At 49.8% G+C, this 57,671-nt stretch carries 50 protein-coding genes and 1 other annotated feature (1 of these 51 cut by a window edge); of the genes, 25 read left to right on the top strand and 25 right to left on the bottom strand.

Annotated elements, in window-relative coordinates; all coding sequences use genetic code 11:
- A protein-coding gene (locus OHJ21_RS29175; RefSeq protein ID WP_486021910.1) for a MarR family winged helix-turn-helix transcriptional regulator crosses the window boundary here: on the bottom strand, window positions 1–426 show its 5' portion. The gene continues 54 nt to the left of window position 1, outside the view; 426 of the gene's 480 nt are visible here — the first part of the coding sequence; its start codon is at window positions 424–426; its stop codon lies off the left edge, out of view.
- 350 nt (window positions 427–776) lie between these two features.
- Between OHJ21_RS29175 and OHJ21_RS29170 the strand changes: the two genes are divergently transcribed.
- From OHJ21_RS29170 to OHJ21_RS29150, 5 genes are all read left to right on the top strand, one after another.
- Window positions 777–1,871 carry a GntR family transcriptional regulator gene (locus tag OHJ21_RS29170; protein ID WP_100541138.1) on the top strand — a complete coding sequence of 365 codons (1,095 nt, stop codon included), beginning with the start codon at window positions 777–779 and terminating at the stop codon, window positions 1,869–1,871.
- A 33-nt stretch (window positions 1,872–1,904) separates the two neighbouring features.
- The gene (locus OHJ21_RS29165) at window positions 1,905–4,097 is read left to right on the top strand and encodes a GH92 family glycosyl hydrolase (protein WP_486021908.1); all 2,193 of its coding nucleotides are present in this window, start codon (window positions 1,905–1,907) and stop codon (window positions 4,095–4,097) included.
- Window positions 4,098–4,335: 238 nt separating this feature from the next.
- Window positions 4,336–6,003, top strand: coding sequence for a spore germination protein (locus tag OHJ21_RS29160; RefSeq protein WP_486021906.1), 1,668 nt, complete (start codon window positions 4,336–4,338; stop codon window positions 6,001–6,003).
- 30 nt (window positions 6,004–6,033) lie between these two features.
- Entirely contained in the window at window positions 6,034–7,143 is a 1,110-nt protein-coding gene (locus tag OHJ21_RS29155; RefSeq protein WP_486021904.1) for a spore germination protein, read from the top strand.
- The gene (locus OHJ21_RS29150; RefSeq protein ID WP_100541142.1) at window positions 7,140–8,345 is read left to right on the top strand and encodes a Ger(x)C family spore germination protein; all 1,206 of its coding nucleotides are present in this window, start codon (window positions 7,140–7,142) and stop codon (window positions 8,343–8,345) included. The genes OHJ21_RS29155 and OHJ21_RS29150 overlap by 4 nt, the downstream gene beginning before the upstream one ends.
- A 43-nt stretch (window positions 8,346–8,388) precedes the next feature.
- Here the strand turns inward: OHJ21_RS29150 and OHJ21_RS29145 are convergent, their stop codons facing one another.
- Window positions 8,389–9,804 carry a hypothetical protein gene (locus tag OHJ21_RS29145; RefSeq protein WP_100541143.1) on the bottom strand — a complete coding sequence of 472 codons (1,416 nt, stop codon included), beginning with the start codon at window positions 9,802–9,804 and terminating at the stop codon, window positions 8,389–8,391.
- Window positions 9,805–9,999: 195 nt separating this feature from the next.
- Here OHJ21_RS29145 and OHJ21_RS29140 point away from each other — a divergent pair, with 195 nt between their 5' ends.
- The 5 genes from OHJ21_RS29140 (at window position 10,000) to OHJ21_RS29120 (ending at window position 15,905) form a co-directional block, all read left to right on the top strand.
- Window positions 10,000–10,701: a response regulator transcription factor gene (locus tag OHJ21_RS29140; RefSeq protein ID WP_100541144.1), complete on the top strand. Its 702-nt coding sequence runs from the start codon at window positions 10,000–10,002 to the stop codon at window positions 10,699–10,701.
- Entirely contained in the window at window positions 10,698–11,708 is a 1,011-nt protein-coding gene (locus OHJ21_RS29135) for a sensor histidine kinase (protein ID WP_486021901.1), read from the top strand. The genes OHJ21_RS29140 and OHJ21_RS29135 overlap by 4 nt, the downstream gene beginning before the upstream one ends.
- Before the next feature lie 429 nt (window positions 11,709–12,137).
- Entirely contained in the window at window positions 12,138–12,908 is a 771-nt protein-coding gene (locus OHJ21_RS29130; RefSeq protein WP_100541146.1) for an ABC transporter ATP-binding protein, read from the top strand.
- The gene (locus OHJ21_RS29125; protein WP_486021899.1) at window positions 12,883–14,814 is read left to right on the top strand and encodes an ABC transporter permease; all 1,932 of its coding nucleotides are present in this window, start codon (window positions 12,883–12,885) and stop codon (window positions 14,812–14,814) included. Before OHJ21_RS29130 ends, OHJ21_RS29125 begins: the two co-directional genes overlap by 26 nt.
- A 2-nt stretch (window positions 14,815–14,816) precedes the next feature.
- Window positions 14,817–15,905, top strand: coding sequence for a DUF418 domain-containing protein (locus tag OHJ21_RS29120; protein ID WP_394059313.1), 1,089 nt, complete (start codon window positions 14,817–14,819; stop codon window positions 15,903–15,905).
- Here the strand turns inward: OHJ21_RS29120 and OHJ21_RS29115 are convergent.
- The 3 genes from OHJ21_RS29115 to OHJ21_RS29105 form a co-directional block, all read right to left on the bottom strand.
- A complete protein-coding gene (locus OHJ21_RS29115) occupies window positions 15,900–16,589 on the bottom strand; it encodes a hypothetical protein (RefSeq protein WP_394059311.1) in 690 nt (229 codons plus the stop codon). The two genes, OHJ21_RS29120 and OHJ21_RS29115, sit on opposite strands and share 6 nt — an antisense overlap.
- A gap of 244 nt (window positions 16,590–16,833) precedes the next feature.
- Window positions 16,834–17,640, bottom strand: a complete 807-nt coding sequence (locus OHJ21_RS29110; RefSeq protein WP_100541150.1) for a phosphotransferase family protein — start codon at window positions 17,638–17,640, stop codon at window positions 16,834–16,836.
- A 22-nt stretch (window positions 17,641–17,662) separates the two neighbouring features.
- A complete protein-coding gene (locus OHJ21_RS29105; protein WP_486021896.1) occupies window positions 17,663–18,214 on the bottom strand; it encodes an SgcJ/EcaC family oxidoreductase in 552 nt (183 codons plus the stop codon).
- Between the two features lie 86 nt (window positions 18,215–18,300).
- Between OHJ21_RS29105 and OHJ21_RS29100 the strand changes: the two genes are divergently transcribed.
- Together OHJ21_RS29100 and OHJ21_RS29095 are read left to right on the top strand one after the other, a co-directional pair.
- Window positions 18,301–19,179: a MerR family transcriptional regulator gene (locus OHJ21_RS29100; protein WP_100541151.1), complete on the top strand. Its 879-nt coding sequence runs from the start codon at window positions 18,301–18,303 to the stop codon at window positions 19,177–19,179.
- A gap of 181 nt (window positions 19,180–19,360) precedes the next feature.
- Window positions 19,361–20,125 carry an SDR family oxidoreductase gene (locus tag OHJ21_RS29095; RefSeq protein ID WP_100541152.1) on the top strand — a complete coding sequence of 255 codons (765 nt, stop codon included), beginning with the start codon at window positions 19,361–19,363 and terminating at the stop codon, window positions 20,123–20,125.
- Window positions 20,126–20,307: 182 nt separating this feature from the next.
- Here OHJ21_RS29095 and OHJ21_RS29090 read toward each other — a convergent pair whose 3' ends face one another.
- Together OHJ21_RS29090 and OHJ21_RS29085 are read right to left on the bottom strand one after the other, a co-directional pair.
- A complete protein-coding gene (locus tag OHJ21_RS29090) occupies window positions 20,308–21,888 on the bottom strand; it encodes a sigma-70 family RNA polymerase sigma factor (RefSeq protein WP_411830371.1) in 1,581 nt (526 codons plus the stop codon).
- Between the two features lie 66 nt (window positions 21,889–21,954).
- Window positions 21,955–22,929: a hypothetical protein gene (locus tag OHJ21_RS29085; RefSeq protein WP_486021893.1), complete on the bottom strand. Its 975-nt coding sequence runs from the start codon at window positions 22,927–22,929 to the stop codon at window positions 21,955–21,957.
- Between the two features lie 124 nt (window positions 22,930–23,053).
- Window positions 23,054–23,329, top strand: a binding site (T-box leader).
- Window positions 23,330–23,380: 51 nt separating this feature from the next.
- Here OHJ21_RS29085 and trpS point away from each other — a divergent pair.
- Window positions 23,381–24,364, top strand: coding sequence for a tryptophan--tRNA ligase (trpS, locus tag OHJ21_RS29080; RefSeq protein ID WP_326111143.1), 984 nt, complete (start codon window positions 23,381–23,383; stop codon window positions 24,362–24,364).
- A 209-nt stretch (window positions 24,365–24,573) separates the two neighbouring features.
- Here trpS and OHJ21_RS29075 read toward each other — a convergent pair whose 3' ends face one another.
- The 3 genes from OHJ21_RS29075 to OHJ21_RS29065 are packed head-to-tail and all read right to left on the bottom strand — an operon-like array spanning window position 24,574 to window position 28,301.
- Entirely contained in the window at window positions 24,574–26,055 is a 1,482-nt protein-coding gene (locus OHJ21_RS29075) for a cellulase family glycosylhydrolase (protein ID WP_486021891.1), read from the bottom strand.
- A gap of 12 nt (window positions 26,056–26,067) precedes the next feature.
- Complete coding sequence (locus tag OHJ21_RS29070; RefSeq protein WP_486021889.1) at window positions 26,068–26,892, bottom strand: MerR family DNA-binding transcriptional regulator; 825 nt, start codon at window positions 26,890–26,892, stop codon at window positions 26,068–26,070.
- Window positions 26,889–28,301 carry an MFS transporter gene (locus OHJ21_RS29065; protein WP_486021888.1) on the bottom strand — a complete coding sequence of 471 codons (1,413 nt, stop codon included), beginning with the start codon at window positions 28,299–28,301 and terminating at the stop codon, window positions 26,889–26,891. The genes OHJ21_RS29070 and OHJ21_RS29065 overlap by 4 nt, the downstream gene beginning before the upstream one ends.
- 238 nt (window positions 28,302–28,539) lie before the next feature.
- Between OHJ21_RS29065 and OHJ21_RS29060 the strand changes: the two genes are divergently transcribed.
- The 5 genes from OHJ21_RS29060 to OHJ21_RS29040 all read left to right on the top strand — a co-directional run bounded on the left by OHJ21_RS29060 (window position 28,540) and on the right by OHJ21_RS29040 (window position 36,377).
- Entirely contained in the window at window positions 28,540–29,565 is a 1,026-nt protein-coding gene (locus OHJ21_RS29060; RefSeq protein WP_486021886.1) for an ABC transporter permease, read from the top strand.
- Window positions 29,566–29,576: 11 nt separating this feature from the next.
- Window positions 29,577–30,485: a carbohydrate ABC transporter permease gene (locus tag OHJ21_RS29055; RefSeq protein WP_009591152.1), complete on the top strand. Its 909-nt coding sequence runs from the start codon at window positions 29,577–29,579 to the stop codon at window positions 30,483–30,485.
- A 164-nt stretch (window positions 30,486–30,649) separates the two neighbouring features.
- A complete protein-coding gene (locus OHJ21_RS29050; protein ID WP_100541159.1) occupies window positions 30,650–32,296 on the top strand; it encodes an extracellular solute-binding protein in 1,647 nt (548 codons plus the stop codon).
- Window positions 32,297–32,402: 106 nt separating this feature from the next.
- Window positions 32,403–34,640, top strand: coding sequence for a helix-turn-helix transcriptional regulator (locus tag OHJ21_RS29045; RefSeq protein ID WP_486021884.1), 2,238 nt, complete (start codon window positions 32,403–32,405; stop codon window positions 34,638–34,640).
- A gap of 27 nt (window positions 34,641–34,667) precedes the next feature.
- Window positions 34,668–36,377: a DUF4855 domain-containing protein gene (locus tag OHJ21_RS29040; RefSeq protein ID WP_100541161.1), complete on the top strand. Its 1,710-nt coding sequence runs from the start codon at window positions 34,668–34,670 to the stop codon at window positions 36,375–36,377.
- Between the two features lie 160 nt (window positions 36,378–36,537).
- On the opposite strand, the gene OHJ21_RS29035 is transcribed toward OHJ21_RS29040, so the two are convergent.
- The 7 genes from OHJ21_RS29035 to OHJ21_RS29005 all read right to left on the bottom strand — a co-directional run bounded on the left by OHJ21_RS29035 (window position 36,538) and on the right by OHJ21_RS29005 (window position 43,135).
- Complete coding sequence (locus tag OHJ21_RS29035) at window positions 36,538–37,689, bottom strand: ABC transporter permease (RefSeq protein WP_326111153.1); 1,152 nt, start codon at window positions 37,687–37,689, stop codon at window positions 36,538–36,540.
- A complete protein-coding gene (locus tag OHJ21_RS29030; RefSeq protein WP_100541163.1) occupies window positions 37,689–38,807 on the bottom strand; it encodes an ABC transporter permease in 1,119 nt (372 codons plus the stop codon). The genes OHJ21_RS29035 and OHJ21_RS29030 overlap by 1 nt, the downstream gene beginning before the upstream one ends.
- 29 nt (window positions 38,808–38,836) lie before the next feature.
- Entirely contained in the window at window positions 38,837–39,772 is a 936-nt protein-coding gene (locus tag OHJ21_RS29025; protein WP_100541164.1) for an ABC transporter ATP-binding protein, read from the bottom strand.
- 212 nt (window positions 39,773–39,984) lie between these two features.
- The gene (locus OHJ21_RS29020) at window positions 39,985–41,109 is read right to left on the bottom strand and encodes a sensor histidine kinase (protein ID WP_100541166.1); all 1,125 of its coding nucleotides are present in this window, start codon (window positions 41,107–41,109) and stop codon (window positions 39,985–39,987) included.
- Window positions 41,106–41,750 carry a response regulator transcription factor gene (locus tag OHJ21_RS29015; protein ID WP_326111156.1) on the bottom strand — a complete coding sequence of 215 codons (645 nt, stop codon included), beginning with the start codon at window positions 41,748–41,750 and terminating at the stop codon, window positions 41,106–41,108. The genes OHJ21_RS29020 and OHJ21_RS29015 overlap by 4 nt, the downstream gene beginning before the upstream one ends.
- Window positions 41,751–41,955: 205 nt before the next feature.
- On the bottom strand, window positions 41,956–42,654 hold the full coding sequence (locus tag OHJ21_RS29010; protein WP_486021880.1) for a hypothetical protein: 699 nt from the start codon (window positions 42,652–42,654) through the stop codon (window positions 41,956–41,958).
- Window positions 42,590–43,135: a YhgE/Pip domain-containing protein gene (locus OHJ21_RS29005; RefSeq protein ID WP_486021878.1), complete on the bottom strand. Its 546-nt coding sequence runs from the start codon at window positions 43,133–43,135 to the stop codon at window positions 42,590–42,592. The genes OHJ21_RS29010 and OHJ21_RS29005 overlap by 65 nt, the downstream gene beginning before the upstream one ends.
- 171 nt (window positions 43,136–43,306) lie before the next feature.
- Here OHJ21_RS29005 and OHJ21_RS29000 point away from each other — a divergent pair, with 171 nt between their 5' ends.
- The gene (locus OHJ21_RS29000) at window positions 43,307–43,918 is read left to right on the top strand and encodes a TetR/AcrR family transcriptional regulator (protein WP_326111158.1); all 612 of its coding nucleotides are present in this window, start codon (window positions 43,307–43,309) and stop codon (window positions 43,916–43,918) included.
- An 80-nt stretch (window positions 43,919–43,998) separates the two neighbouring features.
- Here OHJ21_RS29000 and OHJ21_RS28995 read toward each other — a convergent pair whose 3' ends face one another.
- Window positions 43,999–45,048, bottom strand: coding sequence for an NAD(P)/FAD-dependent oxidoreductase (locus OHJ21_RS28995; RefSeq protein ID WP_127592644.1), 1,050 nt, complete (start codon window positions 45,046–45,048; stop codon window positions 43,999–44,001).
- 324 nt (window positions 45,049–45,372) lie between these two features.
- Here OHJ21_RS28995 and OHJ21_RS28990 point away from each other — a divergent pair, with 324 nt between their 5' ends.
- The 5 genes from OHJ21_RS28990 (at window position 45,373) to OHJ21_RS28970 (ending at window position 49,876) form a co-directional block, all read left to right on the top strand.
- Window positions 45,373–46,245, top strand: a complete 873-nt coding sequence (locus OHJ21_RS28990; RefSeq protein ID WP_127592798.1) for an ABC transporter ATP-binding protein — start codon at window positions 45,373–45,375, stop codon at window positions 46,243–46,245.
- Window positions 46,169–47,146: an iron-hydroxamate ABC transporter substrate-binding protein gene (locus OHJ21_RS28985; RefSeq protein WP_326118596.1), complete on the top strand. Its 978-nt coding sequence runs from the start codon at window positions 46,169–46,171 to the stop codon at window positions 47,144–47,146. The genes OHJ21_RS28990 and OHJ21_RS28985 overlap by 77 nt, the downstream gene beginning before the upstream one ends.
- A 69-nt stretch (window positions 47,147–47,215) precedes the next feature.
- Window positions 47,216–48,226: a FecCD family ABC transporter permease gene (locus tag OHJ21_RS28980; protein WP_100541173.1), complete on the top strand. Its 1,011-nt coding sequence runs from the start codon at window positions 47,216–47,218 to the stop codon at window positions 48,224–48,226.
- Entirely contained in the window at window positions 48,223–49,233 is a 1,011-nt protein-coding gene (locus OHJ21_RS28975) for a FecCD family ABC transporter permease (RefSeq protein WP_486021875.1), read from the top strand. The genes OHJ21_RS28980 and OHJ21_RS28975 overlap by 4 nt, the downstream gene beginning before the upstream one ends.
- A gap of 160 nt (window positions 49,234–49,393) precedes the next feature.
- Complete coding sequence (locus OHJ21_RS28970) at window positions 49,394–49,876, top strand: hypothetical protein (RefSeq protein ID WP_486021873.1); 483 nt, start codon at window positions 49,394–49,396, stop codon at window positions 49,874–49,876.
- A 68-nt stretch (window positions 49,877–49,944) separates the two neighbouring features.
- On the opposite strand, the gene OHJ21_RS28965 is transcribed toward OHJ21_RS28970, so the two are convergent.
- Together OHJ21_RS28965 and OHJ21_RS28960 are read right to left on the bottom strand one after the other, a co-directional pair.
- Window positions 49,945–51,495 carry a BCCT family transporter gene (locus OHJ21_RS28965; RefSeq protein ID WP_100541176.1) on the bottom strand — a complete coding sequence of 517 codons (1,551 nt, stop codon included), beginning with the start codon at window positions 51,493–51,495 and terminating at the stop codon, window positions 49,945–49,947.
- A gap of 127 nt (window positions 51,496–51,622) precedes the next feature.
- Window positions 51,623–51,964: a winged helix-turn-helix transcriptional regulator gene (locus OHJ21_RS28960; RefSeq protein WP_100541177.1), complete on the bottom strand. Its 342-nt coding sequence runs from the start codon at window positions 51,962–51,964 to the stop codon at window positions 51,623–51,625.
- A 127-nt stretch (window positions 51,965–52,091) separates the two neighbouring features.
- On the opposite strand from OHJ21_RS28960, the gene OHJ21_RS28955 reads away from it, so the two are divergent.
- Window positions 52,092–52,496: a YybH family protein gene (locus OHJ21_RS28955; protein ID WP_100541178.1), complete on the top strand. Its 405-nt coding sequence runs from the start codon at window positions 52,092–52,094 to the stop codon at window positions 52,494–52,496.
- 86 nt (window positions 52,497–52,582) lie between these two features.
- Here OHJ21_RS28955 and OHJ21_RS28950 read toward each other — a convergent pair whose 3' ends face one another.
- From OHJ21_RS28950 to OHJ21_RS28930, 5 genes are all read right to left on the bottom strand, one after another.
- Window positions 52,583–53,560, bottom strand: a complete 978-nt coding sequence (locus OHJ21_RS28950; RefSeq protein WP_100541179.1) for a ring-cleaving dioxygenase — start codon at window positions 53,558–53,560, stop codon at window positions 52,583–52,585.
- Window positions 53,561–53,788: 228 nt separating this feature from the next.
- Window positions 53,789–54,307: a peptide deformylase gene (def, locus tag OHJ21_RS28945; protein WP_100541180.1), complete on the bottom strand. Its 519-nt coding sequence runs from the start codon at window positions 54,305–54,307 to the stop codon at window positions 53,789–53,791.
- Window positions 54,308–54,311: 4 nt separating this feature from the next.
- Window positions 54,312–54,554 carry a helix-turn-helix domain-containing protein gene (locus OHJ21_RS28940; protein ID WP_071220536.1) on the bottom strand — a complete coding sequence of 81 codons (243 nt, stop codon included), beginning with the start codon at window positions 54,552–54,554 and terminating at the stop codon, window positions 54,312–54,314.
- 133 nt (window positions 54,555–54,687) lie between these two features.
- Window positions 54,688–55,641, bottom strand: coding sequence for a DMT family transporter (locus tag OHJ21_RS28935; protein WP_326111167.1), 954 nt, complete (start codon window positions 55,639–55,641; stop codon window positions 54,688–54,690).
- Window positions 55,642–55,902: 261 nt separating this feature from the next.
- Window positions 55,903–57,414, bottom strand: coding sequence for a copper amine oxidase N-terminal domain-containing protein (locus OHJ21_RS28930; RefSeq protein ID WP_486021872.1), 1,512 nt, complete (start codon window positions 57,412–57,414; stop codon window positions 55,903–55,905).
- Window positions 57,415–57,671: the final 257 nt, after the last annotated feature.

The following is a 57,671-nucleotide window of genomic DNA, read 5'->3' as shown; positions in this document are numbered from 1 at the left end:
CTGATGAAGCTTCCTCATCGTCTTGTAAAGCTGCTGCAACTCCTGTTCATCCAAAATGTCGAACATAGAGGTTTGGAAATCCGACAGCAGCGGGATAATTTCTTCCAGCAAGGCCTGTCCCTTATCGGTTAGCGAGATATACTTTACCTTCCAATCCTGCTTGCGGACAATCAGGCCCAGCTTCTCCAGTCGTTTCACCATATGGGAGACACCGCCGCCGCTAATGGAAAGATATTCGGCCAGCTCCTGCTGTGACAAAGGTTGGTGCGCGAAGACCTGGATCAAGACGTCGAATTGGGCAACCGTGATGCAGAACGGCTGCAAGAATTCATTCGAGAGGTGATTACCGATCTGTTGAAAACGGGTGATCCGAATCCAGGACAGCATGGCTAATCGGTTCTCCTGATGAAACCCCAATTGTTTCATTGACTCCCTTCACCTCCCCTACCATAATCACAGTCAATTTATCACTCAAGTGATGAACTGTCAAATCAACATCCGCAGGAATATTTGTTATACCAATAGATGGCTATATCCTTTTATTATATATATCATTTTTAATCACTTCAATCTATTGGTGCCAGGAGTGTCTAATCTTGAAATATAACCGTGGAAACGATACTATGAGCATAGAATCTTTGAACTAGATACACCACGAGCAGTGTATTCCTTTTGTATATTCAAACATAACAACTGTAACTTTTTATCAAAAGTAGCATTAGACTTTGACATAAACGCCACAAAATGATATATCAAATTCAGAGAGGAAATCCACTATGGAACAAATTCCACTATATCAACATATCGTAAATGCTCTAACGGCCAAGATTGAATCCGGGGAACTCCAAGCCGGAGATCAGCTTCCGACCGAAGCTGAGATTTCGAAAGAGTACAACGTCAGCCGGATTACCTCGAAGAGGGCGCTGACCGAGCTGGAGAATGCCAAGCTGATCTACCGGATCCAAGGCAAGGGAAGCTTCGTGAGCACAGACAAGGCACCTCACAGGCCCCTGGGCAAGACCAGTAAGGAGATCCTGCTGATTCTGCCGTTCGCCCATAACCCGGGACTTGGAGATTATGAAAAAGGCATCAACCAATTTCTCGCAACAACCGACTATACCTTGAACATTCAGTCCAATACGATTGTCGGACAGCGGAAGCTGCTGGAGTCCGCGCTTCACAGCACCAATTCGGGGCTGATTCTCTACCCGATCAGCAGCATCTCCGATCTTGGCATTCTGTACCAGTATCACCTGGCAAAGTACCCGCTGGTGACGATGGATAAATGCATTGAAGGCATTCCATTCCAGTCGGTTGTCTCCGACAACTTCGGCGGCGGATACCAGGCCTCCAAACATCTGATCGAGAATAATCATAAGAAAATCGCCTTTATCTCCTCTTTGAAGGTAGAGAACTCTTCCTCGATCCGAGAGCGGTATTTCGGTTATTTGAAGGCTCTATATGATTACAGCCTGATCGATTACAGCGTCAATGACTTGACCGACCGGTACTTAACCCATGACAACGACAACGGCAGAGAATACTATATTCAGTTTATTCAATCCGTTGTGACACAGGGAATTACGGGTATTGTTGCCGAGAATGACCTGATTGCGATCGAGATCATTCAGATTGCCAAAGAACTGGGCCTGTCGGTACCGGATGATTTCTCTATAGTAGGCTTTGACAACATTCATCTCGCGGGCTTCGTTGAACCCAAGCTGACCACCATATCCCAGGACTTCGAACAGATGGGATATCAGGCTGCGCGAAGCCTCATCACACTGATCGAGAATCCCCTGGATCATCCTCATGAGAATACCGTGGTTCCCGTTCGTCTCATTGAACGTCAGACCGTGAAGAAGCTGTAACATCTATTTTTATGAACCAAAGGAGACTCTAACATGCTGAACTATATCGATACAAGGCAAGGAACCAACAACCAATACACCTATTCCAACGGGAATGCGCTCCCTTATACGGGTGTACCTTTCGGTATGAACCACTTTGTTGTCCAGACCAAAAACGAAGGAAGCTGGTTCTTCAACCCCAATGACCGTGTCTTCCAAGGCATTCGCCTGACACACCAGCCAAGTCCATGGATGGGAGACTTCGCCCACTTCCTGATGACTCCGATTGCGGACGACAAAATCAGAGGGTCCGTCTTCACCTGTCAAAGCTCCTACCGTCCCGAGGAAGCGATATTCAAGCCCCACTATCTCAAAGTGAAGCAGCAGCGTTATAACATCACCACAGAGCTGGCTCCCAGCACCTATGGTGCGGCACTGCGCATCAAATACAATTCCGGGCAGCAGGCAGGCTTCGTGCTGAACGTTCATAACAAAAGCGAGTTCCGCTTGGATGCAGCCCAGCGCAGACTAACCGGCTTTGTCAGCAACTTCGCAGATTGTCACGATAAAGAATTCCGTATGTACGTGGCCATGAGCTTCAGCAAGGACATGGATCTCTCCACGACAGGTTATTACGACGCCGAAGGCCAGTTCTTCCCTGAGGTTGCCTTTGGCAATGTGGACCAGCATGTCGTCATTCGCTTCAATGACTGCGAAAGGGGCACGCTGGATGTTAAGCTGGCGACCTCCTTCATCAGCCTGGAGCAAGCGGAGCTTAACCTTGCACGCGAACGGAACACATCCCTGGATGAGCAGAAGGAATTGGCGGCACAAGCCTGGAATCATTACCTGAACAAAATCCGGGTCACTCACTCGAACGAAGAATATATGCGCACCTTCTATACTTGCCTTTACCGCATGTTCCTGTTCCCGCAGAAGTTCTATGAGCTTGATGCCAACATGGAGCCGGTTCATTACGATACAACCGCCCGATCCGTCAAAAAAGGCGTTCTCTATACCAATAACGGCTTCTGGGATACTTACAAAACCGTATATCCGCTCTATTCCATCATCGCGCCGAAGGAATATGAGGAAATGCTGGAGGGCTTCCTGAATTCCTACCGCGAGACCGGCTTCCTGCCGAAATGGTTGTCCCCGGATGAGCGCGGACTGATGCCGGGCACGCTTATTGACGCCGTCATTGCGGATGCAGCGGCTAAGGGATTGGCCCAGCATCTGCTGCCGGAACTATTGGAGGCCATGCTGACCGCAGCCACTACGCAGAGCGGGCAGAATTGCTATGGACGTCAAGGAACGCTGGACTACATCAAGTACGGTTACGTTCCGAGCAGCTATCACGAGAGCGTGAACCACACGCTGGATTACGCATACAGCGACTACTGCATCAGCCGCGTGGCCGATGTATTGGGCCGATCGGATGTAGCCGAACAGTACAGACAAAGCGCGCTCAACTACAAGAATATTTTCGATGCGGAAACCGGGTTCATGCGAGCAAAAGATCAGAACGGCCAGTTCCGTCCGGATTTCAACGATACGAGCTGGGGTCTCGATTATGCCGAAGGAAGCGCCTGGCAGACCAGCTTTGCGGTATTCCAGGATTTCCAGGGCTTGATCGAAGCGTACGGTTCGAAGGAACGCTTTTTCGACAAAATCACCCAATTGTGCAATAAAGCACCGGACTTCGACGTGCGGGGCTATGGCTTTGAAATTCATGAGATGAGTGAGATGGCTGCCATTGATTATGGCCAGCTGGCGATTTCCAACCAGCCGAGCTTCCATATTCCTTATCTGTTCAACTATGTAGGGCAGCCCGCATCGTCCCAGGTTGTCCTCAAACAGCTGATGTCGAACCTGTTCAACAGCGGCTTTGACGGCTTCCCGGGCGACGAGGATAACGGCAGCATGTCCGGATGGTATGTGTTCAGTTCCATGGGCTTCTATCCGGTATGTCCGGGCAGCAATGAATATGTTCTCGGCATTCCACTATTCGACAGCGTGAGCATTGAGCTGCCAAGCGGCAAACAGATGTTGATTCATACCGACAACAACAATCCACAGTCCAATTTCGTGGCAAACGTTCAATTGGAAGGACAGGATTACACCAAACTGTACATTACGCATGAGGATATTCTAGCAGGCAAGTCCCTTGAATTCCGTCTTGGACTGGCTCCAAGCTACCGTCATTACAGTGCGGAGGAACTGCCGTTCTCGATATCGAAAAAGTAAGAACTACAGCTTAACTTGCATAATAAGAACAAGGGGCATCCCATCAGGTCAACGGCCTGGGGATGCTCTTTTTTGTGCATCCATCTGTTTAGTCATTCTTTCATAATCGGGGGAGTCGGTCCCGTGGGTCCCCTTCTCTAATAATGAAAAAACAGGAATTTTCAAGATCACCTCGGGTAACAATACACATGATTCACATTATGATCCTATTGCTAAGAAATTGCGGGGTGATTTTCCGTTGTGGTCCGTCATTGTATCTCATATTCCGAAGTGGACGCTATGGGTTCAAGCCTTTCTACTCGTGCTGGTACCCATCCTCTTTCTGGTGTTGACCCATTGGTTTCGGAAATCTATTAATTCGAGTTACTCCCTCAAGCCGAGCGAGCCTTCTCCCCCCAAGAGGGAGGATAGTGTCTCGCCGCAAGTTCTTATTACAGGACTTTACGATACGGATTTAATGTCCGTCCGTAAAGCCATCGGTAACAATGCAGACGTGGAAATCAGGGAATTTACGATCCGGGGCACGGGAACGCGTGCAGCTATCGTTTTTGTTGACGGATTGATGGACAACGATCTTATGGACACCCATCTCATAAGACCCCTCATGTTGGGGGGAATTCCGGAAGCGGAGCAGGATAACTTCAATCATTCAAGTGACTCGATTAAAGCCTATATCAGCAGCCAGATGCTTCCTGTAAGTGAGATAAAGCATATCAGTGGACTATTGGAACTTGTACAAGCTGTTCTTGCGGGCACAACCGGTTTGTTGGTAGATGGAATGCAAGGAGCCTTTCTGGTTGGTTCAGCCAAGGGGAAGAGTCGAAGTCTGGAGGAGCCTCTATCCGAAGCCCTTCTTCGTGGTCCCCGTATTGGGTTTACCGAAAGACTGTCAGACAATACAGGCATGCTTAGGCTTCACGGAAAGAACGAAAGTCTTCAGCTCACCCGTTTCGAGGTAGGAAACCGGGTAAAAAAGGATCTGGTCATCGCCTATATGAAAGATATCGCCGACCCGAAGCTGATCGATGAGGTCGTGACGCGAATTCAGAAGATCGAAATTGATGATCCTCTGGAGTCGGGATACATCGAGCAACTGATTGAGGAAAATGTCATGAGTCCTTTTCAGCAAGTGCAGAACACGGAAAGACCTGACAGGGTAATCGGGGCTTTACTGGAAGGGCGGGTAGCTATCCTTCTCGACGGAACGCCGTTTGCCTTAATTGTGCCGGTCACGTTCAGTATGCTGCTGCAATCACCGGAGGACTATTACGAGAGATGGATCTCGGGGTCCTTTGTCCGCTTGCTGCGCTTTCTATCCGCGCTGTTGGCACTTCTTGCTCCGGCACTGTACATTTCGTTTATTTCGTTTCATCCCGGTCTAATTCCGACCAAGCTAGCGTTAACAATTATTGAAACTAGGCAAGGTGTGCCTTTTCCTTCACTTATCGAAGCGCTCATCATGGAGATTGCCATTGAAATATTACGGGAGGCCGGTATCAGATTGCCCAAACCAATCGGACCTGCCATGGGTATCGTAGGTGGTCTGATTATTGGCGATGCTGCTGTAAATGCCGGAATTGTCAGTCCGTTTCTCGTGATTGTCGTGGCCGTAACCGCGATCTCCTCCTTCACCATCCCGGTCTACAGTGCCGGCATTACACTGCGCGTTCTCCGATTTACCGCGATGTTCTTTGCGGCAGTGCTTGGACTGTTTGGAGTCGTTATGTTCTTCCTTCTTCTCTGCAGTCACTTGGTCAGATTGAAGAGCTTTGGCGTGCCTTACGCAAGCCCCATGGTGCCTTACGGCATCAGTGACTTGAAGGACTTCTTCATTCGGTTCCCGCTGAAAGTGATGAAGAAACGACCCCAAATGTTAAAGCCGAACGACCCTGACCGCAGAAATTAATCATCCTAAGCACGAAATGAGGCTAAGACCATGAGCAGCATTACTAACAGCACCTATGATCAGATCACCACATCTCAAGCGGCCGTCATGATCATTAACTACATGCTGGGTGCCGGTATCCTGACGCTACCAAGAACGACGGTCGAGGCTGTCAAAACGCCGGACGTGTGGATCTCAATCCTCATCTCCGGTTTGATCATCCTATTGGCAGGGTGGATCGTCGTGGCGTTATGCCGAAGATTTCAGGGAAAAACGTGGTTTCAGTTTGTGCCTGAGATCACCGGGAAATGGCTGGCTTTTGTTTTAGGTCTGGTGTTTATTGGTTATTTCATCACCATTGCCGCTTTTGAGATCCGGATTATGGCGGAGGTAACGGGGTTATACCTGCTGGAAGGCACACCCGTTTGGGCCATCGTGATGACCTTTATGTGGATCGGTCTGTATTTGACCACCGGGGGGATCAACAGCATCGCCAGAATCTGTGAGATCATTCTGCCGATTACGCTGGTTTTTTTCCTCATAGCGATCCTATTGAGCAGCACTATTTTTGACATCAAAAATTTAAGGCCGGTACTCGGCTCAGGGTTTATGCCCGTGATTCGGGGGTTAAAGCCATCTTTGCTATCTTTTACGGGTTACGAGATCATGTTCGTTGCCATGGCGTTTATGAAATCTCCCAAAAAAGGTGCAAAAGCCATGCTCGTTGGCATTACGGTTCCCCTGGCCATCTATTTAATCACCGTCATTATGGTGATTGGCGGGCTGTCCATAAACGGAGTTGAGACAAGAACATGGCCGACACTGGACTTAATGCGGAGTTTTGAAATCCAGGGACTGATATTCGAGCGCTTTGAGTCCTTGCTGCTTGTCATCTGGATCATGCAAATATTCTCGACCTTTGCGGTAACGCATTACGCAGCCTCGCTAGGATGGTCTCAGCTGCTGAAGACGAATATACGACCTTTTTTCTTTATTCTGCTTCCTGTCATCTTCCTCATCTCGATGATTCCGAAGGACGTTTCGGAAACATTCAAGATGGGAGATACCGTAGGCAACATGTCGATCTATTTATTCGGCGGACTGCCGCTCATACTATTACTGATCAGCATCGCCCGCAAGAAAGGTGTGAAGCCGAAATGAACAGATATGCACGATATGTGACGGCAGTAACGGCCAGCGTCCTGCTGCTGCTGACAACCGGCTGCTGGAGCAGCAACGAGATCGAGGATGTCAGCGTCTATGTAGGTTTGGGACTCGATGCAGCGAACGAATCCAAATTCGAACGGGATATCAACAAACAAGGGGCATCCTACCCCAAAAGGAAAGTGCTGACGGCAACGGTTCAGATTGTACCCCCGATTACGGGTAAGAACGAGAAGCAAGGCGGCTCCGGCTCGTCCTCGCCAAGCAAGGCCTATCTGAATGAACAATTAACGGGAGATTCCCTCATTCAGATCTTCCGCCAATTTTCACTGCGAAGAGACCGTCCGCTTATCGGCCATCATCTCAAGGTCATCGTGGTTTCGAGCGAATTAGCCAGAAAGTACAGCCTGGAACAAGTATTTGACTTTATTCTCCGCGATAACGATATACGCCCTAGCTGCCTAGTAGTAGTAAGCCACCGAAGCGCGTTTGAAGCTTTAAGCTCCACTGAACCCGGGGAAATCCCTGCCTTCTATTTAACGGGACTCGTGGATAACCGGTATCGCTCCAACAAGATCCTCCCCCCCGTGTCACTGATCAAACTCGACAGCAACATGCAATCAGGGGCGAGCTTTCTATTACAGAATGTCGTGACGGCCCAAAACGAGCATAAATTTTCGGGGGCGGCCATTTTTAAAGGGAAGACCAAAAAATGGATCGGGGAACTAAGCCAATATGATCTTGAAGGCTTATCCTGGATAAAGGAGGACGTGATGGGTGGGGCGCTGAAGACGTACGCGCATAAGACGGGGCATACCGTAACCTATGAGCCCAAGAATTCCCATAGCACCATCATTCCTAAGGTTCGGGGAGATGAAATTTCATTTCATATCAAGATCCATTCAGAAGGCAGATTAATCGAGGATTGGAGCTTTCCGGAAATCCCCTCATCCGGGCAATACATCAAAGAAATGGAGCGGCAGTTTGAAGATGAGGCCCGTAAACAGATCGAACAAGTCCTGAATAAAATGCAGCATGTCTATCATGTTGACGTAGGGGGCTTTGGAGAGGAGCTCCGGATCAAACATCCACAATTATGGAAGAAACTAAAATCGGACTGGGATGAAACCTTTAGCCATGTCCCGATTACGTATGAGGTCAGCATGAACATCACGGATTTCGGTTCCTCAACAGATTAAACGAGCGCTGACAACATAGTCAGCGCTCTTATTTTTGCTTAATTTACACCAGAAACATCGCAACAACCGTGGTAACGGCAAGGCCCAACAGCACCGGCTTCAGATTCCGCCTTGCCAGCTCGAACGGGCTGACCCCGCATATGGCTGCAGCAGGGATCAATGCCCATGGGATGAGCGTGCCGCCGCCTACCCAGATGGCGGCAACCTGGCCAAGCGCCGTCAGGGTAGCCGCCCCTGAACCGATGGCCGTTGCAAACAACTGCGCGATCGAGCCGGCAAGCGATATACCCGAGAAGCCCGAACCGTCAAGACCCGTTATAGCGCCGGTGATCGTCAATGTCACCGCACCCACCGCCCCGTTAAGCGGCACCGCATTCGCAAGGGCAACCCCCAGGTCGTTCACGATCCCATGGGATGCTTCCGGAAGCACGCTGCCGAACAAATCGGTGAACGCTGCATCCCCCAGATAGAAGAAAGCCGCAATGGGAATGACGGGACCGAATACCTTAAAACCAAACATAAGGCCCTCGATCAAGTACGAGGTGACCTTCTCCAATCCGCGGTTGCGATGAGCGACCAGCGTAATGATGCTGAGGATCAGGACGGCTGTTCCGCCTACCAGGGCCGTGGCGTCACCGCCTTGCAGCTTCAGGATGAACATAGCCGCCACGTCTGCCGCAAACAGGAGCAGGATCGCGATGGCCAGCCATTTTTTCATGCCGGGAGAAATGGGGGCCGCGGTATCATCCTCATCGGTACGCGTGGTCAACGCGTCTCCCGTTCTTTTGATGGTGACCAATCCATCTCTCCAGCTGCCGTTTTGCTGATCTCTTTTCATCATCCAAAATGCCGCCACGGTTGTCACCAGTCCCATCACGATCACGAGCGGCACACTTGCGGCCATGACGCTGGATACAGGCAATCCGGCGGCATCGGCAGTCAATTTAGGCGCACCCTGGATAATATAATCGCCCGATAGCGCGATGCCGTGCCCGAACAGATTCATCGCCACGGCCGCTCCCAGGGCAGGCAACCCCACCCGGATGGCAACAGGGAGCAGGACCGCCCCGATCAACGCCACCGCCGGTGACGGCCAGAAGAAAAAGGATGTAGCCATCATGATGATGCCGATGCCCCAGTATGCCATCGCGGGAGTACGGAGAAAACGAGTTAACGGGGCTACCATCGTCTCGTTGATCCCCGTCTTGATCAAGACCCGGCTCATCGCCACGATAATGGAAATGATCATGATTGTGCCCATCAGCTCTTTGGTCGCGTAGATGAATGAATGAAAGACACCGGAGACCGAGCCGCTCAGCGTTTCCGTTGCCAGAAGGCCAAGCGCGAATATTCCGGTAATGCAAATCAGCGTCGTATCGCGCCGCCGGATCAACAGCGTCATGATCAAGACGATAAACGCCAGGTACACCCAGTGAATCGCAGTTAAATGAATTCCCATATGAAGCCACGCCCTTTCCCAGGCAGCAGGTTTTATGTGACTACATCTTATGCATGGGCCTGGGCAAAGGTTAATTCAGATCGACCAAGTGGTTGCCTCCTATTCGGAATCTGGGACCACTGGATTTCCAACGTCATCTCCAATTCGGTATAGTAAGTACATGATGTAGTTTAGGAGTTAAAAGGAGCTGGAACCGTGTATACCATCCTGATTGTGGAAGACGATGAACGAATCGCGGATAAATTAAGATCGGCTATTTCCAAATATGATTTCAACGTACGGATTACCGAAGACTTCAGCCGTGTGATGGACATTTTTACGGATACGAAGCCGGACCTGGTTCTGCTGGACGTCAATCTGCCGAAATTCGACGGGTATTATTGGTGTAGGCAAATCCGTACCCAATCGCACTGCCCGATCATCTTCATCTCGGCACGCGACAGCGGCATGGATCAGATCATGGCGCTGGAAAACGGGGCGGATGATTATATTACAAAGCCGTTTGACATGGAGCTTGTTCTGGCCAAAATCCGCAGCCACCTGCGCCGTGCAGTCGGTGCCTATGCCTCCGGTCAGGAGGATGAGCAAACCGTCGAAAGCGCCGGTCTCATCATCTATCCAGAGCGATTCGTTGTAACTTATGGAGACGAGTCAGCCGAGCTTACCCAGAAGGAAGCAGCCCTGCTGACGATGCTAATGGAAAAAGACGGCCGTGTGGTCAGCCGCGAGCGGCTGCTGGACCTGATGTGGGAAGATCAGCACTTCATTGATGACAATACGTTAAATGTTTATATTACAAGGGTTCGCCGCAAGCTTCGTGAGCTTGGCGCCGGAGATCTTATCGAAACCGTCCGGGGAGCAGGCTACCGGTTCATGACAGGCAGGGAGCCCTTATGAAACTTTTCTTGCGGGAGCATCTCCCGCTCATGCTGTTTTTTACCGTTCAAATGCTGCTTGTCCCCCTGCTGTACTGGCTTACCGGTGAAGGCAGACCCTTTACTGTCGTGCTATACGGGGTGCTGTTAAGCAGTGTCGTGCTGCTTCTCTATCTTGCATACCGGTATCTTTCCCATCGCACGATGTATCAAGAGCTTTCTTCCGAGGAGCTCTCGAAGAAGGAATTCTCTAACCCTCCCCTGGGTGAAGCGCCGCTGCCGGAAGCGATCCACGAGCGGATCGGCCATTATGAGCGCTTATACCGCGAGCAGCTGCATCGGCATCAAAGCGGAACCGACCAGCACCTGGCCTTCGTCAACCGCTGGGTCCATCAGATGAAGACCCCGCTGTCGGTGATTCAGCTAACACTCGATGAAGTCGAAGAGGCACCCGCCGAACATATACGGGAAGAGCTTGATCGCATTCGCAAAGGCCTCGAAATGGTGCTGTATACCGCACGCCTGGACCGGTTCGAGCAGGATTTCAAGGTAGAAGCCGTCGGACTCCGTGCCGCGGTAAGCGAATCCGTCGTGGAGAACCGCAAGCTGTTCATTCGTAAAGGCATTACGCCGGTGTTCCAAATCGATGATCAAATCACCGTCTATACGGATGCCAAATGGTTCCGGTTCATGCTGGGCCAGATTCTGACGAATGCCGTGAACTACTCGGGCAGCCCCGGGAAGAAGATTCAATTAACCGCAGAGAAAGCGGGGAAGAACATCAAACTTCATATACGTGATGAGGGTATCGGCATTGCGCCGGAGGACATCAACCGGGTGTTCCATCCTTACTTCACCGGAGAGCGTGGTCGGCAATATCACGAATCCACCGGCATGGGCCTGTATCTTGTTCGTGAAATTGCCCATAAGCTTAATCACTCCGCTCAACTGGAATCCACGCTTGGTGAGGGAACCACCGTCACCTTGACGCTGCGGAAAGCAGTACATCAAGACACATCTCCAACTTAGGTGTGTCTTCATTTCATTTCGCGATATCCCCAGCATACGAACAGAATATGCGAACATAACCTTATGGCAGATGTAAGCTCCGGTTCACCTAAATCCATAGCACGGTCAAGTCAGTATACGATAAAGTTAGGTTACACTAAGATGTTGTTCAAAAAGTCGTCTTTTGATCACGAAGGGAGTCAAGAAGTAACTCGGCATCGAATCTTGAATTCAGCCGGGCCTAAGCAGATGCTTCCGAAGTATGTTTCCTGCGGAAACATTTCAGGTGCTCACGTACCCAAAACAAGCAGATGCTTCCGATGTCGTTTTCTGCGAAAACGTGTAGCTCCGCTCCTCACTCCCTAGCTTCATCCAACCTTCTCGGTGCTGAAAATCCGACTTTTTGAACTCGCACACTAAAGAGGTATACAGAAAGGGGCTTCCGGGTTTATGGATATTCTTGAAGTAAAAGCATTAAACAAAGTATATGCGGGCAAAGTGGCGACACAAGCTCTTACCGATATTCATCTCACCATTCAAGAGGGAGAATTCGTCGGCATCATGGGCCCTTCCGGCAGCGGTAAAACCACCCTGCTGAACATGGTATCCACCATCGATCGTCCAAGCTCGGGCGAGGTCAAGATCGGGGGCAAAAATCCTTATACCATGAAAAAAAGCGAGCTTGCCCACTTCCGCCGGAGACAGCTCGGCTTTGTGTTTCAAGATTTCAATCTGCTCGATACGTTAACGGTTGCCGAGAATATCGTGCTTCCGCTTACGCTGGACCGCCGTCCACTCAAGGACATGGAGTCAATGCTGCAGCAAACCGCTTCCCGTCTTGGCATCCGCGAAATTTTGAATAAACGCGTGTACGAGATTTCGGGAGGTCAACGACAGCGCACCGCGATTGCCAGGGCGATTATCGGCGCGCCTCTGTTACTGCTTGCGGATGAGCCTACAGGAGCACTCGATTCCAACTCCTCACGGATCGTGATGGAGTCGTTAGCCGAGATCAATGAGCGGGATCGCACCACATTGATGCTGGTTACGCATGATCCTCTGGCCGCAAGCTATTGCAACCGCATCGTCTTTATTAAAGACGGCAAGCTGGCCGCCGAAATTCACCGCGGAGAGAACCGGCAGGCCTTTTTCCAAAAAATCATCGATACGCTATCGTTCTGGGGAGGGAATACAAGTGAGCTTTCCTCAATTCGCGTTTAACAACGTCCGGCGTAACGCGCGTCAATATTTCGCTTACCTGCTTAGCAGCTCGTTCATGGTCATGATCTTCTTTACGTATGCGGTATTCATCTATCATCCGGCCATCGAGAATTCGCCTATGGGTACTATGACGCGTACGGGAATGACCATTGCCACCGTGATCGTCTATGTGTTTGCGTTCTTATTCGTGCTGTATTCGATCAGCGTCTTCCTGAAGTCGCGGAACCGCGAATTCGGCATTCTTACGATCCTTGGAGCGGAAGCCAAACAGATTAATTGGCTGATCTTCCTGGAGAACGTTCTGATTGGCGCCATTGCCATCGTAACGGGCATCGCCAGCGGAATGCTTCTATCCAAGGTATTCCTGCTCATCAGCACCAAAGTGATCGATATGGACGAGCTGCCGTTCTATTGGCCGTTCAAAGCCATGCTGCTGACAGCCGGTGCTTTCACTGCGCTGTTTCTCGTCATCTCGCTCTTCACCTTGTTGTTTATCCGGAAGAATCAAGTCCTGGAGCTTCTCAAAGGCACCAGCAAACCGAAAACCGAACCGAAAGCCAATCTATTCCTGGCCATCTTGGGCGTGGTGCTGCTTACCATCGGCTTTACCGTCCTTCGCGTCAAAGAGTTAGACCCTGTGGGACTGATGATCGCTGCGGTTACGGGAATCATGGGCACGTATTTCTTCTACTCCCAGCTATCCGTGTGGGTTGTCCGCATGCTGCAGCGAAACCGCGCGACAACCTGGAAAGGGACGAACCTGCTGTGGATTTCCGAAATGAGTTACAAGATCAAGGATAATGCCCGCATGCTGTTTTTGGTCACGGTTGTCGTAGCGCTCGCTTCCATGAGCACCGGCTTCGTGCTGGCCATGCAGCAATCAATCAAATCGGTATATCTGGATAATCCGTATGCGCTTAACTACAGCTACTATAGCAATGCCGACGAGACGAAGGCGCAGGAAGAATTGGCCCGGATCGAAAATCGTCTGCAGGCAGAAGGGCTCAGTTATAAACGGGCGGGCGTCGAGACCATCTACTATCGCTTGTCTGCGAACGGGGAGGGCTCCTTACACATCATGCCGCAATCCCATTACGATCATCTGGCCGCCATCACGAATGCCAAGCCGGTTGGGTCACTCGGCGAGAATGAAGCCTTATTGGCGGAAACCCCGAATGCAGCGAAGAAGAGTAAAGGAACGCTAACGGAGACGGATATCGAATTATCCGGTCAGTCCTACTCTTTCAGCTTGGAGAACCGTACAGACCGGATTGCGGCTGTGGTATACAGCGGCAGGCTGCTGGTCGTGACGGATACCATGTTTGAAGAGCTACGGGGCGGGCCCAAAGCAGATGAAATCAGTGTGACTCATACGTATCCGTTTATTCTTCCCGATTCCCAAGGACTCCCCCAGAAGGATGATCCTGAAACCAAGCTCGGCCTTGAGCTGTCGGAGTGGAACAGAAGTGTACTCAGTGAAGGTTATATAGAATCCAGGGCGGAGAACTATTACACCAATAAACAAGGATTTTCGTTATTCAGCTTTATCGGGGTGTTTGTCGCCTTGATCTTCTCGATCTCAACCGCAAGCTTCCTGTATTTCAAGCTGCATACGGAGCTTTCGGCCGACCAGGCGATGTACCGCTCCCTGTCCAAGATCGGACTGAGCACACGGGAGATGAACATCTCCGCAACCGTTCAGATTGCCGTGCTGTTCTTTATTCCCATCCTTGTTGCAGCCTTGCAGTCCTTGGTCGTGCTCGACCCAATTCTCGGATACCTGGATGTTCCGAATGTAAACGGACCTGTATTGGCAGCCTCATCGGCATTCCTGGCCGCCCAAATGGTTTATTTCCTGATCGCCAGAGCCCGTTATATTAAATCCGTGAACAGGATGATGGTGTGATCATGCATGAAGGACAACACGGGACCGCAGCTCAGCATCGGCCTGCCATTGGAAAGGGACGATTACATTTTTTAGACCAGTTCAGGGGGTTTGCCCTGCTTGGTCTGCCGTTTGTTAACGTATTGGCGCTCTGGCTCATCGCCACGCCGGAAACCGCAGCGGATTTTTGGCTGCAGCGAGGGCTTAACTTTTTCGTGGAAGCCCGATTCTACACCATCTTCACGTTCCTGTTCGGACTCGGGTTCTATATGTTCCTATCCCGAAGCGCTGCGACGGATGGACGGCCAAGACTTCGGCTGTATATTCGCCGGTTAGTCGTTCTGGTTCTGATCGGCGTCATACATCAGTTATATCAATCGGGTGAGGCCTTGTTTTATTATGCGATTGTTGGTCTGCTGGCGATCCCGTTTTATTGGGCACCGCGGAAAGTTAATCTTGGTATCGGATTGGCCGGGTTTACGGTTGCGGCCGTCATGGGATTCAAGCTGCTTACCATCCCGTTTCTGATCCTGTTAGGGCTGGCCGCAGGCCAATATCGATTACTCGATGCGATCCACAATGGATTTAGATTACGCTCGTTGCGCATGATTTGGGTACTGTCTTTGCTAGGAACGATCATCGTCATCGCCACGATGTGGCGGGTGGCACCTTCCGAGCCTATGCCTTCCTTTTTATTCGAGGTAGAGGGCGTGCCGCCGTCACCAGCCATGGAAGCGGCCTTTACTCTGGCACATATCGGGGTGGCGACAGGCCCTCTCGTATCTGTATTTTATCTAAGCTCGCTCTTAATGCTTGAGCGTACCCGCCTAGGTGCAAAGATGCTGTATCCGTTGCAGGCATATGGGCGGACGGCGCTCACCAACTACATTGGGCAGACCGTCTTTCTGGTAGGTATTCAGCGCTTGATCCTAAACACCTCGCCCACCACGTATGTCGTATCCACGCTCGTTTCCTTAGGGATTGTGGTCTTCCAGATCATAGCCAGCAATCTGTGGATGCGTTGGTACCAATACGGACCTCTCGAATGGATATGGCGATGCGGTACCTATTGGACCATCGTGCCAATTCGCAAAAAAACAGGAGTCCTATAGGGCCCCTGTTTTTTGGGTTTGTTGTTGCCGAGTGACCATATAAACTCCCAATATCAGCGTCCATATAAAAACAGGACCCGAGGTGACCGGGTAGATGATAACACTGAGTTTTGGAAGCAGCAGTGCTACAGGTATTCCAAGCGCTCCCCACACCCCTGCTCCTATGCCTACCCATGCCATAAACGGTTTCATACTACCTTCAGAGAGCAGCGACATGCCAAGCAGGCTAATTCCGATCCAGGCCAGCATCATGGCAAAATCTCCGGCCATAATACCGAACGCAAATAACCCGACACCCAAGGCGGACGTTCCTGGATCTTGAACCGAGTCCCACTCCTTGGCCAGCACCGGGAGAACGGTTAATTCCATCGCGAGTATGAGCACCCATATCGTCATCGCCGCAATGAACAAGCGGGCAGCCATCACCGCAGCCGGGCGTCTACCGGCCACAGTCTCCCCTAAAGACAGTCCTCCAAGCCATAATAATATAGCTGTCAGCATCAGGCTGTGATCCCATTGCCAATAGGTCAGCATGTCCGGAATCATAGAAATGACATGATGACCCGTCCACGGATCGGTAGCTGGAGGGTGCATAAGCGTAGCTATAACAAACAGCGCGCCGCCCAATAAAATGCTGATGCCTGCATAACGGCTAACTTGCGTATTTTCCTTCCATTTGCTCATGAGGGATTCCCGCCTCCTGCTTCGTCGTCTATCTATCCTTATACTTCCCGTTCGGTATTGAAACTAGAAGCTTGAGATATTCCGGCAACATTGGTGAAAGGTGACCCTGCATAGCGCTCTTCTTATCCCTCCTGTTCCCTCCCGCTATTTCATCCTCCGCTCCAGGCGCCTGATCTCCTGTTCGATTACAGTCCTGTCTGCGGACAGCCCAGGAAGTACAATATCTTATGAGTCCTGATCTCTATTAAGCATAAACACGCAGCCGATCATCAATGAGACCCAGCAGCCATGCTCTTTCTCCAGGGACATCCTCTCTCAGCCTGGCTGCCGCTACCGGCAGCATCCAGCGGTCGATCTCCTCCATCTTTGCATGAGATAATCGACGATATTCATTCAGGTATATTTTATTCCACAGGATTCGGGCCATCCGAAGCGGAATCGCCATAAGGCTCGACTGTTCGAGCGGATGAAAAGGAGATTGAAACATCAGGGATGTCCTGGCGACGTCGCATAGAGGGTCACCAATCGTGGCGTTATTCCAATCGATCGCCCGGTATCCGCTCTCCGCCACGATCACATTGTCCGGGTGGAAGTCGCCATGACAGATGGAGTCCCCCTCAGGATAAGAGTCCAGTACCTTGCATATGGCCTGCGCCTTTCCCTGCAGGATGCCGCTTGCATCAAGAATTGCATGCTCCAGCCTTTCCTTTTGCGGCGGCAGCAAGGTTGTCGTGCAGCCATGCATCGCATGTTGGAGCCGTGCCATCTCACGGGCGCACTTCGTGAGCTTGCGCGGTGACGATTGAACCTGATGCAGCATCGACGGTCCTGTCACCCGTTCATACACCAGTCCCGTTCGTCCCTCGATATCCACCATGTCAAAGACGGCAGGGGTAGGCACGCCCGCTTCCGCAACGATGCGGCCCATCTCCGCCTCATAGGTCACCCATTCCGGGGGGTACCCTTCATAATACAGCTTTAGAGCCTGAGACTCTCCCCATTCATACACCTCTGCGCTCCTGCCTCTTCCAATCTCTATACCCTTCTTCAAAGCATTTCCTCCGCTTCCTACGTCAGCTGGATTTTGATTTCGAACGCATCATCAACCGCTGAATCCAGCCTGGCCTCTGAATCCGGCAGTTATGAAATGCGGATATCTTCCATTCCCCGTTCACCTTGATCAGCACGTTGGTATTAATGGAAAAGCGGCCGGTGGGCGGCTTCTTATGAAATCTGAGCTGCACCGCTCCCGTAGCCTGGGCTATCGCAAGCTCCGGGGTCAGGAAACGCAGCTGGGTCGGGGTTGGTCCCGCAACCAGCTTGGAGTCTCGCAGCACCCCATCCCACAGCTTCTGATGAACCTCATCGATCTCTTTGCGGCCCTTCAAGTGTTGTCCGCTAAACGTGACGTAATCCGCATCATCCGTAAAACATTCCGCATAAGCCCGGCCATTCCCTTCTCCCCACGCCTTGGACAGCGAATCGAATAACGTTTGGATCGCCTGGCGATCCTCGTACGTTCCGTTCATCAGCCTCATCCCCATTCCTTTCTTGCTCTTAAGCGGGATCACGAATCTTCTTTGAACACATTGTACGATAATCCGACCGAATTGAATTCCCGCCACGGGATGAAAACCGGCTCGGTCTTGGGACCGAGTTGTTCCTTCAGATCCGGCGAGTTGCGTTCTTTACGCAAGCAGGAGCGCGAGATATGATATCGTTATCGACGAGAGACCGAATCGTAAAGGAGGTTGCAACCGGCATGATGAAGATCAGCGCTTTTGCCAAGGTCAGCGGCATTTCCATCAAAACATTGCGGTATTATGATGAGCTGGGCCTATTGAAGCCGGCCCATGTTGATGAACAAAGCGGATACCGTTACTATTCCGAGGAGCAGCTTCTGATCGTTAAGCGGATTGCCGCCTACAAGGAACAGGGGTTTACCTTGGAACAGCTCAAACCTTTTTTTGAAGAGGATATAGAAACCGATGTCGTCAAGAACAAACTTGCGGATAAAATGACGGAGCTTCAGCATGCGATGCGGAGCCTCCAGCTGCAGTTGGATGAAGTGAACAACAGGATGACGCGCTTGGAACGATCCGAAGCAGGGAATCCGGGTGGCCCCACTATCCGGGAAGTCCCATCCCAGCGTGCCGCTTTCATTCGTGACCAAGTCGCCCGCAGCCAGCTATGTCTCTTGCTGGATGAGATTACGAAATATGCTGCCTCTTATGGAGAAGAGGAAGCCAGGCAGCTAACCATTCTTTGGCATGACCACGGCAGCGGGAATGCCGACATCGCCGATATTGAGGTCGCAGTCCCCATAACTAGGGACATCCCTGCTAATGGGCGCGTTCGTGTGGACTTTCTACCGCAGCTGATATCTGCCGCATCTCTTGTACATCGTTGTGATCCATGCATCCATAGCTGCCCCGTTATACCCGAGCTCAAGGCATGGATTTCGTCCCAAGGCCTCGTTCAATCGGACCGGGAACCGATCCGCGAGATCTATCTCACCTCGGATAAAGATATCTATGGTAAGCAGCGCCCTGCGGAATTGCTTATCCCCCTACAAGGTAACGCGGAGTAACCCTTCCTTGCCGCGAGGGCTACCGAAACGAAAGTCGACCCATCCTCTATCCGTACTTGCAGCAGCGGTACTCCGGCATGTCTTTTTTTGCTGTTGAATAAAACGCTTCCCGCCCTCTTGACTCTCCCCTTAACAGGAGAGTGTACAGTAGCGTTAAATCGAACAAGAGGAGTGGGGTTTCATGAAACGATTAGAAGACAAAATCGCATTGGTTACAGGCGGAAGCCGAGGCATCGGCAAAGGAATCGCCCTTCGGTTAGCGGATGAAGGGGCTCTTGTCGTTGTGCATTACGGAACCCGCCGGGATGCTGCGGATCAGGTTGTCCAGACCATACAAGATCAGGGTGGGCGAGCTATCGCCCTAGGCGCCAAACTGGAATCGGTAAACGGAGCAAAAGGACTCATTCATTCGCTGGAGGAGGAACTTGTTCGCGTAACGGGGGACAACCGTTTCGATATTCTGGTGAATAACGCAGGCATCGGAACCTCCAACACCTTTGAAGAGACGACCGAGGAAAGCTTCGATGAGCTGCTTGCCGTCAATGTAAAAGCACCGTTCTTCCTGGTCCAACAGGCGCTGCCGCTCCTTCGTGACGGCGGACGCATCGTCAACATCTCCTCCGGTGTTACGCGTATCGCCTATCCGCATATTATGGCTTACAACATCACCAAGGGTGCCATCAATACGTTCACGTTGCATCTCGCCAAGCTGCTTGGTCCACGCGGGATCACGGTGAATGCGGTTCTTCCAGGCATCGTGGATACGGATGTGAATGCTTCATGGCTGCATACGCCGGAAGGGCAGCAGCATGCCGCGGAGATGTCCGCGCTTGGCCGAATCGGTCAGCCGTCGGATATTGCGGATGTCGTAGCGTTTCTGTCATCGAGCGACGGGCGCTGGGTGACGGGCCAAATGGTTGACGCAACCGGCGGCTCTCATCTGTAACTATAAGAAAAACGTCAATCGACGTACTCTCAAAGAAGACAGACCGCGTTTGGCGGTAGTTTTTCTTGCGATATCAGGCAGCAGATCCTCCGAAGTTTATACTTTCTGATATCTTAAAAAGAGGCGATCCTTGCCTGGCATCAACGCCAAGCAAGGATCGCCCTTTTTCTTGTTTCAGTTGTTTAATCGGTTTCGGCCATCCGCACAACCGACTTCCGCTCCGGGTTCCAGCGCCATAACGGATCCTTCCCCCTCACCTGCAAGCCTCCTACCCATTTATCGATGGTTCCGGTGCAGGCATAGTCGGCCTTCCCGGCTAGCACCTCATGCCCCAAACTCGTCACTTGCAGCACCCGATCTTGGAAATGGGGTACAGCCAGCTTAAAGTCGGGAAACGGTGCTGTACCATCGATAACCAGCAAAGAATCCGGCCCCTCCGTCATCTTCGCCAGGTAATACCAGAACTCCAGATCTCCCATTCCGAGTGTATGGAGCTTATCACCTACCTTTCGGAATAACTCATAAGGCTTATGGATTCCGCCCGCTACAGCCTCTAACGTCGTCTGCTCGATGATCCCGAGTCCATTGCTCACAGAGGGCAGCCGTGCCAGATGAGCCTCGAATGCATCGCTTGCAAAAGACAGTGCCGAGGAATCAACCTCCAGCATGCGCTGATGTTTCTCCGGCAGTTCCGAGGTATAGGCCTCCCACAACACGCTGCCCAGCATAAGCTCTTCTTCTCCAATCGTGTGCCATGTGCCCGATAACGTCTCGAGTTGCTCCGTGCTAAGCTGCCCCAGCCCGCGAAAAAGCTCGATGCCCGGGTATGCGCCAATGCACAGCAGGCTAAGCCTCGTATTTCCGAGTGGCCGATCCTTAAACCAATGCAGCAAATAAGACAGCATCGTCTGGTCAAACAGATCATGCTCAAACCAGAGCACGACTTCATCATATTTTTTAAAATCCTGAAGCTTCCTCTCCTGCGACTCGCAGGTCTTTACATATTCCTTCTGCGGAATTCCCAGCGTTTGCTCCAGATACTGAGCTCTTGCGCTCCGATGATCCGGCTCGTCCATCTTCGTGAAGACCGGACCAAACGAATAAAGCTCCCTCCACACCAGGATATCTCCTTGAACGTTCCCTTGCTTCAGCTTATCCCCTACTGAATCCCCGTTAACGATATGCAGCATACGCCTGCCTCCCTCATACAGATCGGTGAACACCGATACAAAGTCGGCTACATGAAGCGTGTTCTTCAGCTTCCGCCGGGCATCAAAAAGTCTCTTCTTCAAAGCCGTCAAGGATATATCCAAATATTGCGAGATCTCCCGCAGGCTGTAGCCTTGAAAATAATAGAGCTGGACCGCAATCCGCATGCCGGGTGGCAAATCCGCGATCGTGGCATGCAGCTGACCGATCATTTCTCTCTTTTCCACGACCGACTCTAAGCTTCGCTGATCTCCAGCCGGCAGCTCAACCTCATGCAGCGGTAACGTCTGCAATTGCTTGCGGCGCAAGTCCCTGTAACACTGCCGCTCCACGATCACTTTGAACCATCCGGGAAAACGCCGGGAATCCTGCAGCTTATGCAGATTCGCAAAGGCCTCCGTAAAGGCCTCCTGCACGGCATCTTCCGCTAAATGGGGATCACGCAATTTATCGTAGGCCACAGCCAGCGCCATGCCGGTAAAATGCCGGACCAAGCTTTCCTGGGCCTCGGCACTGCCCCGCCGGGCTTCCTCAATCCACTGGAACACGTTCACTTAAACCTCCCTTCCCGGTGTCTCTAACACTTAAGTGCCGATTCGTATAAAAAAGGTTACCTCTCTTCAGGAAATGACCGTCTGCACCGGATGGATGATATAACGAAAATTCTCCATGGCCTTCGCCGGCGCCTCCGAAACACGGTTCCAATGATGATAGAAACTATATGGGAATTTAAAGAGATGGCCGAAGTCCCAGTCGATTACAGCCCCGTCGATACCTAATGCCCAGTACTCCGGCTGATCTGGCAAATAAGACGATCTTGCAGCCTCCACGAGAGGCAGCCGATCCACGGGCGATACGATTCGAATCGGCTCTTCTGGGTCCAGCTGGCGGCTGGCACGGAGCACCTTCGCGATTTTGAGTACACCCGGCAAGCCTCTGCGAAAATAAGCATGGTGGCCAAGATCATACAATATGTTTAAGGCATGGGAGTAGGTCAGCATATGCCCCATCAAGTCATGATGGGCTTCCGCTCGGTAGATTACCGAATAAGTGGCCAGTTCATTCAAAATAAAGGCCGACAGCTGATCGCCGTCCGTTATTTCAGGCATCCCGTCATGTTCATCCAGGGTCAACCGTTTAACCTCGGCTGCAGAATATCCGATCCAGGACCTTCCCGGAATTGTCTTCGCGAAAGAGGAGACCAATTCCGCAATATCGGCTGCTTCATGGCGGAGACCACCTCCAAGCTCGTGGAGTGCAGCCAGACTTATTGCGGCATAGATCACATTGTGCCCGACCCAGTGCAAACCATCGATCGTACCGTCAAGGGCTGCAAGAATCCGTGATTCGGCGCTGTCTACGCTCAGGCTTTCCTCTGGCACCGTTCCCGGCTGCAAATACTTGCCGATCATCCTCCGATTCTCCGCTGCCACAGCCTCTTCAACCTTCCCGGACAAATGGTTTTCTTTTATAAAAAAATAACCCGCGATCGCTGCCGCTCCGTAATGGGCTTGCCAAATATCTCCCGTTTGCCGTCTACTCTGCGACAGTATGGATAATCCGTCAACGAGAATCGCCGTATTCTTATCTCTCATCACGAGTCCTCCCCACACCCCTCTTGACATTCACTTAACACCTATGTAATGATACTCTTCAACTCATCTTGTTCTCTCTTCAGATTCGAAAAGAGCTGCGCAGATGAATTTAAGAACAACATACCACACGGCGATGAGAAGAAATAGTAGCTTATCTCTCGGGGTCCAAGCGAACCGGCGAATGGTGCGAGGCCCGGTACTCCGGAGTAAGTGAATGGATCTTCTCGCTTCAACCCGAACCTCCGAGCTGTGCCGGAGCAGTAGGCCTTGACGGCTCTCCACCGTTACTTTGGGAGATATGGCAGGAATCATGGTGCATTTCACCATTTCCACGTCATGCTAAAGAGCGACCGTACAGTCGAATTCGGGTGGTACCGCGGAGTTACACTTCGTCCCATAGAGGGATGAGGTGTTTTTGTGTTGTTCGCAAACTATCAGGGAGGTGTTTTTTATGAAACGATTATTGTCAGGCATCAAGCCGAGCGGGGATTTGAATATTGGCGGATATGGAGGTGCCCTCCGTCAATATGTGAAGCTGCAGCATGAATATGAATCCTATTTCTTCGTGCCGGATCTGCATGCGATCACGGTCTATCAGGATCCCATGGAGCTGCACCAGCGCACGCGGGACATTGCCGCGCTGTACATTGCGTCGGGCATTGACCCCGATAAAGCGACGATCTTTCTGCAATCGCAGGTCCCCTCACATGTAGAGCTCGGGTGGTTGCTGGAGACGCAGGCGCATTTTGGTGAATTAAAGCGCATGACCCAATTCAAGGAGAAATCGGGCGGAAAAGATACCGTAAGCTCCGCGTTGTTTACGTATCCGGTCCTGATGGCTGCCGATGTGCTGCTCTACCAGGCAACGCATGTACCTGTCGGTGACGACCAGAAGCAGCATCTTGAATTGACACGCGATCTGGCCGAGCGCTTCAATAACCGGTATGGCCGCACGTTTACGGTGCCTGAGCCGATCATCCAGGATATTGGCTCCCGCGTCATGGGGCTTGACGATCCGTCCAAGAAGATGAGCAAAAGCAACCCGAATAAGAACAGCTGCGTCCACATGATGGATACGCCGGAGGATATCCGCAAGAAGTTCTCCAGGGCCGTTACCGACTCCGATGGCCAGGTCCGGCATGACTGGGAGCAGAAGCCGGCGGTCAGCAATCTGATCGAGATTTATTCCGTATTCTCCGAGGAAGCCATCTCCGTCATCGAGAAACGGTATGAAAGCCAAGGATACGGTACGTTCAAGAAGGAATTAGCTGAAGTGGTCATCGAGAAACTTCAACCGATCCAGGAGCGGTTCCATCAAATCGTGAATTCCTCCGAGCTTGATCGCATTTTGATGGACGGAGCGAAGCGGGCTTCCGAAATCGCAGTCCCAACACTGCTTGCAGCCAAGAAAGCGATGGGATTGGTCACGTTTTGAAAGAACCACAGGGCGTCCCCTTGATATCTGCATCCTGCTTAGGAATCAGATCAAGGGGCGCCCTGCTTATTTTTGTTGGCTTGCCTTTTACGTTGTACACCGGCGTCTACTCCGTTCTAGTCTTATCCCGCCTCGCATTAACCCCATGGTTCTTCTGATTCCCGACTTATTTATTGAATTGCCCGCCATGTCTTGTGGCCCCCTTGACATCATCTCCCTATCGTAACCGTAATCTTATTCCCTTGATCAGGAATGGTGATCGCCAAGAGGCCGCTCTTCGAATCCGGGAAAGGGCGCAGCTCGATTTGATAGGCGTCCGTACCGGCAACCGCCACGTCGCTTCTGGATATCGACTCCAAATGGGGGTGGTAAATCAATGTCTCTCCAACGGACGAAACGAAATCTATACTTAAGCTGCCGTTTTCATGATCATAACGGTATGCTGAGAGCACGCCGGCTGTCGCTTGCGGATACGCGCGATTCAACGCCTTGGCATATGGGGCTTCCTTGAAGCCGTCACACCAGCACCAGTATGTATTGCTCCAAAGATACCGCTCGAATATCGCAATGATCTGCCTGGAAAGCTGAAAGGTTGCCGGATGATTGGAGAATGCTCCCCATTCCCCGACCAGGACCGGGACGTTCAACCGTTCCTGCACCTTGCGATGGGTAGCAAAAATCAGCTGGACGCGATCCTGATTGTAAATGTCATAATGCTCCGTATCGACCACCAGATCATAGCCGTGCGGTGCGAACACCTGATGGTGTAAGGTTTGACCGGCTGGATCCTGCACAAGCTGCAAGCCGGACTCGATCCCCATGTTCGAAAAATAGCTCGTTTCCAGCATCAAAAATCCGTCCGGGGAAATGGAGCGAATGGCTGCCGCCGTCTTGCTGAAAAAGGGCGCGAGAACCTCCCTTTCGAAGATTTGCGATACTTCTCTGGCGCTGTCGACGAGTATGCGGTACGTATCCATCTCCGCCATCCCGGCAAGAACCTCCAGCCTCTTTTCCTCGTCAAACCACAGTCCGGCAAGCTGCTCCATGTTCGGGTCGGCTATTCGCATCACATGCCCCGCATATGCGGCAATGATGGTGCCGAGCACCTCCTGTCCGCTTGTTCCGGGGTACGGCTCGTTCATCATGTCATAACCGATAATATTCGGACAATCAGCCATAAACTGTGCGGCATGCTTCCACATCGCTGCATAGTGATCCTGCAGGCCGATCCCGTCGGAAGCGGACGTATTCCGCCAGAAGTGATCCAGAGCGCGGTTCACAGCCGGACTTTCCAGGTAGGCGTCACTCCAAATATGTCCGGTAACATGAGGAAGATCATCGGAGAGGGTCGCCCACGCTGGAGCCCCGTCGCCGTAGTGCACGCTGTACAAATCCTGATGCATATCCAGAAAAACATAGAGATCATTCTGCTCAGCCCATACAACCTGCTGCTTGATTCTGCTCAGATACGCATCGTCGTAGACCCCAGGCTCCGGCTCGACGCCATCCCATATTAAACCTAGACGGATAACGTTAAAGCCTTGTTCGCGAAACCAGGCGAACAGAGCTGCATCACAGGGCTCAACATATCCTTTTGCCTTGTCCTTGCATACGAGATTGATGCCGTTCAGGATCACTTGAGCGCCGTCTTCATTTAAGAATCGTTGTCCGTCGACCACTAATTTTTTCATGTCTGCTTCCCCCTACCGTTCTTCTACCGGAATGTAAATTTCAATGTAATGATTGTCGTACTGGTTATAAAGATTGACTTCAAGAGAATGGCCTGCGATCTGTAGTCCGCGATTGCGAATGAAAGCTTTCATCTGATCGTAGTGATCATCCATCTTGGCATAGTCGTCCCTGCCGATAATCACGCATTTTCTGGCACAGTAGCGAGGCTCTAGTCTCTGAAAGACGGAAGAGTCATCCTCCATCGGGAAGGTGGACAGAATGCCATTGTACAGGTAATTGTGATAACGGCCTGCGTTAAGGTTATCTTGCGACACGATCGATATGGTATGGCAGAATGCAAGCCATTCCCTGGCATTGATTCTGCGAACCTGTTCCTGTACTTTTCCCCCGAGTCCTTGATCGGCGCTCTCCATGATAGAATCGGTAAGAAGCACCCAGCACGGGTGGCTTAGTACAAGCTCAATGACCTCCGTGTTATCGAACCGTTGCAGCTGAACATCCAACACGTCCAGCTTGTGAGACAAATGCTTCAAATAAGTCCGTTGGCGATCGATGTCTTGCCGCTTGTCGGAGAGCAGTCTGCGCATAGCGTTTAGGCTGTTGTCCCGAAGCAGCGCTTGGATTCGCTCGATCGACACATCCATGGCCCGCAGCATTCGAATCGTGATGAGTGAATCGAACTGTTCAAGATCATAATAGCGGTACTTGTTCGCGTCCCGATTGCGGGAATGAAGGAGTCCGATCTTATCGTAATAACGCAAGGTATCGATCGGGATATCCAAAATTTTGGACACTTCGCCAATCGTAAAATTCAAATTTAACGCCGATTGCTTCACATCTTCACCCCCCCTCTTCTAGCGTTATTGCTGAACGCGGAGATGTCATCCTCTTTTTTCTTATCAAAAGGGTACAATGCCAGCGGAATTAATCCGAGGAGAAAAGCGGCCAGCGGAATCAACCCGGTTGCTACCCGAATGCCTAGCATGGCGGACTCGGACTGTTCCGCCGCAAGACCGTCATATCCGTATGCCCCGATGACATTAATGAAGATAACCGTTTGCAGGCTGGAGAAGGCAACCGTGAATAACGAGAACAATCTGTTGAACAGCCCGGTTTTCCGCACGCCGGTCGTGCGTTCATTCTCGTCGATGAGCAGCGCCCCTACAGGAGATATTGCCATACGAAGATAGTTCACAGCAAAAACGATCAGAACGTAGGATGCCGCCGCGGTCCATATGCCGTCAGCAAGAAAAATCCCTCCGTATCCGAGCACCACAAAGATGGTCCCCAGGTATACACTCTTCTTCGTTCCATTTTCCTTGACGATAGATCCCATGACCGGCAAGAACAGAAGCGCGATCACATGCGTACTCACATCGATGATGGTAGCTTCAATACCCGTTGATTGCACTACGCTGTCCATGTAGTAGAGAAACGGCGTAAAGTAGAAAAACACGGGGCCGGTGACGATGGTAAATGTAATAAAGGTGAGGAAAGGCCTTGATTTGATAATCTGCCAGGCTTTTTTGTAAACCTCTTTTGTATCGATATGCTGCTTATCCAGCGATTCGTACATTTGCGCATCTTCTCTCAGTCCTCTCAGGGCCCAGGTGAAAAATATCGATTCTGCCACAATTACGGCAGAGAAGATCGGGATGATAACCCCCTGCTTTCCGTCCCCAACGAGGAGCAGCGTCGGAATCAAGGTGATCAGAAATGACATCGCCTGGGATACGTAGTTCTGGATCACACCAACATCGATGCGCTCCTCCTTGGTTGGCGCTGCGATCAGCACAAACGATTGATAGGCTATGCTGTAAGCGGTTGCAGCCGTGTCGTAAATAAATAGCAACCCGGTATACAGCAGAAAGATCAACCACTGATCCCAAGCCGGATTAGACAGCATCATGAGGAAGGAGGCAACGATCATGAACGGCACTGTCACTCTCATGATATAGACGTATTTCCCACGGTGCGCGCGATGCCTCATTCGGTCAATCCATACGCCCAGCACCGGGTCGTTAATCGCATTCCAGATGTTATAGATAATGTACACCCATGCGACATACTTCGGACTGAGACCGATGATATCCGTGTAATACTTCAAGAACACATTGTGGATGAGCACTCCCCCGACTGACAGGATCGGACCAGGGAGAGCCAGACGCCATTTCTCCCCTAGAGTCAGTCCGGTAGCAGTGAAGCGAAAGGCTTGCCGCAAGGCACTTCGTGCTTTACCTAACATTTACCATCCCCCGATCGTCCAACGTTTCAACCAGCTCATGTATCTTGGACTCATTGTAAACCATGGAGTAACTCCAGATGAAATAGCTTTGTTCATTTTTTTCTAATCGTTTTTTCCCCGGAAGAGCGGATTTGATTGTGTCATATTTCTGGTCTATTTGGATCACCAGAGACTTCTGGAATTCACTTAAATAGCGAATGCTTGGGGCCTGCGAAAATATTGCGAACCCGAGAAAATTATGTTTCTTGCTATCCAAATCGGGACGCGACTATCATTGGAGATGCGGAAGCGGGCCCGAAATAACCGAAATCGCCAATGGAAGGGGAAGATCATGAACACAATCGATCCACCCAGAAAACGCCGATCATTTCACATCTGTGATAATGTTCAGCTTTACCTGATAATGCTTCCCGTTCTGCTTCAAATTTTTATTTTCAGCTATATACCCATGTATGGCCTTGTTATTGCGTTTCAGGATTATTTCCCAGGAAAACCGTTCTTCTCATTTACGGACACGAACTGGGTTGGATTTAAGCATTTCATCAATTTTTTCAATGGGCCTTATTTTGGAAGGTTGATGCGGAACACGTTTTTACTTAGTTTCTTTATTCTGGTGTTTGGCTTTTGGGTGCCTATTTTATTCTCATTATTGGTAAACGAACTGAGAAATGGCTTCTTTAAAAAGTTTGTGCAAACAGCTAGTTACTTACCGCATTTTATTTCGAACGTCGTTGTAGCGGGTATGGTGTTGTCCTTTATCAATGTTGATGGCATCGTTAACGTTATTATCAAAATGTTTGGTGGCACAGCAATTGCGTTAAACACGGAACCGGCTTATTTCCCGGCCATTTATACCATCTCGAGCATATGGAAGTCATTCGGCTGGAGCAGTATTTTGTATCTGGCGGCCATGTCTTCCGTTGATCCTCATTTATATGAAGCAGCCAAAATGGACGGGGCCAACCGCTTTAAACAAATGCTGCATATTTCGCTGCCATCCATTCGTCCGACCATCTTTATTCTGCTTATTTTCGCAGTTGGCGGTCTGTTTTCGGCAAATACCGAGTTTATTCTGTTGATTTACAATCCAATTGTGTATGAAACAGCGGATGTTATTGGCACCTATTTGTACCGCGATGGCCTGCTTGGCGGTAATTTCAGCATGGGGACAGCAGTCGGACTATTTATATCGATTCTTAACTTCACGCTGCTGTATTTCGCAAACTCGCTAAGTCGAAAATTTGCAGATTTCGGCTTGTGGTAAGGGGGAGTATCATGGCCTTGGTACGTAGAAAACCGAACAAGATCAAGGAAGGCTCTGTCGTGGTCGACATCATCCTTCTAGTGATTGCGTTAATTCTCTGTATAATCACACTATATCCTTTTTATTTTGTCATTATCATGTCTATCAGTTCGCCTTCAGAAGTAGCGGCAATGAATGTCTTTTGGTTTCCTAAAGGCTTCAACCTCAGCTCTTATGAAGTGATTGTAAAAGATCTGAAAATGTGGTGGGCATATTCCAATACGTTGATTTACGTTGGAGTCGGTACCATATTGAACTGCTTGATGGCTGTGTTGGGGGCTTACCCGTTAACCGTACGAAATTTAAAGGGGAGAAAATGGGTGGTCGCGTATCTGCTGATCCCTATGTATTTCGGGGGTGGCTTGATTCCTTCCTTCCTGCTGGTGAATAAACTAGGGTTGTACAATACGATGTTGGCGATCATTATACCTGGGATGGTCAGTATATGGAATATCATTTTAGTAAGAACGTTTTTCACCACAATTCCCGATGGACTAAAGGAATCTGCTTTTATCGATGGCGCTTCCCATCTGCAGCTGCTGTTTAAGATCATCATACCGATTTCCAAACCTATTCTTGCGGTTATCGCTATTTATTCGATTGTCGGCATTTGGAACAGCTGGTTCGATGCGCTCGTATATTTGCCGAATGAGAAGCTTCATCCGCTGCAAATGTATTTATACCGAGTCATCGTGCAGCAGTCCGTGGATCTGAAGATGCTCTCGATGGAGGATACCAAAAATGCGGTAGCGAACATGCTGTCCAACATTCAACTAAAATATACAATCATCGTCTTTACAACGTTACCGGTCATTTTTACGTATCCATTCTTCCAAAAGTATTTCATCAAAGGAGCGCTTCTCGGTTCTTTGAAGGAATAGATCTGAGGATAAAGCTAGCTTACATTTTTGTGAAAGCGATTACTTAATGAGATTATTCAAAAGTGCTGAAAACCACCCTTTCTGAACACGCACTTGTCTAACGAAGGAAACTGTATCAAAAGTATCTGGTAGCGTTATTACATTTTAAGGGGGAAGCTTAGAATATGAAACGTTGGAAAAGATCATTGATGTCCATCATGGTGGCAGTTCTTGTCATCGGGACCTTCACTGCATGCGGAAGCTCAGGCTCCAGTAATGGAAACGGTAATAAGGAGGAAGCTGGTGGCTCTGCTTCCGGGACAACAGCAAGCAAACTTAAATTGCTGGGTCCAACCGGTAGCAACAAATACATCAAATTCGAAGACAGAGATAAATACCCTGTATGGAAAGAAATGGAGAAGATGATCCAGGATGCCAATTTGGATCTGGAATATGAACTGGTTCCAAATGAGCAATACAATGTGGTCATCCAGACGAGAATGGCGTCAGGTTCATCTCTACCTGGTATAGTCAACATTTCGGCTTTGGATAACACGACCGTGCTGAATTTGGCAAAGCAGGGGGTTCTGCTTGATCTGAAGCCACTGATTGAGAAGTATAGCAACGGCAACATTAAAAAAATGTATGATGAAGAATTCCCTTATGCTAAGAAAACGACAACATCCCCTGACGGTAAGATGTACTGGTTCAGTAATCTGCATAAAAAAACATATCAGGACAAAGATCCGGCTCCGGTAGCCCGGACCGTGTTGATCCGCAAAGATTGGCTTGATAAGCTGAGTCTTCCGGTACCGACAAATGCTCAGGAATATTTAGAAACGTTAAAAGCGTTCAGAGATCAGGATGCGAACGGCAACGGTAATAAAGACGAAGTTCTGGTTTACGATACAGGTAAATTTGAGGACGCTATAGCTCAATGGTTCGGACTTGGTACAGACATCACAGCGGTGGATGTAGAAAATAAAAAAGTCGTTTCCCCATGGTACCAGGAAGGGATCAAGGATTACTTTCAATATATGCAGCAGCTTGTAAAAGAGGGGATCCTCGATACGAGCCTAGTTGGTGCGACCATAGAGCAAAGACAACAGAAAATGACGGAAAACAAAGTCGGTTCTGTAACCGACTACAATTTGGAAACATTTTTAGAGCCGACCATCAATGGCGGAGGAGAGTTTCTCCCATTGATGCCACTCAGTGCAGTTGACAATATTACTCCAGCCGTACAGGTCGAACCGCCATTCCTGGTATGGCAGAAATATGCAATTACGAAAGACTGCAAAGACGTGGAAGCAGCCATCAGATTTTTCGATATGATTTATTCGGACAAATATGCTGATCTTCTTTATTGGGGAATCGAAGGGCAAACTTATAAAAAGGATAGCAATGGGGCGAAAGTATTTATCAACAGTACATCGGATGCAGAAAAGGCCGAAACAGGCCAAACTGCCGGACGTCTGTTATTTGGGGATACGGTGTTCCCTCGCGTTCAATTTGCTAACCTGGAATTCGAGTTGTCCGATGTGTCTAAAGAAAAAGCCGACCATGAGATGAATATACTGAAATACAAACCATATTTCGTCAATATGAACGGTAACTATCTGGCAATTCCGGATGAAAAGCAGCTTGAAGCGAAAACAAAAATCTTAACGAACCTCAGGACTTATTCGGAAGAGCTTGCAACCAAGCTTATTCTAGGTCAAAAATCGCTCGACAATTGGGATGAATATATCTCCGAAATGAAAAAGCTAGGACTTGATGATTTAATTGCAATTGATCAGCAACTGCTTGACAGATATAACAGCATCCAGTAACGCATGCATTTGGGAAAATGGACGTTCTCTCCGACAGCAAGGGGAGTTCGCCATTTTCCCCTTCTGCTTCATGATGGAGTGGAAGTCAACCTGAGGAGGGGTGCCTTTGAGACATGGAAACTTTGGAAGTGGCACGTTTAGAAAGACCTTTTTGTCTTACACCGCAATCTTGCTGATTCCAATCATCGTGTTCAGCACCTTGAATGTACAGCGGAACATCAAGGAGGAACGGCAGCAGTTACATGACAAGCACACCTCGGATGCCAACCGGATTGCAGCGGTCGTCGATAACAAAGTAAACGAGCTTAAAAATATGGGCAATCTGTTGAGCAGTGAATCATGGGTTAAGAAGATGATGCAAAATACGAATGTGTATGATAATGAGTTTGATTTGATAAGAATGCTAGAAATCCGCAAGAATTTCGAAAATTCAGTCAGCTCTTTGAACATTCTGTCTTTCGGGATGATTATGTTTCCGGAGAAAAAGCAGATTTTTTCTTCATGGGGGGCCTTTGCGGAAGATGATTTTTTCTCTAGCATCGCAGTATTTGATAACAACATACGGCGAATGATCCAAAATACGACTCTTGAGCAACAATATTTCAAGATTATGCCGCCGACAGCGGTGAAGTTGTGGGGAAACAACAAACGTGTGATCCCGATCTTTCAAAGCCTGGAGGTTGTAAATCATCCGCGGGGAGTGCTTGTTCTTTTTATTGATAGCGCTTACTTCACGGATTATATGCACCGTTTCGGAGGGATTGAATTCAAAGAAATTCTAATTACAACCCATGGAGAACCGATTTACAGACAGACCCGGGGTGTAGCCGTGGAGGGAGGTGAGGACCGTCAAAGTTATGAGTTTGTAGTGCCTTCGAAAGAAAGCGATCTGGAATATAAAATATCCTATATTAATACTAGTGTGATCGGTATTAATAATCTCTTCAGTTCGCTGCTGGCCATTTTAATTTCTGTCGCTATTGGTACCTTAATGGCCTTTTTGTTGGCCAAAATCAGTTATCGTCCGCTGGGGGCTTTGTTGAGTAAGCTTTCTGCGTCGATCCGTTATGATGACGTCAAAGACAGCACGACCTTCTATTCCGAATACAATTACATCGAAAAGTCGTTTGACCGGCTGCTCCATGAAAATGAAAAGCTTCAGCGATTGATGCAGGATTATGAAAAGGCCGCTAAATCCAACTTGTTCCATCGCCTGCTCAAAGGTTATTTTACAGATGATCAGCAGATCAATGGATTAGAAAAATTCGGCATCGGTTATAACGATGAAATGTATTATTGCACATTGCTGATCAGCTTCCACGCCATTCGCGATATCTCTAATTACGATAGCTTACGCAAAATCGAAATGATGACGATTGTGATTGTCGAAAAAGTTATGAACCGGTACGGGTTTGATTATGAACTATTTGAAGTGACCAATGCGGATAAAGCGCTGATTTTATCCTCCGAGAGCAACTTCGGGCAGGAAGGCATAATGGAGAAAGTGGCCGTCAGCATTACGGCGGAGCTTGAACAGACCTGCGGATTTCATCCTTATGTATTGTCAGGAACCGTTGAGAAAGGGCTTGTCGGTATCAGTAAATCGTATTATGCGGCCAATGAAAACCTGCAGTATATTTTGTTTTCGCGAGATCGTCTTCCCGTATCACAGGAGGAAGCTGTCCAATCCATTGTCGACTATTATTATCCGACGGATTGGGAGGTGCAGTTAATTAATAATCTGAAGATCGGGAACTTGGATACATCGATGCAAATCCTGCACGAAATCAGTACTGAAAACGGAAAACGCAATTTGTCCAAAGCAAGTATGAACAATCTGGTTTCATTGTTAATGGAAACGATGCTGAGAGTATTATATGAGCTTAACCTCGATATAGGCATTTACTCCAAACAGTTTGCTAATAGAGTTAAAGGAGAAGATATCGGGGAGATGTGGAGCTATGTATATGAATTGGGAACATTGATTTGCGAGCGGAACCGGTATTCCAACACATCATTGACAATGGAAGCAGGCAGCCAATTACTGCAGTATGTCAACGAAAATTACACCAGCGCCGACATTTCATTAAAGCAGCTCGCTGAAATATTCCAAATGTCGGTATCCAAGGTATCCAAAATCTTTAAAGAAGTTTCCGGAATCAATTTTTATGATTATTTATGCCGGCTTCGTATGGAAATGGCTAAGGAGTTGTTGAGAGAAAGAAAATGCGGCATCGATGACATCGCCCGCCGTGTAGGCTATGAAAATGTATATTCCTTCAAACGCGCATTTGCCCGTTATGAAGGCATCAAGCCGGATGAATATATGGATTCGGCGATGTGATCATATCCAATCTGAGGAGGAATCATAATGAAATTTAGGCGAATCGGAAGCTATCTTCTATCTGCATTGCTGTTGACGGGCATTCTGCCGCCCGTCGCTCAAGCTGATTCATCGCATCCGCAGTTAACATCGACCGGCAATAATGGAGATGGAGGTTACGAAATGAATGTAGCGCTAGGCAAGCCTTATACTGTCTCGGAGCCGGCGAATGATCCGTACCCCGATACGGGCGGCGAATTGACCGACGGCGTACTGGCAAGCGACGACCCTGCCGACGAGGCATGGACCGGATTCTACAAGGGTTCCAGCCGAGTCATCACGATTGACCTTGGCAGCGATCAATCGGTCTCGTCCATTCGCGCGAACTTCTTGCAGATCCCATCCGCAAAGATCCAATATCCGAACGCGGTGTCGATCTATACCTCGAAAAACGGGAAAGACTGGACGGCGCTGAAGCATGCCGGACCACCTGTGGCATTCTGGATCGGTGTTAACCCTCCCCAATACACCTTCGAATGGGACGCTGTGAAAGACGGCGTTCCGGGGGGAGGAGATAAGTCGTCGTCAGCGGTCTTCTCCCGTTATGTTAAAGTCCGGTTTACGACCAAGGATTGGGTGCTTCTTGACGAAATTCAGGTCATGGGCCAGGATGGACATATCAAAGGGGCAACGGTTCCCAATGAGAAGGAACTATATCTGCAGCCTGGCGCCCAGACCGGCGGTATCTCCAATTTGGCTCTTTTGTATAATGGACATTACAATAAGGGATTAGGGGACTGGACAACGGAGAAATTGATTCCTTATCTCGCGCATGTAGATCAGAACGGAACGCCGAGTGATTGGTTATTCGATGGCATTCTCTATTTGGGTCTCGGTTCGCCTGCTGGCCGTTCATTCGCCATGTCCTTTAACGGGTCCAATTGGGACGATTGGAAATGGTATCTGGATAAGACATTCGCCACCGACGGAGATCTGGATGCCTTGAACGTTGCAGTGGGAGAAGTAATGAAGGAGCTCGGCAAGCCCGGCGGTAAATCCACCGACAAATACCCGGTGGTTCTTATGGTTCCCTACCCGGCTGAACCACAGACTAATTTTGGAGACGTAGATGGTGACGGTATTACGGAGAACTTTAACGCCGCTCAAGTAGGTGCCGATGCTTCGCTCGCAAGCAAGAAGAAAGCGGTCGACTGGTATATCGATCAGTTGATCCAGCGCTGGGACGCGAAGGGTTACAATAATCTTAACCTTGCCGGATTATATTGGCTAAACGAAGAAGTAGCGCCGGACGGTACGAATGATGCAAAGTTGATAAAACACGCGTCTAACATCGTTCATGACAACGACTTGTTATTCTACTGGATTCCACATCTGCGTGGCTATCAATTCTTCACCTGGAAAGAATTAGGTTTTGATGCCGTGGCCTATCAGCCAAACTATTTCTTCCAAGCGGATAGTCCGCTGGATCGTGTACGGGATGCGGCTGATTGGGCTAAATCACTCGGGATGGGGATGGAGATGGAGTTCGATGAGCGTATCCTGACAGATGCCAACTTCCGGCAGAAATATTATGACTATCTTAACGGTGCTATCCAACTCGGTTATGCAAAGGATACTTTTAGAGCCTACTATCAAGGGAATGACACATTGCTCCAAGCGGCACGATCTGATGAACCGGCAGTTCGCGCCACCTATGATGACATGTATAGGCTCATAAAGGGCAAGTACAGGCCATAATTAGCCCGGGCCATTCATACCATTTTGAGTTATACACAGGCCATCCCGATTGGGACGGCCTTGCTTTATTTAATTTAATACTTCAAGAACACATCAAGCCCCTGATCGCTTATAGTCGGCCATCCTATGTGCAGTACAAGGAGACCCCACCATTAAATTTTTAAATATAGCTCTGTGTATCTCTATTTCTTGCGAACTTGTAGGTAGCAACCAGCGATAAGGCCAAGGCAAAAGCCAGCAGAATCGCCACATTTAGCATAATGTCGCTTAGCCCGCTTCCTTGCTGAAGCTTGCCGAACGTATCGAGCAGCCAGTACTGCGGCAGGAAGTCGGCGATTCGCTGAATCGCTTCCGGCATCACGGAGATCGGGAATAAACACCCTGCCAGCAGCGAAGTTGGCATAATCACCATCGTCTGGATTCCGTTCGCCATCATGGTGCTGTCCGAGAATGCAACAATGACCTGCGATAAACTGACCGCGACCAGAGCGAACAGCGACAGAATCAGAAACATCTGCCATAACGGGATGCCTGGCTCGATATGAAAGAACCGGGTCAAAACAAACAAGGTGGCCGCAATCTGAATCATCATCAGAACGAGGTTCACGATGGCATTAGAGAAGACGTAGCTGCGGGCCGTAATTGGTGACGATAATAGCCTATAGTACGTACGATTCTCGCGATCCCGGATCGTCAATGCCGATAGATTCACGGCGGAGAATAACATGAACACAACCAAGTAACCGATCGTCCGGTTGGTGACATCATGATTGGCCGATTGATCCGCAACCGTAGCCGTAGACAAATGAAACGTTGAATTCTGGTAACCGCTGTATAGGTCGTTAAACGCGGCGGCATCGCCACCCGCTATCCTCCCCATGGATGAAATATTCTGGACGTATGCGTTCAGATATGACTTTACATACCCCGTAACCTGAGCTCCCTTAATCGATTCGATCCGAACCGGCTCGGGTGTCCCTAGCATTACGCCTCGCGCAAACCCCTCCGGGAAGACCAGCACCGCGTCGAGCTCACCCGACAGAATCAAGTCATCCGCTTCCGATTCCCTAATGATCGAAGTCTCGGTATGTTCTAATTGAGCCATAAAATCGATCGTATCTTGCGTGACCTTCTGTTCGACATCGTGATTCACGATGCCAATGGTGACGGAAATCTCTCCGGAACCCTTGTAGATTAAAGTGGATAGCAGAATGCCGACAATAGGAAGCGCGATCACAAGCAGCAGATTTTTATAATCCTTCGACGAGGTCAATATCGTTTTACGAATGAGCCAGAGCATATCCTTCATCATTACAGCCCCTCCCTTCTTCGCATTGAAATCATGGCTACAGCTAATAGCAGGATGGAAAAACCGACGTTTAGCATCATCGCATTCATGGCTGCCGACCCGTTACCGGAATAGATCAACTGCAGCAGAGCTTCATTGGACCAATGCAGGGGAGAATACGTTGCGGCCTCCCTCATGAATCCCGTTGTGCTCGCAACCGGCGTATACCCTCCGCCAAAGAACGCAGCCAGTTGAATAATGACCATGATGACAGCCCCGGCGGCATTTCCCTTCAGCACGTAACTGATCCCGAGCCCGAGACTGAGCGCAAACAGAATCTCGCTCAACAATACTAGGAACACCATGACCGGATGATCCCCCCAGTAAGCATTGAACATATATTTGCTGATCAGCACAACGATAATGACAAATACGGCATTGATTGCGAGCGTGCCCAATATTTTTCCGACAAAAATCTCGGCTTTCGTTACCGGTGAGGCCAATAGGCGCTGCGCGGTATTTCGCTTTCGCTCACTATCGATTAATCCGCCTGCCGTCAAGGCGCTATACAGAATGATCATCGTAGTCACCGCAATCGCAAAATAATCAAGTGAACCCGGCTGCCTCGCTCCCTGAATGGAAGACTCAACCACATAGCTCTCTCCATCATTAACAAGCAGCTTGTTCTTATATTCCGGATCCATCTTCGCGGCTTCGGCTGACAGCCGGTACCGGTCGGCAAATGCGGACAGCATCGCCTGCACAATCCCGTTCTCCATACTGTTGCGGCTGTTTCCATCATACCGGATCCCTTGGCCGTCCATTTCCACGTAACCGGTGTACCGGTTGTTTCTCACTTCCTGCCCTCCGTCCATGCCTTCCCTGACTTGCTCAAAGACGATGCCCGATGAGCGCTCCGCTTCCTGCATGAATGCCTGCCATTGTTCCGTAAGCGCGGGTTCCGTTCCGCTGTTATGGTATAACACCCGGATGTCTCCAATCGCCGTACTCCCGTTAAAAGCATTCGAAAGCGCCGTCCCTAGGATCAGAATGAGCAGCACCGGGGTTGCCAGCATAAATACCAGCATCCGCGGCTCCCGGACGATCTTCATCTCCTTCAGCGCGATTCTTAGTACGTTCATGTCCTTCCACCTCCCCCTTCCCTGGTCTGTTAATCCCGGAGGCTCCTGCCGGTCAGCGTCAGGAACACCGTTTCCAAATTCGGCTCGGAGGCTTGAACGGAACGAATTTCAATGCCTTGCGCCGTGAATTGTTGAATGATTTTATTCAGGTTATTAACCTCTGCATCGGAGCTGATGTGCACGATATTTTCCTTCACTTCTACCGTTTTGACGCCTGCAATCTCCTCCAACTTACTCACTTCGAGATGGGCAGCCGATTGCACTTCAATTCCGATATCCTTTTGGTCCGTGATGATAGCCTTCAGCTGTGCCTTCGTGCCCTCCGCTATGATCTTGCCGTGATCGATAATGGCAATCCGGGTGCAGAGCTCCTCCACCTCTTCCATATAATGGCTCGTGTACAGGATCGTGCTGCCCATCTCGTTCAGCTTCCTGACCGAGTTCAGAATATAGTTCCTCGATTGGGGATCGATGCCGACGGTCGGCTCATCCATGATGATCAGCTTCGGTCTGTGGGCAATCGCGCAGGCGATATTCAGTCGTCTCTTCATGCCTCCGGAGAAGCTCTTCGGGTACATCTTGTGTTTGTCGCTAAGTCCGACGAAGGCAAGCGCCTCTTCGGCCCTGCTCCTAAGCTCCGACCCTCTCAGTCCATACAATCCGGCAAAAAAATGAACATTCTCATAGGCGGTCAGATCCTCATATATCGCGACCTCTTGTGGAACCATGCCGATCTGCTGCTTCGCGAACTTTCGATGCTTTATCAGATTCTTGCCCAGGACATGAACCTCTCCCTTGGTCATGGGCATGAGCGACGATATGATATTGATGGTTGTGCTCTTGCCTGCTCCGTTCGCGCCGAGGAAGCCGAAGATCTCGCCTTCCCGTATATTCAACGACAACTGGTCTACCGCTATGAAATCCCCAAACTTCTTCGTGAGCCCTTTGATCTCCAGCACGTTCATACGTTTTTCGCCTCCATATTCATCCACGCATCAACCGGTGGACTTGATCTGTATGTATCGTACGAAAAAAGGATGCCCTTGCGATAGTGCACAAGTTCATCCTTATCCATGAGAATCTTCATGTTGTTGAGGACCCAAATCCTCACCCTTTTGGGGAGATGAAATTCCCTCGGCCCAATCTCCATAGTCCGCCAAATCCAGCCTACCGGGTGTTAGCTGTAAGGAATCAAAGTGGTCACCGAGAAGCCGCTGGAGCCATCTACGATCACGGTTCCATTCACGACCGCGGCGCGCTCCTCCATGCCTACGATCCCAAGACCCTTGATGACCTTCTGCATGCCCTTGCCATTGTCGCTGACCTTGGCCTTGATCATGGTACCCAGAACCTCAATATGTAACGAGACTGCCGTTGCATGAGCATATTTCATCGTGTTGGTTAACGCTTCCTGAGTGTTATCCTGAATGATTTTCCACTGCAGCGGCGTGATTCGATCGACATTACCCTCATGCGTCAATACGGTCTTGATCGAATGCTGAGCGGAGAACTCCTCCAGAAATAAACGCATCCGGTTGATGCCGAGCTGTTCCGTAGGCGGCTTCACATTCTTCAGGACCAGCCTGATGCTCTCAATGCCTTCTTTGGAGATCGAGATGGCATTCTGCAGCAGCTCGGCGGACTTGTCCGGATTCGCTGCCATCAAGCGCTTGGCCGCTTCCATCTGAATCAATGCACCCGTCATGGAATGCCCGATTTTATCATGAATCTCCTGAGACAGCCGGTTTCGCTCTTCCAGCTTGAACATGTATTCAAACTGCCGGATGTACTCATTATTTTCGCTCAGCCGCTCGGTCAGCCGATCCAGTTCAAGATGCATGTGCTCATTCTGCTCCTGATAGGATGCGACTCGGCTTACAAAAGTTCTTAGCATCGTGAGATAGATATAGGATAGAACGGATATAAAGACATAGGTAATGACAAGTTCGTGAGGCACCATAAGCGCTGGAACCAACAGGGGGACCAGGATCATCCAGCTCCTGCGAAGGTATAAAGACAGCAGCTCATACAGGTTCGCCGGAAGCAGCATGAACAACAGCGGATGGATGTAGAATGAGGAAGCCGCAACAACAAGAACAGCCAGTACCATGAAGAACGGCTGTACATTCCGGCTCTTGAAAATATAGACGGATACATTCACGGACAGGTAGAGCAGAATGACAAGGATATACCACGGCGTTATCGCAAGATCAGAGGCATAAGATTGGCCGATCACATACAGGAATAGAATCGTTTTAAAGCCGATGATCCACGATTCGGCATAATTTCGGCGTTCGCTCACTTATTCACTTCCCCCGTCAGATAAAAAATCGCAATCTGGGTTCGATGCTCAAGACCTGTCTTGCTGAGAACCGAAGTGATGTGATTGGCAATGGTGCCTTCGGAAATAAACAGCTTCTTCGAAATTTCCTTGTTGGCCAGCCCTTTGGCGATAAGCGCCATAATATCCAGTTCCCGTTCGGTGAACAGACTCCGGTCGAACTTGGTACCGCTGTCTTCCTTGTCCGGCTTCAGCCCGGATTTGATTTTATCCAGCACGACGTCCTGCAGCACATGATGGCCGTGGTACACGGTTTTGATCGCATCGCGAATCCGTTCCGGATCGTTATTCTTCAGCAGATAACCCTTGGCGCCGTTTAGGATCGCGTCGGTAATGTATTCATCGTCGTCGAAGGTCGTCAAGATCAGCGTTTTGGTCTTGGTACGCTCCGTGAGCTGTTTCGTGGCCTCAACGCCGTTTAGATTCGGCATCCGGACATCCATCAGCGCCACATCCACTTCATGGGCTTCGCAATAGGTGACCGCTTCCTGGCCGTCTTCAACCGTTGCTACCACGTCGAACTCATCAAACGTGGCCAGAATGATTTTCATGCCTTCCCTGATAAAAGAGTTATCGTCCGCTATGATCACTTTAATCTTCAACTTACGCTCACGCTCCCTTATTCAGGATTATACAGGCTGTCATCATGAAGAACGATAGTATTTTATTCACCTGAAGAAAAGGGTGACCGTCACGTTGCTAACCTTTGCCATGTCATGTACCCAGCCGCAGGGACCAACCTGCTTAAGCTAAGTAAAAAAGCAGTGCGGGTACACACCCCACACTGCCCATTCACTAGCTATTCTATTAAGAAGCAGTCATCGACTTTCTTTTATCGGAAGGGCTCCCCTTCTTCAGCACCGAGGCAAGCAGCAGAACAAGGAAACCTCCGGCAATAGACCATAGTACGGCAGCATTCGCGGAAGATGCGGAAACTCCATCAAAATACATCACATCTCTTAGAGCCGAAGCAGCAAAGCGGAGCGGCGTCCACGAGTACAGCCAATCCTGCGTTGCCTGCGGCAGAAACTCCGGTGCCATATTGAGAAGCGGCATCGAGAAGAACATCAGGAGCACCAGAATCCCCATTGCCGGGATTCCCATCCAGTTGAGCAGGGTCGACTGAAGGAGGAAAAAGGCGGAACCCGCCAACCACAGCATCAACCATACACCGCCCCCGTCCGCTAGCTCCATGCCATACCAGGAGGATGCCATCCACACCAGAAAACCGGAAGCCAGACCGGCCAGCAGCAAACCTGCAGCGCCCTGCAGCACGATCGAGGTTCCCCTGCTGCTGCCATCGGCCACTGCCTTCTGCAGCGCCTGGAACAAGAATACGCTAATGATCAGACACCCGATCCATAAAATCTGTACCAGCATGCCCGGCGCATTGCCGCTTGCATGGTTAACCCCGACAGGGTGAACAACCTCCTCATGAACCTCAAACGGGGTAAGGAGAGCCTGTGCTGTTGTTACCGGCAGCATATCCGTCTGCACGCTGATCATGGTCAGTGCCTGCTTTGGAGAGCTGCGCTCCCGCCATCTTCATCGCTTGCCCGAGCATCTGTTTCACTGCAGCGGATGCCTGCGTGCTCATCCCCTCGTTCACCAGCACTTGAACCACAGCGGGCTTCGGAGAAGGCGACTGCAGCGACAAGATGCCCGCGCTTAAGTCCTTAGGCAGTACGAGGGCTCCATAATACTTCTGGCTGTCGAGCCCTTCCCGTGCCTCCGCTTCCGAATTCACGATCTCCCACTGAATGGGCATCTGCGAGTTTCCCTGCAGCATCCCCTTTATCATGTCGCCAACAGCAAGGGGTTCGCCGTTCGGTAACTCCGCCGGTTGATCCAAGACGACCAGTGCAACGGGCAGGGACTTCGGCTTCGCTCCCACGATCGATCCCATCATGGCTACGCCGAAGATTGACAGCACCAGAATGACAACCAATGCGCCGATCCACAGCGTTTTTTGTCTTAAGAAACCCATATCTACCACTCCTCGATGTTAATGAACAAACTGTTGATTAATGATCACAGCGTTAATTATAATGAAGAGAGAAATATGTTCAATCATCAGCTTTCAGCGGAGTGTTCATTACTCATCAGTGTACGAGCCTTCTGTTGATTAAGTGTTCAAATTGTACTGGAGGGGAATTCCTTGACCAAGAAGGCGGATCGCCGGCAAATCCGGACGAACCAGCTGCTGCGGCAAACCTTGTTTGAGCTCATGGGCGAAAAAAACATAAGCGCGATTACCGTCACCGATATCGCCAATCGCGCAAATATCAACAGGGGTACCTTCTATCTGCATTATCGGGATGTGTCGGATATGCTGGATAAAATCAAAGAAGAGGTGCTTCAGAAAATTGAGAACATCGTGATCCATATCGATCCCAGGGATTCCAGAGACTATGCGGTAAAGGGGGAGCCTTATCCGGCGTCAGAACAAATATTTGAGGAGCTCATCCGGCATGCCGCCTTCTTCCGGGCCATCGTCGGCCCGAATGGGGACATATCCTTCGTTCGCCAATTCAGGGAGTTCATGAAGGAGCATATGTTTGCTAAGCATGCGTTCAGAATGCCAGCAGGCGAGAATCAAATCATTCCGAGCGATTACCTGATTGCTTATATGACCTCGGCCAATATCGGCTTAGTTATCCACTGGATCGAGTCCGGCATGAATAAATCCGCAAGAGAAATGGCGATCATGATGACGCAGCTGCTCAACTACGGCCCGTTGATTACTTCAGGGATTATCCCAAAACCGTAAAGAAACGCAAAAAAAAGAGAAGCGGGGATCCCCTCGCTTCTCTTCGTTCTTAATGAGATCTATTCGTTTTACTGCAATCACTAATTGATCAATTGCTTCACTAATTCGCGATTGCGCTCCTTGAACATCTCGTTATGCGAAGAGACCATCGCGTACTTTTTGGCATCCGGTTCAATGAACTGCTTCGCGCTGTTCACCGCGTTCGCGGCATCCTGGAAGGCGCCTGCGATCAGGTGCAGCTTCCCGTCAAAATGTAGGATATCGCCGGCAGCATACAGTCCCGGTATGGAAGAATTGCAGCTTGCGTTGCCCGCGATATAGTAGTCATCCACCCGGTGAATATCAAGCTCGCTGTTCTCCAGCAGCGACATATCCCGTTCATAGCCATGGTTAATAATGACTTCGTCAACCGCCAGATAGGAAATTTCCCCTGTCGCATTATTGGTCAATTCTACCCGCTCAATTACCTCATGATTATCCGAAGCAATGAGCTTCGTAATCGATGTATTAAGTTGGCACGTGGCCGTGCTGTTCATCAGCTGCTCGACTTGGGCTTCATGGCCTGACAATTCGTCCTTGCGGTAGGCCAAGTACACCTTCTTCGCTACAGGCTCCAGCTCATTCGCCCAATCTACGGCTGAATTCCCTCCACCGGACACAATGACGGTTTTGCCTTTAAAATGCTGCAGGGACTTCACCGTATAGTTCAGATTCGACACCTCAAACCGCTCGGCTCCTTCAATCTCCAGCTTCTGCGGATTCAGGATGCCTCCTCCAACCGCCACGATAACCGTTTTAGACAAATGCACGCCGGAGTTCGCCGTATGTAATTCGAACAGCCCTTCCTCATTGCGGGCGATCGATTCAACCTTCTCGTTCAACAGCACTTCGGGATTAAACGTCAGACCTTGCTGAACCATCTGTTCGATCAGCTTCGCGCCCGGAACGGGCGTCAGTCCGCCGACATCCCATATCATTTTCTCCGGATAGACGTGAACCTTCCCGCCAAGCATGGGTTGATATTCTATAATCTTGGTCTTCATGCCCCGCAGTCCACTATAAAAAGCAGAATATAATCCTGCTGGTCCTCCACCAATAACCGTTACATCAAATATCTCTTTCCCACTCATGCATTTCACTCCCGGTCTATAGATTAAAAGGCTGCTTGTGATCACCTTGTAACGTAAATGATTATCATTATCAATTAGTATACGTTGCCTTCAACCTTTTTACAATCAAACATTTAGAAAAAATTCATATTGTCACAATTTCGCCTATATATAGGCATGTAACATCCAGCCAATCTATATATGGATATAATTCGGTTGAAACATGAATATTATTTAAAATTTCCATTAAGATATTTATTGACAATGACGCGGCCCCCCATTATATTTATGGATGAAATTGAGAATCATTATCGTTTGATAGCTAACTACTCTGGAGGTGAAATGATGATTCGCCTAAGTACAGATCGAATAAGCGTCGGTTACGGCGAGAATCTGATATTGAATCGTCTTAACGTAGATATTCCCGATAAAAGAATCACAACCATTATTGGGCCTAACGGCTGCGGCAAATCCACTCTTTTGAAAGCTGTTACCCGCATTATTCCTTACCAGTCCGGTGCTGCCATTCTCGATGGGGAAGAAATCGCCAAGATGAACACTAAGCTGCTGGCGAAAAAGCTGGCCATTCTGCCCCAGACTCCGGAAGGACCGGGCGGATTGACGGTTGGCGAGCTTGTCTCCTATGGCCGATATCCTCATCAGCGTGGTTTTGGCCGCTTGACCAAGCAGGATATGGAAGTAATTGACTGGGCGCTGGAGGTTACCGGAACGCAGGATTACAAATATCGCTCGGTGGATGCTCTGTCCGGTGGGCAAAGACAGCGGGTATGGATTGCGATGGCACTGGCTCAGGAGACCGAAATGATCTTCCTTGACGAACCGACCACGTATCTGGACATGGCGCATCAGCTTGAAATCCTGGAACTGCTGGAGAGGCTTAACATCGAGCAGGAGCGTACCATTGTTATGGTTCTGCATGATTTAAACCAAGCCGCCAGATTCGCGGATTACATTATCGCGATGAAGGATGGAGATATCATTCAGGCCGGAGATCCGGAGGCCGTCATCTCACATGACGTATTAAAGAAAGTATTCCATATCGATGCCGAGATCGGCCGCGATCCGCGCACGGCAAAACCGATCTGTATCACATACAATCTTTTAAAAGGGGAAAAAGAGGATGTACTCAAAACACAGCAAAACGACACCTACGAAGAAACTACTCATCCCGTTTATAGCGCTGCTGCTCATTCTTAGTGCTTGCAGCAGCAAGCCTGCGGAGACAAGCAGCAACCATACAGGAACGGCCGAAACACCTAAAACGGAACAAAGCGAAGCCCCATCCGGGACCATTACATACGAGTCCGAGAACGGACCCGTTGAGGTGCCTGCCAATCCGCAGCGCGTCATTGTGTTGTCCTCCTACGTAGGCGACCTGCTTGCACTCGGCGTCAACATGGTGGGCGTGGATTCCTGGTCCAAGGCCAATCCCGCATTTGCGGACAAAATCAAGGATGCCGAAGAAGTAACGGATGAAAGCCTGGAAAAAATCATCGAACTGGATCCCGACCTCATCATCGGCCTGTCCAATATCAAGAACGTGGATAAGCTGAAAGAGATTGCCCCAACCGTTACCTTCACCTACGGTAAAGTTGATTATCTGAAGCAGCATCTTGAAATCGGCAAGCTTGTGAACAAAGAAAAAGAAGCCCAAGCCTGGATCGACGATTTCAAGCAGCGGGCGCAAAAAGCCGGCGATGAAATTCGCGCGAAAATCGGCGAAGACGCAACCGTGTCCGTGATCGAGAGCTTTGATAAGCAGCTTTATGTATACGGCGATAACTGGGGGCGCGGTACGGAAATCCTGTATCAGGAAATGAAGCTGAAAATGCCGGAAAAAGTGAAAGAAATGGCATTGAAGGACGGCTATTATGCCCTTTCTGCGGAAGTGCTGCCGGAATATGCCGGCGACTATGTCATTCTCAGCAAATTTGCCGATGCCGATACGTCTTTCCAGCAAACCGAGACGTATAAGCAAATCCCGGCGGTGAAGAATGGCCGCGTGTTCGAAGCAGACGGAAACCGTATTTATTTTAATGATGCAACCACGCTGGAGTACCAGCTTGAGTTCATTACGGAACACTTTTTGGGCAACTAGGACATAGGTTGCCATTACTCCGATTTATTTAGATTGAATACTCCAACTTTAAGATGAAAAGATGATTCCATGACAATGCCTACGAAACGGTCCATTCCTTTTTCCGTCAAATTGATTGCGGGCATCATCGTATTTATGGGCATGTTTGTCGTTGCGATGGTGTTCGGCGCAGCTGAAACCAGCATCCAGGATGTATGGTTTGCCCTTACCACCTCGATGGAGGGCGAGAAATTATCCGTTCTTCGCGAAATTCGCCTGCCCCGCGAGGTTGCCGCCATTCTGGTCGGAGCCGCGCTCGCGGTCTCCGGTGCTATCATGCAGGGCATTACTCGTAATCCGCTGGCGGATCCCGGCCTGCTAGGCCTTACCAGCGGGGCGAATGCAGCGCTGGCCTTCACACTGGCTTTTCTGCCGGCTGCCAATTATTTTGGCATGATGGTGGCCTGCTTCATCGGAGCAGCGGTCGGTGCTGTGATGGTCTTCGGCATCGGAGCCATGCGAAAAGGCGGCTTCTCTCCCTTGCAGATGGTGCTGGCTGGTTCAGCTGTATCCGCATTCCTGTACGCCATCGCCGAAGGAATCGGCATTTATTTTAAAATATCCAAGGATGTGTCCATGTGGACAGCAGGCGGTGTGATCGGCACATCGTGGGGGCAGCTGCAGACGATATTCCCGTTTATTCTTATTGGAATTATGATTGCCATCGTGTTATCAAGACAGCTGACCATCCTTAGCCTGAGCGAAGAAGTCGCCGCCGGTTTGGGACAGAACATTGCTGCTATCAAAGGCATCCTGTTTGTCGTGATTGTCCTCCTGGCAGGAACCTCTGTGGCCTTGGTGGGGAATTTGGCCTTCCTCGGCCTGATGATTCCCCATATCGTCCGCGGTATCGTCGGAACCGACTACCGCCATGTCATTCCGATGTCCGCCATGGTGGGCGCCATCTTCATGCTGTTTGCCGACACGGTCGGACGAACGCTGCATGCTCCTTACGAAACGCCCGTAGCCGCTCTGATCGCCATCATGGGATTGCCCTTCTTCCTGTTTATCGTACGCAAAGGAGGCCGGGGACTGTCATGATTCATCCGTCGTTATTAAGAAAACAGCGTATTACGTTTCTGGTCTTGTTGATCCTTACAGTGGTAACTATCCTCGTTGGTCTGGGTCTCGGTTATTCGTCCGTAAGTTATGATCGGATTATTCCAACCCTGCTGGGCCAAGGCAGCTTCAAAGAGAAATTCATTATCTTCGATGTGCGCCTGCCACGCATGCTCATTACTTTGCTGGCCGGAATGGCGCTCGCCTTATCAGGTGCCATTCTACAGAGCATTACCCGAAATGATCTCGCGGATCCAGGCATTATCGGAATAAACTCGGGGGCCGGGGTCGGCGTGGCCGTATTGTTCCTGTTCTTCCCGATCGAAGCCGGCTCCTTTATCTACATGCTGCCCTTGGCGGCATTTATCGGGGCTGTGCTAACGGCCGTGGGCATCTACCTGTTCTCTTTCCGGAAAGGCGAAGGCCTGCAGCCCGTTAAATTGGTGCTTACCGGTGTCGGGTTCTCCATGGCACTCTCGGGCGTCATGATTGTGCTCACGTCGTCTGCTGAGCGGACCAAGGTCGATTTTATCGCCAAGTGGCTGGCGGGCGGGATATGGGGCACCGATTGGCCCTTCATTGTGGCGCTGCTGCCCTGGCTGATCATCCTGGTCCCGTTCACCCTGTACAAAGCGCAGCGCATGAATCTGCTGGGGTTAAGCGATCCTGTAGGCATCGGTGTCGGCGTCTCGATTGAGAAGGAACGCATTGTGCTGCTTCTGGCCGCCGTCGCGCTTGCAGCATCCGCGGTGTCGGTTACGGGCGGCATTACGTTTATCGGACTCATGGGCCCTCATATTGCCAAAGCGCTGGTTGGCCCGCGGAATCAGATGTACATTCCGATTGCTATATTGATCGGGGGCTGGCTGCTGCTGCTCGCAGATACGATCGGACGCAACATCGTGGATCCCGACGGTATCGCAGCAGGCATTATGGTTGCTATCATCGGCGCGCCGTATTTTGTGTATTTGCTGCTTAAGAAAAAATAATGGTTATTCTCTTTTCAACTGAACGCTTAAAGCCCTCATTGCACTCTTTCAGGTGTAATAAGGGCTTTTTTATATACAGTGAATCGCTTCATCTCATACATAGAGTTCATAAATAAGGTAATATAAGGATAATTAACTCGGTAAGCAAAAGGGAGGTTCTATGGCAAAATCAAAGGAAGTGATCGACTCAGCTGCAAAGCGATGGATGTTAACATTTCCTCTATGGATCATCGTGACGATCAGTTTACTATGCATATTCTGGATATTCGGCCTCTTGATCGACCTCGGGCTGCCTCGACAGAATGCAGGCTGGATCAACATCGCCATCGTAGGAACGTACCTCATAGGTTACCTTGCCGGCGAGTTGTATGTCGATCTGGATCGAACAGATGTAGTTGGAGAGCAAGCCTACACCCCCGGTGACGACATAAAGTCCGGATCCTTAAAGAAACGAATCCTCCTTCAGTTCCCTATATATCTCTTTGTGATCCTGACCATCCTATGTTTCCATTGGATTCACGGACTATTTAAATCCCTCGGGCTATCCTCATGGGATGCCTATTACCTGCATATGTCCTTCCTGTTCTTGTATTGGTTTGGCTATGGTTGCCGTCTTGTCCGAGCTTATCTCCTAAAAAAATAAAAGGGCACCACATGGATGCCCTCTATGTCGCGCAGGTAATAAAAAAACGTTCCGCCTCGCCCTTATCTTCACTTCCTGTCCCGGTTGGCCGCTTCCTCCAGACGGCGGAACCGTTTTAGATCGGCCTTCCGAATCGGAATCGGCTCGCGTCTCAGCAGCTTCACCACGGCAATGATCAACAACAGCAGCAGCACCGTGAATGGCAAGGCCGCGATCAACGAAGCCGTCTGCAATGCCTCCAGTCCGCCTGCAAACAGCAGGACGCCGGCAATGGCTGCCATGAGCGTGCCCCACACGATTTTTGCCATTTGAGGAGGGTTCAGGCTGCCGTAGGTGGTCATGCTGGATAAGATATAGGTTGCTGAGTCGGCCGATGTCACCAGGAACGTCAGAATGAGTATAATCGCCAGCACGTTCATGACGGATGAAAACGGCAATTGGTTGAACAATTGGAACAGTGCCGACGTGACATCCGCATTAACGGCTGCCGCAATCCCGGTGTTCTCATGAAGATCAAACCAGATGGCGGTCCCGCCAAACACAGCGATCCACAGACAAGCAATGACCGGCGGCACGACCATCACGCCCACAATGAATTCGCGAACCGTTCTTCCCCTGGATACCCGCGCCACGAAAGCTCCTACATACGGCGACCAAGCAATCGCCCAAGCCCAGTAAAAGATCGTCCATTCCCGTACCCAGGTGCCTTCGGCGTAGGGTTGAAGCCGCAGGCTGTACGATACGAAGTTCGTAATGTAATCGCCCAGTGCCAATGTAAAGGTCTCCAGAATAAAAACGGAGGGGCCACTAACAAACACAAACAATAAAAAAATGAGCGCCATCGCGAGGTTCAGGTTGCTTAAGTATTTAATCCCTTTATCCAGCCCCGTTGTCGACGAGATCATATAAGCAACGAAAATAAGCCCCAGCATCATTAACTGCAACCCGACACCGTTGTTCACCCCCATAATGGTGTTCAAACCACCGCTCATCTGCAGAACGCCAAGTCCTATGGAGGTCGCGATGCCCATGACTGTTGCAATCACCGCGAGGATATCAATCGTATTCTTCACACTACGCTTCGAGCCGGTGACAGGCTCAAGCGCTGTAGACACCAGCCCATCCTTCTGCTTACGGAACTGAAGAAACGCGATCACAAGTCCGACAAGGGCAAACACGGACCACTGACTAATGCCCCAATGAAAAAAAGAATAGCCCATAGCCACACGTGCCGCATCCACGCCTTGTGCTTCGACGCCGCCGAAGGGTGTCTTAAAAAAATGGCTCATAGGCTCAGCTACGCCCCAAAATACCAGCCCTACACCAAACCCCGCAGAGAACAGCATTCCGATCCAGGTGAAGAACGGATACTCGGGCTTCTCCTTATCTCCGCCAAGACGAATCGTGCCGTATTTACTGGCTGCCACCCAGATCAGAAAAATAATAATCACAAAGATCGAGAGCAGATAGAACCAGCCGAACGTATTCGTTGTGAACCTGTACAAATACCCTGCCACTTCACCGAAAGCTCCGGGCATAGCAGCCCCTAGAATAGCAAGAATGGCAATGATAACGGCCGAAACCGTAAACACGATGTTCTTGAATAAACTCCCTTTCATATGCTCCACCTCAGGCTATTAAGTCATCCATTCCTATACAGTATTTGTATTTAAACCAGAATTGATGTACTTAATCGGTAAGTGTGTGCAGCATGGGGTAATTCTTGATCAAGGCTATCTTGAAGTATTATTCGTTATTTGGGACTTGTTGAGAATCGATATACAATTGGCCTAGATTGACCATTTGCTCAAGCACTGCTTTAAAATGGGTACCGAACTCCGTTATCGAGTACTCCACCTTGGGAGGTACCTCTTGATACACCGTCCGTTTTACGATGCCGCTCTCCTCTAACTCCCGCAATTGCACGGTAAGCACATGCCTTGATACTTCAGGTATTCTCCGATGCAGCTCACCAAAACGCAGGGTTTCCTGAAACAGTTCATACAGTACTCGGGGCTTCCACTTCCCACTAATCATGTGCAAGCCCACTTCAGCCGGGCACCCATACCTCTCATCCTGATATGGCATATGTATTGCTTAACCCCCTTGGTCATTGGTCATAAATAGATGACTATGTCATAAAATTGTGCGTACTTATCACAGCTTTCATTTTCAGATAGGCTATTGCTATCATCATACAGAAAGAGGAGATTCAATGAAACCATCCATTCCCGCAATCCGAGTCTGGAAGCCCGAGGATATGAATGCTGCATTTGCTGACGCGTATAACTCAGGGGACATCGATCAGGTGCTGGCGTTGTATGAACCGGACAGTATTCATGTCCACAGCAATGGAAGCTTGGAGATCGGAATTCATTCCTTTCGTCATACTTTGGAGGAACTGCTGCATCTGAAGGGTACGATGATCTCCACTAATTTATACTGCATCCCCTTTGAAAATATCGCTATGATGCGTGCTCGGTTCACCCTGCAGACGACAGACCCGGATGGCCAACCGCTGGTGCTGCAAGGACATACCTCCGAGATCGTGAGACAGCAACCTGACGGAAGCTGGCTGTATATCGTGGATCATCCGTTTGGTTCGGATGAAGTGAAATGAATAGTAAGAGCCATTATTTCAGCGATACAAAAAAAGCAATCCGCCCTTGTCGTAAACAAGCGGATTGCTTCTTGAGATTCATTACATTATTCCTTCACGAATTCCTTCGTGCTGCGAACGGTATCGATTGGACGCACCATACGCTCGATCTGCTCGCGCTTTGGCTCCAGGAACGGAGGCAGGGACAACTTCTCGCCCAGCGTTTCATATGGCTCGTCACCCATAAAGCCCGGACCGTCGGTTGCGAACTCAAACAGAATTTGCGGTGCAACTCGCGCATACAGGGACTGGAAGAAATAGCGGTCTACAAAGCCTGACGTATGGAACTGGAAGTCGTCCAGACGCTTGATCCAATGTTCCAGCACCGAGCGATCCTCGACCCGGAAGGCCGCGTGGTGTACAGTGCCGAAGCCCTGCTGGGCTCTAGGAAGCACGGCGTTGTACTCGACAACCACCTGTGCGCCATTGCCCCCTTCACCCACCTCAAACAGATGAAGCGAACCTTCCTTGCCGATTTCAGTAAATTGGAGTACTTTCTCCATCATTTCCTTGAAATGATCGAAGTTGGACACCCGTACAAACACCGGGCCGAGTCCTGTAATCGCATGCTCCAGCGGAATTGGTCCCTTCTGCCAAGGAGTTCCTGAAGCCACACCCTCGTTGTTCTCATCGGAGATGAGCTGATACTGCTGATCGTCAAAATCCACAAAGGCGAGTGTCTTTTTGCCAAACAACTCTTGAATGCCTTGATGCTTCACATCCATCCGGTCAAATCGCTTGACCCAATATTCGAGCGCTGCATCGTTAGGGACACGAAACGAGGTTTTGTAAATCTCGTCTGTACCATGTCTGCCCTGCGGGATCCCCGGAAAATCGAAGAAGGTCATATCTGTGCCGGCACTGCCCTTGTCATCTGCAAAGAACAGGTGGTATGTCTGAATATCGTCCTGATTAACCGTCTTCTTCACGAGCCGCATTCCAAGCACATAGGTGAAAAACTCGTAGTTCTTCTCGGCACTGCTCGTAATGGCTGTTACGTGGTGAATACCTTTTAATCCGTTCATGATTAAATTCCTCCGTCTCTTCTATTTAGAAAGTGTTTGCCCAACCTTCATGAATTATTATTTTGATTTAAAACATCTTTAATTTAAGATAATAATATCACGACAATTCTGTTCCGTCAACCTTCTAAATTTATGACCCCAGTATAGCCGTGCATGATATACAAAAACGGCCGGACATAAAAACATCCGGCCGTTCTATTTTTTCTCATAAGAGACTCTTCATGTCCGTTATGTCCCTGTATTGGATAACCCAATGACAGGAAACAGCTCGATACGTTGATGGGTCTCCTCATGATACAACCATCCATCCCGTACATGGTCCACAAACAATATGCCGTTCAGGTGATCAATCTCGTGCTGCATACATCTGGCCAGATAATCTTCGCCTTCCAGAATCACCGTCTCGCCTTGACGATTCCATGTCTTTACCTTAACCTTATTGGCTCTCTTCACATATCCATAATACCCTGGATAAGAGAGACAAGCTTCGGGGCCTATCTGTTCCCCGTCCATCTCTACGATTTCTGGATTAATCAGCTCGATCAATCCTTCTCCGCAGTCCATGACAATAAGTCTTCGTAATATACCGACTTGTGGTGCGGCAAGACCAGCGCGCCCTTCGCTGTCATACAGCGTCTCAGCCATATCATCCAGAATCTTCAATGCTCTGGCATTTACGGTATCGACTGGCCGGGCGATCTTTCGCAAGATCGGATCACCGAATGGCACAATAGCTTTTACCGTCATTTCCTTAAGCCCCCTTAGTTCTAGAAGGAGGTGTATGCACCCATAAGTCACCTGGAGTACACTCTAAGGTTGTGCAAAGGGCATCTAACGTCTCTGCCTTCATCTGCCTGGGCTGGTTCGTCAGCAAGGCACTAATGGAAGCAGCTGACAGGCTGTAATTCGCCTTCTCTTTCATCAGCCGCGCCAAAGCCGCTCCCGACCATATCCCTCTCTCCGCCATCACATTACGTAGCATCCATTCGAGCAAAGGGTCCCCCTCCCGTTCCATTCAAATATTAGCTCACACCTTATTTTATTAGGTACTGCCTAATATCTCAAGCCTATTTTTAGGGGTCTAACGAAAGTAGTTCTCTACAAATCTTGATGACCCTTCGGGACACTTAAGCAGGTTTGGATTCGTTCCGTTCGAGCGATTTCCGCCTAGCGCTCTTGGATCTCCCTGCAAGGCTGGTTCCGATCACGCCGATAATGACGAGCGCTGCCCCGATGACATGATAATAAGCCAGCTCTTCATTCAAGAAGGCGACACCCCCAAAGATCGTGACCACGGTGGCCAGATTGTTAAAGATGCCCATCCGGGATGCCTCCATCTGGGACAATGCGTAATTTGACAGTAGCGATGTTCCAAGGGAGGACAACACGCCAAGATACAGAACGGCCCATACGAAGGACGGATGCAAAAACGGATCAAAATAATGTACGATCGTCCCCTGCGCAGCATGTTGAGCGGCCGACATCAGGTTAAACAGCACGAATCCGATCAGTGACATGATGAACGTAATATCCAGTACCGACTGCTTCTGCGTCAACTTGCGGGCCATCACGCTGTATATCGCGTTGGAAAGCGCCGACAGCAGAATTAATACAATCCCGAGCGTACTTGATGTCTCGAAGGAAACGCCCTTCAGCACGAATATAGAGACGATCCCTGTCACTGACAACACGGTAAACAGCTTTTGTGCCCAGCTGGAGCGTTCCTTCAAAAACAGTGACGCCAAGAGCAACGTAAAGATCGGTACGGTAGCGTGTATGATCCCGGCCTCGGCCGAGGAGGTGTAAACCAAACCGAAGGTTTGCAGCGTAAAGAACAGGAACGGATAGAATATGGCCAGCGGCACGATGGTCAGCAGCCGTTTCAGATCCAGCTTGACCTTTCTACGGGCCATGAGGAGCGCAATCGATGCAACAATGAACGAAATGGTGAACCGGTGTGCCAGCGTATCCAGCGGGTTAGCAACGATCAGCGCCAACTTCACAAACATAAACGAAAAACCAATGATAGCCGTATATCCTAACGCAGCGGCATAGGCACGGCTTGTATGCGGTGTATTCATGATATGTGTTCTCCTTCATCTTCTCTTTTGCATGACAACCAGAAGGCTGATGCATTTGCTACTTATCTTACGGCAGGAAGAACTCCGTTACGATTTGAAATAATACCAATTGTACCGGTACAGTTAAATCCGATGAAGGAAGTATAATGACAAAAAGGCTGTTTCCATCATCCCAAGATGATAGGAAACAGCCCCCTACTTTAACTTGTATACGTTTCGTAACAGGCATACCTAGGCATGCCCGTTACATAACCATAATCATTAATCACGTTGAACCGAAATCCAGCCGTCGCCCTCCAGATGAAGCGTTGCACCGAGCGCTTCTGCCATAAACCGGAGCGGAACGTAGGTAGATCCATTGCTATGAACGAATGGAGCTTCCTGCAGCGTCACATTTTTACCGCCGACGCTGGCTGTTTTGGAGCCTACGGTCAATACGATTTCTTCCCCTGTCAGATCATTGATGACTGTAATTTTCTTCGAGCCTTTGGCCCACTTTACTTCGGCATCCAACTGATCTGCCAGGTAACGAAGCGGAACGAAGCTCTGATTGTTCTTCTTGATGACACCATATCCATAATCATTGCTCGAGGGGCTGAGGAACATCATTTTTTGCGTAATCTTCAGGTCATCCTTCAACACGTTATAGATGATGGAATCCTTCTCGAAGTTCCGCAGCACTTGGCCTGGCGTCACCGTTCCGTTCAGGACGTCCAGCACGCCTTTGGACGTGTCTACCTGATTCGCTTTTACCGCACCGCCGATGTTCCATGCTTCACTCTCAGAATAAACCTTGAAGGACTTCAATGGCAGTTCCTCGGAAGCCGGAAGTGCAACGTTCAGCTCCAGCGCACTCTTGCGTGTGTTCAGCTGGTCATCGAAGAAATAGTCCAGTTTGAGGATGGTATCCTTGCCAAATACGGTTTCGGATCCCGGAAGCTCCTCCAATAACTGTTTCTTCTGTTCATCATAGTTCTCCGTGAATTCGATCAGTCCGCCATGCACGATATCGTAGAGCGACGCAACGACCTCTTCCTTGGATTCCTGCGGCAGGAGCTCTACGTCTTCGCCGTAGGCCTCGCCGATGCTGGTCATCATCGGATAAATGGCATCATAAGCATCGCCGATCACCTGCTTCAAACCGGCTTCGTCTTTAAGCAGACTTTCGGCGAAAGGTTTAACCATGTTCAAGATCTCTTCGCCCGTCAGCTCCATATGGAGATGCGTCAGGTTCAAGCTTTCCCCGTTCACCTTCTCCTGAGCGGACTTCACCGTGATTGTCGATGGATTCGGGAAATGCTTCATCACAAGCCCTGCCGCCTTCTTCACGACATCTTGAATCGCCTGCTCATACTGACTGGTATCAGGCAGCCCGGGAACGGTCGTATCCATCGATAGATAGAACGGCTGCTTGGCGCCTTCCAATTGAATCGCCATTCCTTTGGAATCCATAGATATATGAAGTGGAATCTTCTTGTCCGAATATTGGACACTGCCCTGAATGGACACCGTTTTGCTATCCTGTACGATGGCATGATCCATATTCAGGGATAACGAATTGATGAGATCAATCGCTTCTTTATCTTCAGTCGATAGGGCCTTGTCTGATGGCACCACCTCGAATCGAATACTTGCCTTGGATTCACTGGATTTAACATCAAGACTTGTAAGCAGCGCCTTGTTGATATCCAGTCCCCCGACTGCCTGACATCCTGTCATGACAACCAGCACAGCTGCAACGAGTACAGTCAACCATTTGAACTTCTTATACATAACGATATTTTTCCCCTCCCAGGTCATAGGCTCATTTCTATTATGGGAAGGGAGGAAATGTTTGTAAATAGGTATTTAAGCCTCGTCCTATGCGCACAGCGGAAGGGTGCCCACTGATAGCACATATCGACATTTTGCTATACACTGGGAATGAAATGCTGATCCTAAAGTGCAAGTTCAACAGTCAACTTTTCAGCCGGGAAGGTTTGCAAAGTGGCTTTGAACAACCTGAACAACCTTATAAAGCGTGGTGAATC

Origin of the sequence: Virgibacillus sp. LDC1 (genome assembly GCF_025792345.1) — a bacterium.
Taxonomy (GTDB): Bacteria; Bacillota; Bacilli; order Paenibacillales; family Paenibacillaceae; genus Paenibacillus_AQ; species Paenibacillus_AQ lautus.
The sequence above is the reverse complement of the archived record's forward strand: the minus strand, read 5'-3'. Positions and strand labels throughout refer to the sequence as shown.

Excerpts from the sequence above, each read along its gene's own strand:
- OHJ21_RS29005 (WP_486021878.1), bottom strand. The coding sequence starts at position 43,135 with ATGGGTTTCTTAAGACAAAAAACGCTGTGGATCGGCGCATTGGTTGTC.
- OHJ21_RS29150 (WP_100541142.1), top strand. The coding sequence starts at position 7,140 with ATGAACAGATATGCACGATATGTGACGGCAGTAACGGCCAGCGTCCTG.
- OHJ21_RS29120 (WP_394059313.1), top strand. The coding sequence starts at position 14,817 with ATGCATGAAGGACAACACGGGACCGCAGCTCAGCATCGGCCTGCCATT.
- OHJ21_RS28975 (WP_486021875.1), top strand. The coding sequence starts at position 48,223 with ATGATTCATCCGTCGTTATTAAGAAAACAGCGTATTACGTTTCTGGTC.
- OHJ21_RS29010 (WP_486021880.1), bottom strand. The coding sequence starts at position 42,654 with ATGATCAGCGTGCAGACGGATATGCTGCCGGTAACAACAGCACAGGCT.
- OHJ21_RS28980 (WP_100541173.1), top strand. The coding sequence starts at position 47,216 with ATGACAATGCCTACGAAACGGTCCATTCCTTTTTCCGTCAAATTGATT.
- OHJ21_RS28990 (WP_127592798.1), top strand. The coding sequence starts at position 45,373 with ATGATTCGCCTAAGTACAGATCGAATAAGCGTCGGTTACGGCGAGAAT.
- OHJ21_RS29055 (WP_009591152.1), top strand. The coding sequence starts at position 29,577 with ATGGCCTTGGTACGTAGAAAACCGAACAAGATCAAGGAAGGCTCTGTC.
- trpS (WP_326111143.1), top strand. The coding sequence starts at position 23,381 with ATGAAACGATTATTGTCAGGCATCAAGCCGAGCGGGGATTTGAATATT.
- OHJ21_RS28930 (WP_486021872.1), bottom strand. The coding sequence starts at position 57,414 with ATGTATAAGAAGTTCAAATGGTTGACTGTACTCGTTGCAGCTGTGCTG.
- OHJ21_RS28995 (WP_127592644.1), bottom strand. The coding sequence starts at position 45,048 with ATGAGTGGGAAAGAGATATTTGATGTAACGGTTATTGGTGGAGGACCA.
- OHJ21_RS29065 (WP_486021888.1), bottom strand. The coding sequence starts at position 28,301 with ATGTTAGGTAAAGCACGAAGTGCCTTGCGGCAAGCCTTTCGCTTCACT.
- OHJ21_RS29115 (WP_394059311.1), bottom strand. The coding sequence starts at position 16,589 with ATGAGCAAATGGAAGGAAAATACGCAAGTTAGCCGTTATGCAGGCATC.
- OHJ21_RS28970 (WP_486021873.1), top strand. The coding sequence starts at position 49,394 with ATGGCAAAATCAAAGGAAGTGATCGACTCAGCTGCAAAGCGATGGATG.
- OHJ21_RS29035 (WP_326111153.1), bottom strand. The coding sequence starts at position 37,689 with ATGATGAAGGATATGCTCTGGCTCATTCGTAAAACGATATTGACCTCG.
- OHJ21_RS28935 (WP_326111167.1), bottom strand. The coding sequence starts at position 55,641 with ATGAATACACCGCATACAAGCCGTGCCTATGCCGCTGCGTTAGGATAT.
- OHJ21_RS29170 (WP_100541138.1), top strand. The coding sequence starts at position 777 with ATGGAACAAATTCCACTATATCAACATATCGTAAATGCTCTAACGGCC.
- OHJ21_RS29155 (WP_486021904.1), top strand. The coding sequence starts at position 6,034 with ATGAGCAGCATTACTAACAGCACCTATGATCAGATCACCACATCTCAA.
- OHJ21_RS28950 (WP_100541179.1), bottom strand. The coding sequence starts at position 53,560 with ATGAACGGATTAAAAGGTATTCACCACGTAACAGCCATTACGAGCAGT.
- OHJ21_RS29050 (WP_100541159.1), top strand. The coding sequence starts at position 30,650 with ATGAAACGTTGGAAAAGATCATTGATGTCCATCATGGTGGCAGTTCTT.
- OHJ21_RS29025 (WP_100541164.1), bottom strand. The coding sequence starts at position 39,772 with ATGAACGTGCTGGAGATCAAAGGGCTCACGAAGAAGTTTGGGGATTTC.
- OHJ21_RS29130 (WP_100541146.1), top strand. The coding sequence starts at position 12,138 with ATGGATATTCTTGAAGTAAAAGCATTAAACAAAGTATATGCGGGCAAA.
- OHJ21_RS28960 (WP_100541177.1), bottom strand. The coding sequence starts at position 51,964 with ATGCCATATCAGGATGAGAGGTATGGGTGCCCGGCTGAAGTGGGCTTG.
- def (WP_100541180.1), bottom strand. The coding sequence starts at position 54,307 with ATGACGGTAAAAGCTATTGTGCCATTCGGTGATCCGATCTTGCGAAAG.
- OHJ21_RS29040 (WP_100541161.1), top strand. The coding sequence starts at position 34,668 with ATGAAATTTAGGCGAATCGGAAGCTATCTTCTATCTGCATTGCTGTTG.
- OHJ21_RS29145 (WP_100541143.1), bottom strand. The coding sequence starts at position 9,804 with ATGGGAATTCATTTAACTGCGATTCACTGGGTGTACCTGGCGTTTATC.
- OHJ21_RS29100 (WP_100541151.1), top strand. The coding sequence starts at position 18,301 with ATGATATCGTTATCGACGAGAGACCGAATCGTAAAGGAGGTTGCAACC.
- OHJ21_RS29030 (WP_100541163.1), bottom strand. The coding sequence starts at position 38,807 with ATGAACGTACTAAGAATCGCGCTGAAGGAGATGAAGATCGTCCGGGAG.
- OHJ21_RS28955 (WP_100541178.1), top strand. The coding sequence starts at position 52,092 with ATGAAACCATCCATTCCCGCAATCCGAGTCTGGAAGCCCGAGGATATG.
- OHJ21_RS29095 (WP_100541152.1), top strand. The coding sequence starts at position 19,361 with ATGAAACGATTAGAAGACAAAATCGCATTGGTTACAGGCGGAAGCCGA.
- OHJ21_RS28965 (WP_100541176.1), bottom strand. The coding sequence starts at position 51,495 with ATGAAAGGGAGTTTATTCAAGAACATCGTGTTTACGGTTTCGGCCGTT.
- OHJ21_RS29060 (WP_486021886.1), top strand. The coding sequence starts at position 28,540 with ATGTTTCTTGCTATCCAAATCGGGACGCGACTATCATTGGAGATGCGG.
- OHJ21_RS29165 (WP_486021908.1), top strand. The coding sequence starts at position 1,905 with ATGCTGAACTATATCGATACAAGGCAAGGAACCAACAACCAATACACC.
- OHJ21_RS29135 (WP_486021901.1), top strand. The coding sequence starts at position 10,698 with ATGAAACTTTTCTTGCGGGAGCATCTCCCGCTCATGCTGTTTTTTACC.
- OHJ21_RS28985 (WP_326118596.1), top strand. The coding sequence starts at position 46,169 with ATGTACTCAAAACACAGCAAAACGACACCTACGAAGAAACTACTCATC.
- OHJ21_RS29085 (WP_486021893.1), bottom strand. The coding sequence starts at position 22,929 with ATGAGAGATAAGAATACGGCGATTCTCGTTGACGGATTATCCATACTG.
- OHJ21_RS29075 (WP_486021891.1), bottom strand. The coding sequence starts at position 26,055 with ATGAAAAAATTAGTGGTCGACGGACAACGATTCTTAAATGAAGACGGC.